We start from the raw sequence: 50,101 nt of genomic DNA on the forward strand, positions 1-50,101 counted from the left end.
CGGGGGGGCGGGCGCGCGCCCCCCGGCCCCCCGCGGGGGCCCGGGGGCGCGCCCGCCCCCCCCCCCCCCCACCCCGGGGGGGGGCGCGCCGGCCGGGCCCCCCCCCCCCCCCGCGGGCCCCCCCCCCCGCCGGCCGGGGGCCGTCCCCCCCGGCCGGACTTCGAGGGATCAGCCCTGCGCGGTGATGCGCGCGAGGCGCTGGGCCTCTTCGCGGGTGGACACGGCGATGGCGTCCTCGTCGGCGAAGAGGAGGCGGTTGTTCTCGACGATCTGCTTGCCGTTGACGAACGACGCCGTCACCGGGGCGGCCGCACCGAAGACCAGTGCGGTGACCGGGTCGGCGATCGAGGAGTGCAGGAAGGTGCTGAGGTTCCAGAGCACCAGGTCGGCGCACTTGCCGGCCTCCAGCGAGCCGATGTTGTCGGCGCGGCCGAGGACCTGCGCGCCGCCGTACGTACCGAGGCGCAGGGCCTGGCGGGCGTTGAGCGCGGCCTCGCGGTGGACCGGGTTCAGCCGGTTGATGAGCAGCGCGTTGCGCAGCTCGGTGTGCAGCTCACCGGACTCGTTGGAGGCGGTGCCGTCCACGCCGAGGCCGACCGGGACACCGGCGGCCAGCATGTCCGGGACGCGGGCGATGCCGGCGGCCAGACGGGCGTTGGAGGACGGGCAGTGCGCGACACCGGTCTTGGTACGGGCGAACGCTGCGATGTCGGAGTCGTTCATGTGGACGCTGTGCGCCATCCACACGTCCTCGCCGAGCCAGCCGGTCGACTCGAAGTAGTCGGTCGGGCCCATGCCGAAGAGCTCGTGGCAGAACTTCTCCTCCTCGACGGTCTCGCTGCCGTGCGTGTGCATGCGCACACCGAGGCGGCGGGCCAGCTCGGCGCCCTGCTTCAGCAGCTCGGTGGAGACCGAGAAGGGGGAGCAGGGGGCGACGGCGACCTGGGTCATCGCGTCGAAGGAGGCGTCGTGGTACTTCTTCACCGTCGCCTCGGTGTCGGCGAGCGCACCCTCGAGGGTCTCGACGGCGTGGTCCGGCGGCAGACCGCCGTCCTTCTCGCTGCGGTCCATCGAGCCGCGGGCGAGGGTGAAGCGGACGCCCATCTCGGAGGCGGCGCGGATGATCGAACCGGAGAGGTCGCCGGCACCCTTGGGGTACACGTAGTGGTGGTCCATCGCGGTGGTGACACCACCGCGGGCCATCGCGGCGAGGGAGCCCTGGGCGGCCGTGTAGGCCATCTGCTCGTCGATGCGCGCCCACGTCGGGTACAGCGCGACGAGCCAGTTGAAGAGGTTGTGGTCGGTGGCCAGGCCACGCGTGATCCACTGGTAGAAGTGGTGGTGCGTGTTGACCAGACCGGGAGTCACGAGGTGCCCGGTGCCGTCGATGCGGCGGACGACGTTGTCGAGGTTCTCGGGGGCTTTGCCCGCGCCGATGGACTCGATCTTGTTGCCGGCGATGACGATGTGACCCGAGGCGTACTCGGTGTCGTTCGCATCGACGGTTGCGATCGCGCAGTTCTCGATGACGATGCGCTCTACTGCGCCGTCCTGGGCTGCCGATGCTGCCATGGGACTTCCTCGTGCTTTCAGTGGCGGTGCGGGCACGGCAAAACCCAGGGGATTTGAGTGCCGGAGCCGGGGGCCTGACAGCTGACAGTACTGTCGCCCCGTGGGTTGCGTCCGGGTGCCGATTCAGGAAGTGGGGGGCGTGTCGCGCGGTCCCGGGGCCACTGCGGGGCCCCGGGACGCGCGTGCCGCGCTCAGAGGTTGGTCATGTCCACGGGGATGCGGGCGTCAACGCCGTCCCGCAGGACCGTGGCCTCGATCAGACCGTACGGACGGTCCGCGGCGAAGTAGACCTCGTTGTCGTTCTTGAGGCCGAAGGGCTCCAGGTCGACGAGGAAGTGGTGCTTGTTCGGGAGCGAGAAGCGGACCTCGTCGATCTCCGAACGGTGGTTGATGATGCGCGAACCCATCTGGTACAGGGTCTGCTGCAGCGAGAGGGAGTAGGTCTCGGCGAAGGCCTGAAGCATGTGCTTCTTGGTCTCGGCGTAGGACTTCTCCCAGTTGGGCATCCGCTGCTCGTCGTCGGTCCAGTTGAAGCGCCAGCGACCCGACACCTGGGTGGCCAGGATGCGGTCGTACGCCTCCTGCAGGGTCGTGTACTTGTCCTTCACGTAACCCCAGAACTCGGAGTTCGTGGAGTTCATGACGATCAGGTCCTTGAGGCCGGAGATGACCTCCCAGTTCCGGCCGTCGTACGTGATCTGGGTGACGCGGGTCTCCATGCCCTTGCGGACGAAGGAGTGGTTGACCTCGTCGGAGCCGATGAACTTGGAGTTGGCGTCCGAGGTGGCGATCCGGTCCCAGGCGTACTCCTCGATCCGGATGCGCGCACGCTGGATCGGCTCCTGGCTGTTCACGAACCAGCGCGCCAGGTGGATGCCGAACTGCTCGGCGGACTCGATGCCGTACTCCTTGGCGAACGCGTACACCGTGTTCTTGGTGGTGTCCGTCGGCAGGACGTTGGCGTTCGAGCCGGAGTAGTGGACGTCGTCCATGTCGCCGGAGAGGGCGACCGAGACGTTCAGGTCCTTGATGTGGTGCGTGTCGCCGTCCCGCGTGATCTTGACGACGCGGTTCTCTGCTTTGCCGTACTGGTTCTGGCCCAGAATCGTGGCCATGCTAGCTCCCTCGGTAAACGGAGTAGCCGAACGGGTTGAGCAGCAGCGGTACGTGGTAATGCTCGCCCGGGTTCACCGCGAAGGTGATGGTGACCTCGGGGAAGAACGCACCGCTGTCCCTTACGCGGGGGGCGTCCTGCTGCGCCTCGGCTTGCTTCTTGGAGAAGTACGTCTCGGTCTCGAAGTCGAGACGTACGTGGGTGGTGCCCTCCGGCAGCGCCGGCAGGTCCTTGCATCGCCCGTCCGCATCGGTGGCGGAGCCGCCCAGGGCCGCCCACTCGCCGTCCAGACCCGTGCGGGCCGACAGGGAGATGGCGACGCCCTCGGCGGGGCGTCCGATGCTGGTGTCCAGGATGTGCGTGGACACCGACGCGGTGGTCGCGGTGCTCATGCTCACGCTCCTTCTTCTACGAGTTCCACGAGGCGGGTCAGACGGATCCGGTTGATCTTCACCAGTTCGCCGCGGGCGATCTCCCGCTCCTGCTCCGGCGAATTGTCGATCCGGACCTTGACCGCGTCCCGCATGAACTCACCGGTCGCACCGGTGGCGCAGATGAGGAAGACGTGGCCGAACTTCTCCTGGTACGCCAGGTTCAGTTCGAGGAGCTCGTTCTTGAGCTCCTCCGAGGCGCCGGCCATGCCGCGCTGCTCGCGGGCGGAGGTCGGGTCTCCCGGCTTCGGCCGGCCGATCGGCGCGTGGCCTGCCATCGCCTCGGCCAGGTCCTCGGCGGTGAGCTCCGCCATGGCGGACTCGTTGGCCGAAAACAGGGCTTCGGCGTCGGCGAAGGGACGCTGCGCGAGCAGCTTGCTCCCCCATGCCGAACTGGCGCACACCTCGTGCAGCTCGGCCGTGGCCGCACTGTCGTCCAAGGCGTTGAACCGGGTGAGACCCGGGGTCGGACTCGAAGTCACGGTAGGCCTCCGTGGCCTGTTGTTGCTTGACGGGCTGCGCATAGCTAACGCCCTCGACAACACGGCGTCAACACTTTGTTGAAACTTCCCGTACACAAAAGCCGCCGCCCGGATGAATCCGGGGCGGCGGCTCGTCACCATCAGTCAGGTCGATTTCACGCTTGGTTGCCTTTGTTGGCGTTTTCCCTGTTCAGGTAGTTGTAGACCGTGAAACGGCTAACGCCCAGGGCACCCGCGACCGTCTCCACACCGTGCCGCACGGAGAAGGCGCCCCGCGCCTCGAGTATCCGTACGACGTCCTGCTTGGACTTCCGGTCGAGCTGTGACAACGGTACGCCGTGCCGGCGCTCCAGCGCCGCGAGGATGTGGTCCAGCGAATCGGACAGCTGGGGCAGGCGTACGGCCAGCAGGTCCTGGCCCTCCCAGCTGAGCACGACGTCGTCGGGCTGCGCCAGGGACGGATCCATCAGCTCGCCGCCCATCGCGTCGACCAGCGGCTTGACCGCGGTGACGAACGGGTGGTCGCGGGGCTCGGTCATGGGGTGTCCTCCCCGATCACGTTGACCTGGAGCGAGACGCGCGTGGCGCCGGACTCCAGCGAGTCGCGCAGCAGCGCGGCCACCGCGGTCAGCACCGTCTCGGCGTCACCCTCGGCGGTATTGCCGAACGGGCCCACGTCGACCGCGTCCAGCTGGGCCTTCTGGATGACCTCGCGAGCGGCCACGGCATGGGCAGGGGCCTCTTCGAGATCGAAGGGCTCGGTCGTGAACTCCACTCTCAATCGCACGCTGGTCAAGCTACCCGGATGAGAAGCGGCGGCGCGAACGCGCCTCCGTGAGGGGCGGTGGCCGGGCGACGGGTGGGCGCAATTTTTCGGGAGTCCGGGCTTGACATCCACGCGGAAGCCCATGCAGTCTTCCATCAAGCAGAAACTAACTTCCGCAATACGGAAGGAGCGCACACCCCTCATGGGATACACGGACCAGCGCTTCGATGTGAACCTTTCGATCCTCTTCACGGAACTCCCGCTCCTGGAGCGTCCCGCGGCAGCCGCCGCGGCGGGCTTCACCGCGGTCGAGCTGTGGTGGCCCTGGATCGAGACCCCCACCCCCGCTCAGGAGGAGCTCGACGCCCTCAAGAAGGCTCTTGAGGACGCCGGCACCCAGCTGGTGGGCCTGAACTTCTACGCCGGACAGCTCCCGGGCCCGGACCGCGGCGCGGTCTCGGTACCCGGCGAGGAGTCGGACCGCTTCAACGCCAACATCAACGTGGCCGCGGACTTCGCCGCCTCGGTGGGCTGCAAGGCGCTGAACGCCCTCTACGGCAACCGCGTCGAGGGTGTGGACCCGGCCGTCCAGGACGAGCTCGCCCTGGAGAACCTGGTCACGGCGGCCCGGGCCGCCGACCGCGTCGGCGCGATCCTGCTGATCGAGACCCTCAACAAGCCCGAGTCGCCGCTCTACCCGCTGGTGAGCGCCCCGGCCGGCATCGAGGTCGTGGACAAGGTGAACGAGGCCACCGGCCTCGGGAACGCCAAGTTCCTGCTCGACCTGTACCACCTGGCGATGAACGATGAGGACCTCTCCGAGGTCATCGAAAAGTACGCCGCCAAGACCGGCCACGTCCAGATCGCGGACAAGCCCGGACGCGGTGCCCCCGGCACCGGCGAGCTGCCCCTCGCGGAGCTGCTCGACCAGCTGAAGAAGGCCGGATACGAGGGCTACGTAGGCCTGGAGTACAAGGCCGCCGACGCCGCCGCCTCCTTCGGGTGGCTGCCGGCCGAGGCCCGCGCCGCCCAGTAGGCGGACAAAGTCCGGGCGATCAGCCAGGCACCTCACGAACTTTTCGTACAAAGCATTAAGAGAAGGACCCTCATCATGAGCACGCTCCCCAACATCGCCTGGATCGGCCTCGGCATCATGGGCTCCCCCATGGCCGAGAACCTCCTGAAGGCCGGCTACTCGGTCACCGGCTTCACGCTGGAGCAGGACAAGCTGGACCGCCTGGCCGCCGCGGGCGGCAGCGCCGCCGGCTCGATCGCCGAGGCCGTCAAGGACGCCGACGTCATCATCACGATGGTGCCCGCCTCCCCGCAGGTCGAGGCCATCTCCTACGGTGAGAACGGCATCCTGGAGAACGCGAAGTCCGGCGCGCTGATCATCGACATGTCGTCGATCACCCCGCAGACCTCGATCGACCTCGCCAAGAACGCCGCCGAGAAGGGCATCCGCGTCATCGACGCCCCGGTGTCCGGCGGCGAGGCCGGCGCCATCGAGGCCGTCCTGTCGATCATGGTGGGTGGCGAGAAGGCCGACTTCGACGCGGCCCTGCCGATCCTCGAGGCCCTCGGCAAGACCATCGTGCTCTGCGGTCCGCACGGCTCCGGCCAGACGGTGAAGGCCGCCAACCAGCTCATCGTCGCCGTCAACATCCAGGCGTGCGCCGAGGCCGTGGTCTTCCTGGAGAAGTCCGGCGTGGACCTGAACGCCGCCCTGGACGTCCTCAACGGCGGTCTGGCCGGCTCCACGGTCCTGACCCGCAAGAAGGACAACTTCCTGAACCGCGACTTCAAGCCCGGCTTCCGGATCGACCTGCACCACAAGGACATGGGCATCGTCACCGACGCCGCCCGCAACGTGGGTGCGGCCCTCCCGGTCGGCGCGGTCGTCGCCCAGCTCGTCGCCTCGCTGCGCGCCCAGGGTGACGGCGGCCTGGACCACTCCGCCCTGCTCCGCGCGGTCGAGCGCCTCTCCGGCGCCCAGATCTGAGCGCCTCCCCTCTCGCAGGGGCCCTGAGTTTCCGGATGGTGCCGGTGCTGACACCTGTCCTGTCGCGCCCAAGCGCCGGCACCGTCCGGATCACCTCTCTCCATCTTTGTTCAACAAACTGTTGACGCTGCGTTCGGCCTGAAATTAGGCTGTTCCGCATGACGGAAGACGCTTTCCGTCAGCAGGTTTCCCGTACGGAAGGTCACCATGTCGAAGCGCACGCTGACGACCGAGTCCGGCGCCCCGGTCGCCGACAACCAGAACTCCGCCACCGCCGGCGTCGGTGGCCCGCTCCTGATCCAGGACCAGCAGCTCCTGGAGAAGCTGGCCCGCTTCAACCGGGAGCGCATCCCGGAGCGCGTGGTGCACGCCCGCGGTTCCGCCGCGTACGGCTACTTCGAGGTGACCGACGACGTCACCGCCTACACCAGCGCCGCGTTCCTGAACACGGTCGGCAAGAAGACCGAGACCTTCCTGCGCTTCTCCACCGTCGCCGACTCGCTGGGCGGCGCGGACGCGGTCCGCGACCCGCGCGGCTTCGCGCTGAAGTTCTACACCGAAGAGGGCAACTACGACCTCGTCGGCAACAACACCCCGGTGTTCTTCATCAAGGACCCGATCAAGTTCCCCGACTTCATCCACTCCCAGAAGCGCGACCCCTTCACGGGCAAGCAGGAGCCGGACAACGTCTGGGACTTCTGGGCGCACGCCCCCGAGGCGACGCACCAGATCACCTGGCTCATGGGTGACCGCGGCATACCGGCCTCGTACCGTCACATGAACGGCTACGGCTCGCACACCTACCAGTGGACGAACGCGCAGGGCGAGGCCTTCTTCGTCAAGTACCACTTCAAGACGAACCAGGGCATCCGCTGCCTGTCGGGCGAGCAGGCCGCCGAGCTCGTCGGCAAGGACGCCAACTCGCACCAGACCGACCTGCTCCAGGCGATCGAGCGCGGTGTGAACCCGAGCTGGACCCTCTACGTCCAGATCATGCCGGCCGCCGAGGCCGCGGACTACCGCTTCAACCCGTTCGACCTCACCAAGGTGTGGCCGCACAGCGACTACCCGCTGCAGCGCGTGGGCCGCCTGGTCCTCGACCGGAACCCCGACAACGTCTTCGCCGAGGTCGAGCAGTCCGCCTTCTCCCCGAACAACTTCGTCCCGGGCATCACCGCCTCCCCGGACAAGATGCTCCAGGGCCGCCTCTTCGCCTACGCCGACGCCCAGCGCTACCGCCTCGGTGTGAACCACACCCTGCTGCCGGTCAACGCCCCGAAGGCGACCACGGCCGACAACTACGGCCGCGACGGCGTCATGGCGCTGCGCAACGGCTCGCGCCACGACAAGAACTACGAGCCCAACTCGTACCAGGGCCCGGCCGAGACCGGTCTGGCGCTCGGCGCCCCGAAGGCCGTCTCCGGCTACACGGGCACCCACGAGGCCCCGGCCCACACCAAGGACGACGACTTCTTCCAGGCCGGTGAGCTCTACCGCCTGATGTCGGAGGCCGAGAAGCAGCGTCTGGTGGCGAACATCGCCGGCGGCCTGTCTCAGGTCACCCTGGAGGACGTCATCGAGAAGAACCTGGCTCACTTCCACGCCGCCGACGCCGACTACGGCAAGCGCGTCGAGGAGGCCGTCCGCGCCCTGCGCGACGCCTGAGCCTCACAGCTGCACCGGGGACCTGGCGGGAGGTCAGGTCCCGGGTGCCGAGCCCGAACCGCGGACCCGGATGAGGGGTGGTACGCGGTAAGGGCCGGACGAGGGCCGCGACGGGCGTGTGAGCCAGTGCGGTGGTAATGGGTGCCGAGGCCCGTCTCTTGACCTGAGGGAGACGACGCCGAAGCTCTCGTCACCGCCCGTCGCGGTCCCAGCCACTCCTCTCTGTACGGGGGCTACGCACAGAGCCCCCGTACAGAAGTCGCCATACTCCGCCCGGCGGCGCGAACGTCCTGTCGCGCCAGCCTCGCACCGTCGGGCGGTCACACTCAAAGCGCCGAGTCACGGACGGTCCCGTGACTCGGCGCTTTGTCATGCCCGGCGGTCGTCGATCTCCACCGACAGGTGCGGCCAGGCCTTCGCGAGAGCGCCCGGATCGACGGGTGCCGGTCCGCCGCACGCCGCGCGTACGGGCCCGGCCGGACTGAAGTGGACCGTCGTACCGGTGGTGCCGTCATCGGCGATCGGTGTCAGGTCGGTGACGGGAACGCCGTGCTCGTAGCACTGGACCCAGGCGCCGCCCGAGCGGCGGTTGGTGTGGACGAGCCGCTCGCTCAGCGCCGCCACGACGGACATGCCGCGCCGCGGGTGGCCGTCGGGAAGGATCTGCGCCCCGGGGTGGTCGAAGAACCGGAGGTCCTTCGTCGCCATGACCGGCTTCTTGACCGGCCGGCCGTGGTCGTCGAGGCGGGTGTCGGTGCCCCGGCCCTCGTCCGCCACGGACACCGATCCGTCGGCGTGGAGCGTGATGGTGCACCGCCCCGCGCCGGTGCACTGCGCCTCGTCGGCCGCGTACGCGAGGACTTCGAGGAGAAGGTGGGGAAGCCCGCCGGGGGCGAGCACGGCCTGCTCGCGGCGGATGGCGGCGAGGTGTCCGGCGTCCACGGAGCGGGTCCAGTCGTGCGTCGTGTTGCGCCAAGGGGCCGTTGGTCTGTCCATCGGAGCAGTATGCCGAGGCGGTGCGTGTGCTCCGTCAGGCGCGGGCTCGGCAGGGCTCGGTGTGGCTCGGCAGGGCTGGCGGGGCTCGGTGTGGGAGGCGGGCCGAGAGGTACTGACCAGCGGCCCGGCACCGGCGTGACACCACGCACGACGGCCCCCGTTCCTCCTCGCGGAGGGACGGGGGCCGTTGCGTACCGCAGCAGTCCGACGGTCAGGCGATCAGAGCGTCGGACGATCCGGTGATCAGACGGACAGCGGGCGGATCGCGGTCGGGGCGTGGCCCGGCTCGGTCGCGAGCTCCTCGAACTCGGTGACGTCGCTCATGTCGACCGTCTTGCTCATCGCGATGTTGGTGACGCGCTCCAGGATGGCCTCGACGACGACCGGGACCTGGAACTCCTGGGCCAGCTTCTTGGCCTCCTCGAAGGCGTCGCCCAGCTTGTCCGGGTCGGTGACGCGGATGGCCTTGACGCCCAGGCCCTCGGCGACCTTGACGTGGTCGACGCCGTAGACGCCCAGCTCGGGGGTGTTGATGTTCTCGAACTCGAGGTTGACCTCGAAGTTGATGCCCAGGCCGCCCTGCGCCTGGCGGATCAGGCCCAGGTAGGCGTTGTTCACGAGGACGTGGACGTAGGGGACCTTGTGCTGGGCGGCGACCGCCAGCTCCTCGATCATGAACTGGAAGTCGTAGTCGCCCGAGAGCGCGACGATCGGGGTCTGCGGGTCCGCGGTGGCGGCACCGATCGCGGCCGGGATGGTCCAGCCGAGCGGGCCGGCCTGGCCGCAGTTGATCCAGTGGCGCGGGCGGTAGACGTGCAGGAACTGCGCGGCCGCGATCTGGGAGAGGCCGATGGTGGTGACGTAGCGGGTCTCCGGGCCGAAGGCCTTGTTCATCTCCTCGTAGACGCGCTGCGGCTTCAGGGGGATGTTGTCGAAGTGCGTACGGCGCTGCAGGGTGGCCTTGCGCTCCTGGGCGGAGGCGGCCCAGGCGGAGAAGTCCGGCAGCTTGCCCTCGGCCTTGAGCTCCTTGGCCACCTCGATGAAGAGCTCCAGCGCGGCCTTGGCGTCCGAGGCGATGCCGAAGTCCGGGGCGAAGATCTTGCCGAGCTGGGTGGGCTCGATGTCGACGTGGACGAACTTGCGGCCCTTGGTGTAGGCGTCCAGGTTGTAACCGGTGTGACGGTTGGCCCAGCGGTTGCCGATGCCGAAGACGAAGTCCGACTCCAGGAAGGTCGCGTTGCCGTAGCGGTGCGCGGTCTGGACGCCGACCATGCCGGCGGCCAGCTCGTGGTCGTCCGGGATGGTGCCCCAGCCCATGAGGGTGGAGATGACCGGGACGCCGGTCAGCTCGGCGAACTCGACCAGCAGGTCGGTGGCGTCGGCGTTGATGATGCCGCCGCCGGCGACGATCAGCGGGCGCTCGGACTCCAGCAGGAACTGCAGGGCCTTGACGGCCTGGGCGCGGGAGGCCTGCGGCTTGTAGACCGGCAGGGGCTGGTAGGTCTCCGGGTCGAACTCGATCTCGGTCAGCTGGACGTCGATCGGGAGGTCGATCAGGACCGGGCCCGGACGGCCGGAGCGCATCAGGTGGAAGGCCTGCTGGAAGACGCCGGGGACCTGCGCGGCCTCCAGGACGGTGGTCGCGGCCTTGGTGACCGGCTTGGCGATCGAGGCGATGTCGACGGCCTGGAAGTCCTCCTTGTGGAGCTTCGAGACCGGAGCCTGACCGGTGATGCACAGGATCGGGATCGAGTCCGCGATGGCCGAGTACAGACCCGTGATCATGTCGGTGCCGGCCGGACCCGAGGTGCCGATGCAGACGCCGATGTTGCCCGCCTTGGCACGGGTGTACCCCTCGGCCATGTGCGAGGCGCCCTCGACGTGGCGGGCCAGCGTGTGGCTGATGCCGCCCACGTTCTTGAGCTCGCGGTAGAACGGGTTGATCGCAGCACCGGGGACGCCGAACGCTTGTTCGACACCCTCGAGCTTGAGGATCTCCACTGCAGCGGCGGCGGCTGTCATACGAGGCATCGAGTTCTCCTGCGGGTCAGGCGGTCAGGCGGGTCAGGCGGCCAGGCTGCTTCCGGATTCCGGGGCGTTTCCGTAATGCGGAAGTTTTGTTCTGCTATACGGAACAAGCTAAGCGGCGAGTCCCGACACGTCAAGGAGCTTCAGGACCCCGGAACACACCAAAAGCCGCGTCTCGCGCAAACGACTTGTACGAACGACCGGGACGCGGCGGAATATCAGCGGAAAATCGAGGGCGCGCTCGCCCCGTCGGTGGCCGGTGGTGGAGCATGGGTCCACGCACAGCGACGGAGGGGCGCACTCATGGCGGAAGCGGTACCGGTGCGCTGCCCGGCGTGCCTGCGGGAGAACGACTACGCCGCCCCGGTCTTCCCGTGCGCGTGCGGGACCCCGGTCACCCCGCCGCTGGACCTGGCGGCGGCGCCCCTGCCGCTGACGCACCGGACCTGGTCCGACACGTGGGTGGCGGTGCGCTGCGCGGCCTGCGGGCGGGTGGACGAGTGGCCGCATCCGGAGCTGGGCTGCACCTCGTGCGGCACGGTGGCGCGGATTCCGGTGCGTCCGGTACATCCGGTGGAGCCCGAGTCCGAGCAGGCGCCGGGCGGCGGCGTACGGGACGGGCTGCGTCCGCGTCCGGAGGTACGGGGAGATGCGCAGGGAGACGTACGGGGAGACGTACGGGGGCAGGGGCGGGCCGCGGGGCCGGCATCACCCGAGGAACCCGGCGGCTCCGCTCCCGGGCGGCCCGCGGCGGCCCCCGGACCGCGGCCCGCGTTCCGCCCGGTGACCATCCGTACCGCCCGGGACGCGGTGGCCACGGCCGCGCTGTACCTGCGGTGGCTCGGCTTCCAGGACGTCCGCCGGCCCGACGGGCCGCCCATCCCCTCGGCCGCCGTGGACCTGCGGGCCCCAGGGCTGGTGGCCCAGGTGGACCCGACCACCGCGCCGGCCGGGCTGCGGGCCGTGGAGTGCGTCTGGCTGAACGGGCTGACGGCCTCCGCGACCAGCGTCTACTTCTCGCTGGCCGGGTACACGCAGGACGCCCGCTCCCGAGCGGACGACCTCGGGATACCGCTGTTCGTCATGGACCTCACGGGCATGCCGCAGCCGGTCAACGACGCGGCGGACGCCCTGGTGGACGCGGGGGCGTAAGCGGTGTCCTTGTGGGTCGCTCCGGCCCGGGGCGACCGGTTCGAGCGGCCCGCGGGGCAGGACGTAGGCTCGGAGCACATGGCGGAACACGTATCCGTATCTGTGCCGAGGAGAGCCCGATGAGCCTGTACGACATCCCGCTGACCACCCTGTCCGACGAGCCCACCAGCCTGGCGGCCCACAAGGGCAAGGCGATCCTGCTGGTGAACACCGCTTCGCAGTGCGGTCTCACCCCGCAGTACTCGGGACTGGCCCGGCTGCAGTTCGCGTACGAGGAGAAGGGCTTCACCGTCATCGGTGTGCCCTGCAACCAGTTCGGCGGCCAGGAGCCCGGCACCGCGGACGACATCGCGACCTTCTGCGCGGCCGGCTTCGGCGTGACCTTCCCGATGCTGGAGAAGACCGACGTCAACGGCGAGAACCGGCACCCGCTCTACACGGAGCTGGTGAAGACCGCGTACGCCGACGGCGAGGCGGCCGAGGACATCCAGTGGAACTTCGAGAAGTTCCTGATCTCCCCCGCCGGCGAGGTCGTGGCGCGCTTCCGGCCGAGCGTGGAGCCCGAGGCCCCCGAGGTCATCGCGGCGATCGAGGCGCAGCTGCCGGCGTAGCGGACCGTACGGGGGCGGGGGGGGGGGGGGGGGGGGGGCGGGCCGCCCCCGCCCGCCCCCCCCCCCCCCCCCGGCGCTATCCGCCCTCCGTACGAGCCGCTCAGCCGAGCTCGGCCTCGTCGTACTCCGCCCCCGAGCCGGCCGCGGTGAGCTCCCGCAGCTCCACCCGGCGGATCTTGCCCGACACGGTCTTCGGCAGCTCCGCGAACTCGATGCGGCGGATCCGCTTGTACGGGGACAGCACCGCGCGGGAGTGCGCGAACAGGGCCCGGGCGGTCTCCGGCCCGGGCTCCCAGCCGGCGGCGAGCGCGATGTACGCCTTCGGCACGGCCAGCCGCAGCGGATCGGGGGCGGGCACCACGGCGGCCTCGGCGACGGCCTCGTGTTCCAGCAGGGCGCTCTCCAGCTCGAACGGGCTGATCTTGTAGTCGGAGGCCTTGAAGACGTCGTCCGAGCGGCCGACGTAGGTGAGGTACCCGGCGTCGTCGCGCGAGGCGATGTCGCCGGTGCGGTAGAGCCCGTCCGCCATGGCCTCGGCCGTGCGCTCCGGATCGTCCCGGTAGCCGGTCATCACCCCGGCGGGGCGGGTGTGCAGGTCCACGCAGAGCTCGCCCTCGTCGGGGGACTCCTTGCCGGTGACGGGGTCGAGCAGCACGATCTCGTACCCGGGCGCGGGACGCCCCATCGAGCCGGGCTTGACCGAGGCGCCGGGGAAGTTGCCGACCTGGAGGGTGGTCTCGGTCTGGCCGAACCCGTCGCGGATGGTGATCCCCCAGGCCTCGCGGACCTTCTCGATGACCTCGGGGTTGAGCGGCTCGCCCGCGGCGACGGCCTCGCGCGGAGGGGTGCGGAGCTTGGTGAGGTCGGACTGGATCAGCATCCGCCACACGGTGGGCGGGGCGCAGAAGGTCGTCACGCCGTGCCGGTCCATCTCCGCCATCAGGCGCTCGGCGTCGAAGCGCGTGTAGTTGTGGACGAAGACGGTGGCGCCGGCGTTCCACGGGGCGAAGAGGTTGGACCAGGCGTGCTTGGCCCAGCCGGGCGAGGCGATGTTGAGGTGCACGTCGCCAGGGCGCAGCCCGAGCCAGTACATGGTGGAGAGGTGCCCGATGGGGTACGAGGCGTGCGTGTGCTCGACGAGCTTGGGTCGGGCGGTGGTGCCGGAGGTGAAGTACAGCATCAGCGGGTCGGTGGCCAGGGTCTCGCCGTCCGGGCTGAAGGGGCCGTCGGCCGCGTACATGTCCTCCAGCCGCCGCCAGCCGGTGGGCACCTCCGCTCCGGCGGCGATGCGGGTGTAGGTGCCCGGGACCCCGTCGAACTTGCCGGTGTCCTCGGCGCGCACGATGACGTGGCGTACGTTGCCCCGCTCGATGCGGTCGCACAGGTCCGCCGTGCCGAGGAGGGGGGTGGCGGGGATGACGACGGCGCGCAGCTTCATCGCGCCGAGCACGACCTCCCACAGCTCCCGCTGGTTGCCGAGCATGACCAGGACCCGGTCGCCGGCCGCGACGCCCTGCTCGCGCAGCCAGTTGGCGGCGGAGTCCGACCGTACGGACAGCTCCCCGAAGGAGACGGAGCGGCTGGTGCCGTCTTCCTCGACGATGCGCAGCGCGTCGTCGGCGTTGCCGGTGGCGATGTGGTCGAACCAGTCCAGGGCCCAGTTGAAGCGCTCGGGGCGTGGCCAGGTGAATCCGGCGTGGGCGGCTTCGTAGTCCCCGCGGCGTTCGAGCAGGAAGTCGCGTGCGGCCAGGAACTCGGCGGTGGCGCCGGTGTTGTGCGTCATGGAAGGCATCGTGCCGTGCCGCCCGTACGCCCCACCAGAGCGGCGTCAGCCGTGGATTGACCCGAAGCGTACGGAGGGACGGCCGCCGGTCGCGGTCGGCCCGCCCGGCTCGCCCATCTCTCCCACCTCGCCCGGCTCGCCCATCTCGGCGATCACGCGCTCCCCTTCGGCGACGATGTGCTCCTTGTCCGCCTTCGAGGCCTTGCCGAAGAGGTCGACGGTGAGCGACGCGCCCTCCCACTGCCACAGCCCGGCGACGAAGCCGTCCACGAGGAGGGTGCGGTGGGCCTGGTTGCCCGTCCAGGTGCGCCCCTTGAGCTCGGGGGCGATCACGCGGGTGCGGTCGGCGTGGGAGAGCAGCAGGTTGTCGAATTCCGGGAGGAAGCGGGGCGGCGCGGGGGTGTCGGCGTCGGGCCGGGGCGCGTCGGGCAGGTCGAACAGCTCGACGCCGTGCTCGTCGCGGAAGACGGCCAGCCGGGGCCGCAGCCGTTCGAAGGCCTCGCGCAGCCGCGTCAGCCCGGCCCAGGTCTGCATGTCCTTGACGGAGGCGGGCCCGAAGGCGCCGAGGTAGCGCAGTACGACCTCGTCGAGGGCGGGCGCCGCCGGCGCTTCGGCCGGCGGGTCTCCGGCGCGCGGGCGTCCGGTCCACTGCTGCAGGGTGGTGAGCCGTACCTGCCCGCTGCGCCCCCATACCCCGCGCGGCGTGACCTGGACGAGCGGCAGCAGGCAGCGTGCGGCGACGGACAGGGACTGCGGATCGGCGTCCGGCCAGTACGCGAGCAGCTCCTCGCGGATCTCGCCCATCGTGCGGGGCTCGGCCTCGACGAAGGCCCGGGCGAGCTCGCCGAGGCGCTCGAGGTCCACCCCGACGAGCCCTTTGCGGAAGACGTTGACCTCCCGGTCGCGGGCGGCCTGGACCAGCGGCCGCAGGGTCAGCGCGTCGTGCGCGGTGTGGGTGTGGATGGTGGAGCGCATGGTGACCATCCGGACCACCTTCCGGGACTCCATCAGCTCCGCGAGCTCGGCGGGCCGGAATCCGGCGAGCCGGGCGTGCAGCTGGAAGTACGGCGGCTTCACGTTCTGCGCCTGGAGTCCGAGCAGGTGCGCGACGGCGTCCTCGGCGCGGAGCGCGGCGCGGCTCAGGAGCAGCTGGCGCGCGAGCGTGGCACGGTTCAGTGAACGGGTGTCGAGTACGGAGCCCATACCGGCAAGCTACCCGCACTTGCGGACGGATGCTGTCCGCAAACGAAAAGGCTCAGAGTGGCCCAGAACGACCAATATCCTTCCGATATCCTTCCTCTCGCCGAAGGAAAGACGCCGACTGGGGAGCTGACCTGCGATGCCGGAGCGCCCGGACCACCGCCACCGCCGCCCCGCACCCTCCGGGAAGCGCACCGGATGGCGCCGCCCCACGCCCCCGCCGGCCGCGCCCCCCGCCTCCCCGCCGGCCGGCCCGGAGCCCGCGGCGGCGCCGGCCACTCCCCCGGACCACCGCAGCGTGATCGACTCCGCCGTCTACCGCGACGGCCGGCGCATCGCCTCCCCCGCGACCCTCGCGGAGACCTTCCGCCGGCTGCGGGACGAGCCCGACGGCATGGCCTGGATCGGCCTGCACCGCCCCACCGAGCCCGAGCTCCACTCGCTGGCCGCCGAGTTCAACCTCCACGAGCTCGCCGTCGAGGACGCCCTCGAGGCCCACCAGCGCCCCAAGCTGGAGCGCTACGGCGACACCCTTTTCGTCGTCCTGCGCGCGGCGCGCTACCTCGACGCCTCGGAGGAGGTCGAGTTCGGCGAGCTGCACGTCTTCGTCGGCCCGGACTTCCTGATCACGGTCCGCCACGGCGCCGCCCCCGACCTCTCCGCGGTCCGCCGCCGCATGGAGGAGACCCCGGAACTCCTCTCCCTCGGCCCCGAGGCCGCCCTGTACGCGATCCTCGACGCGGTGGTCGACGGCTACGCCCCGGTCGTCGCGGGCGTTCAGAACGACATGGACGAGATCGAGACGGAGGTCTTCCGCGGCGACCCGGAGGTCTCCCGCCGCATCTACGAACTCTCCCGCGAGATGGTCGAGTTCCAACGCGCCACCCGCCCCCTGGTCGGCATGCTCCACGCCCTGATGGCGGGCTTCGCGAAGTACGGCACGGACGAGGAACTCCAGCGCTACCTGCGCGACGTGGCCGACCACGTCACCCACACCAGCGAACGCGTGGACGGCTTCCGCCAGGCCCTGACGGAAATCCTGACGGTCAACGCCACCCTGGTCTCCCAACAGCAGAACGCCGAAATGCGAGCCCTGGCCGAAGCCGGCTTCGAACAGAACGAGGAGATCAAGAAGATCTCCAGCTGGGCCGCCATCCTCTTCGCCCCCACCCTGGTCGGCACCATCTACGGCATGAACTTTGAGTACATGCCTGAGTTGGGTTGGAGCTTCGGATACCCCCTTGCGATCTGCCTCATGGGGATGGTTTGCGTCAGTTTGTACGTGATTTTCAAGCGGCGGGACTGGCTCTAAGCCCATCGCATGACACTCAGCCATCCTTCGCACTTCACTTTCGCATCACTCACAGATCGACCCAGAAGCAGCCGCGGGGGCGCTGGGGGGAATAGATGCGGGCGATCTCCTCGCCTAGCCCCAAAGGGGCCCCTGACCTGGGCTTTCGAGGTTCCAAGGACGCTGGGGAGCCTCTGGGGAGAAGCGCAGTCGCTAACCGCTCCTCACGCCTGCGCCATCAAGCCGGCCCGCCGGTCGGTCGACGACTGGCCCGGTCCCGGTCCTGTCGTCGCGGAGGTCGGTCGGTCAGCTCGTCGCCCGTACCGCGTCCCTGATCAGGTCGGCGACCCGTGTGGGCTCGGAGAGGACGACGGCGTGGGAGGCGTCCGGAAGTTCGACGACGACGGCTCCGGCTCGTGCGGCGCCGAAGCGCTGGACCTCGGGGCTGATCGTGCGGTCCGCCCCGGCCACCAGCGCCCAGGACGGTTTCGACCGCCACGCCGCCGCGGACGCGGTCTCGGTGAAGGCGGCCGTGGCGAGCGGGCGTTGGGCCGCTGCCAGGACGCCGGCGACGTCCTCGGGCACGTCCGCCGCGAAGACGGAGGGAAAGGCCGTCTCCTCGATGGTGACCTCGACCCCGGAGTCGCCGTCGAGGAGCGGGTACGTCCACTCCTTCAGGCTGCCCGTCAGCGGGGACTCGGGGAAGCGCCCTTGGAGTTGGCCGAGGCTCTCGCCCTCGTGGGGCACGTAGGCGGCGACGTAGACCAGCGCGACGACGTTCTCCGCGGTGCCGGCCACGGTGATCAGCGCACCGCCGTAGGCGTGGCCGACGAGTACGGCCGGGCCGTCGACCTGGGCCAGGACGGAGGCGAGGTAGGCGGCGTCCGACGTCAGGCCCCGCAGCGGGTTCGACGGAGCGATCACCGGGATACCGCTGCTCCGCAGTTCCGAGATGACGCCTATCCAGCCTGTCGCGTCGGCGAAGGCACCGTGCACGAGGACGACGGTGGGGTTGCTCATGCGAGTTCTCTTCTCGGTGTCGGGCCACGTGTGGGGCGTCGTCACGACGGTCAGGGCGCGGCCCGGAATGCGGCAAGAGGTCCGTGCGACGGTTACTCACGGTAGGGCCGTGCAAGCGGTACCTCTTGTACGTGCGTGCATCCGCGCTGACACGACGGCGCACACGCGTCTCAGCGCCCTCGCTCGTCCTGGGCGCCGGCAGTCGTCGTCGCGAAGGCCGACGTCGCCAGCGCCTGCCATTCGCTGGGGCTCATGCCGTAGGCCCCGCGGAACGTGCGGCTGAAGTGCGAGGGGCTGCTGAAGCCCCAGCGGTGTGCCACCGCGGCCATGGTGATCCTCCGGTTGGAGCGGCCCAGTTCGAGCCGGCAGAACTCGAGCCTGCGCCGCCGCACCCATTGGCTCACCGTGCTGCCGTCGTTCTGGAAGAGCTTCTGCAGGTACCGGACGGAGATGTGGTGGGCGCGTGCGATCGACTCCGGTGAGAGGTCCGGGTCCATCAGATGCTCTTCGATGTAGCCGTGGATACGGGACAGCATCTCGGTGACGGCCCCGGACGCGTCGTCGGCCTCGTCCGTCGTGTCCGCTTCGAGGAGCTCCATGACCAGGACGGAGAGGAGGTGTACGGCCGTCCGGGCACGCCGGTCCCCGATCGTGGACCGTCGGAACTCCGTCTCGGCGGCGAGCGCGGTCAGGAAGTCGGACGCCAGCGCCCCGATCCCCTCCCCGCCGCGTACGGGTACGCCGAGCACCTGGTTCAGTTCCGACTCCGTGACGCCCAGATAGCACCGGGGCACTCGGAAGAAGATCATCTGGCAGTCTTCTCCGAACTGCAGCAGATGCCGTCGGGCGGAGTCGCAGAAGACCAGGTCGTTCGGCTCCAACAAGGACTTGGCGCGCTCGTGGACGACGGTGACGGGCCCACGGACATGGACGCCGAGGTAGACGTGGGTCCGGTCGTTCGTCTCCGGCATCTCGGAGAGCATCTGGACCAGCCACCCCGAGCGGGAGGAGGGCGAGGTCGGATCGGGCGCTTGCCGGGGCACGCGTTGGGGCGCACGTGACATCAGTGTGAGGGTCATGGGGATTCCTAGCCGTAGGTGCGTGCGGGCGGAGGGCGGATTCACGCCCCGTTCGCCGGCTCCTCGGCCAGGAACTTCTCCACCACGGCATTGAAGGCCGGCGGGTTCTCCAGGAAGGGAAAGTGCGAGCTCGCGACGTCGGAGGCGAAGACGTGCAGGCGTGCACCGGGAATCCGCTCGGCGACGAAGCGCTGCGAATCGGGGTGCACATGACTTCCCTCACAGCCGATCACCAGGGTCGGCACATCGATCCGGGGAAGCACGTCGCGCCAGTCCTGCGCGCAGTGGTCGAACAGCAGCGGTACGCCCGCGTAGGCGGGTGCCGACCGGATCTCCTCGCCGACGAAGGCCAGTACCTCGGAGTCGGGCTCGCCGGAGAACATGCCGCGCACGAAGTCGGCGCGGACCGCGTCGCCCTCCGGCCCCGCGAGGGCCGCACCCAGGTACAACAGCCCCGATACATCGAAGATGGCACCGGAGTCCCGCTGTTCCCGCTCGGTCATCCAGGGCACGGCGGCGACCGCCGCGGGCTGGTCGACGGCGACGAAGCGCCGGATCCGTCCGGTCCCGTACTGGTCGATGAAGCTCCACCACACCGAGACGCCCATGGACCAGCCCAGTGCGTCGAAACGGTCGAGACCGAGATGGTCGACGAGTTCGAGCACATCGCGGGAGAGCCGGGCGATCCGGTAGCCGTGACGCGGCTTGCCGGATTTCCCATGGCCGCGAAGGTCGACGGTGACGACGCGACGGCCGGGCGCCAACCCCTCGATCTGGTGGCGGAACATCGCCTGCGTCTGCCCCCAGCCGTGCAGCATCACCAGTGGGACGCCCTCGCCGCCGGTGTCCTGGTACGCGAGCCGCGCGCCGTCCGTCGTGATCAGTTCCTTCATGACCTCTCCCCTGGTCAGAGGCGGTACATCACTCCCGCCCGTCCCGAACATCATCGAATGGGGCCCGCCGCCCGCACCACCGCGAGCTGTAGGAATCGGGCCGTGGATCCTCCTCGCTTTGTCGAAGCGAGTCCGTGGTCAGACGGCCCCGTCGCCGCCCGGGGCGAGGAGTTCCTCGATCCTGAGGCCGAGGTGCAGAGTGAGCCGGTGGGCGCCGTCGTCGAGGTCGAGTCCGGTGATCTCCTGGATCTGGCGCAGGCGGTAGTAGAGCGAGGTGCGGTGGATTCCCAGCGTGTCCGCGGTCCGGGGAATCGATCCCGCGTGTTCGAGGAAGCAGCGCAGGGTGTCCCGCAGGCGGTCGCCGCCATGAGCGCCGCTCAGGGTACGGAGCGGCTTCGGGACCAAAGACGCGTTCAGGGCGTGCTCGGGGAGCTGGAGCAGCACCGCGAGCTCCCCGAGCAGCTCCCAGTCACTGGCGCTGTTCAGGGTGGGCAGTCGGCGTGCCGCGCGTGCCGCCACGAGCGCCTGCTCGTACGACGTCCATGCACCGTCCAGGCTGGGGTGCCGGCCGCCGACGCCGATCACGGGGCCCGCCGACGGGCCCAGGAAGGTGCGGAGTTCGTCCAGGATGCGAGCGGACTGTGCGGTGACCTCGTCCTGGCCGGGTGGGCCATCGCGCAGCTGGAGCAGTATCGCCCGCTCCTTGCCGATCGCGATGAGGCCCGTGGCCGAACGCGTCTGCCGGAACCCCTCCAGCGCCCCCCACAGGGCCGCCTCGGACTGCCGCACGTGCTCCGTCGCGCAGCTCAGCTGGACGACGGTGACCAGGACGTGCTCGGCTGCTCCGAGCAGTCCGAGTTCCTTGCCTCGCCGCCGTGCGGTGGTACGGGCGGCGACGTCGGTGCCGACGAGTTCGAGGACGAGGTCCCGCTCGTCGGCCTTCCGGGTGTCGGTGGCGATGTGCTCTCCGTACATCTGGGCGGCCATGGCGTCCGCGGCCCGGGCGATGGCACGTGTCTCGTGCTCTGCGAGCGTCTTCTCGGGCACGACCACCAGGAGCAGTCCGAAAAGGTGCCCGCGCTCGCGCAGGGGCACGACGTAACGGGGCAGCAGTCCGAGATCGTCACGGCCATCGATGAATCCGGCTCGGGACCACTGGGTCACGCCTTGGGCGAGGACGTAGCGGATGGTCGCGTTGTCGGCGCGGCCCTGCAACAGGGTGCCGATGCGCACCGGGTCCTCGTCGCCGAAGTGGCGGCTCGTGCAGACCATGCGGACCAGCGGGTCGTCGACGGCGACGGACCGGCCGAGCCGCTCCGCGAGCTCGTCGACAAGCGCCTGGAGCTCGGGGCTGCCGGGGCGGGCTCGCTGGAGCCTTGCGGTCATGCGCTGTTCCTCTCTCGACCAACGGCTCCCCGCGGACTTTTCCAGTCCGCGGCTCTTGATCATTCTGAGGAAGCGACGACGTCGGCACATCACACGAATCGTCCATTGCCATGACGCCCACGGGGGATACGAAGCGACTACTCTCCGCTGTCGCGATGCTTCACCAGCCGGGCCAGCTCCACGCGCGAGGTGAGGTCCAGCTTGGTGAAGGCCCGGCGCAGGTGCGAACCCACCGTGTGCGGCGAGAGGGAGAGGTGCTCGGCCACCTGTTGGTTGGTCAGCCCACGGGCCACGAGCCGTACCACCCGTATCTCCGCGGCCGTCAGCTCGGGCCATGCACCGGAGAGTCCGGCCGTCGAGGGCCGGCGGCGGACACCAGCGGCCCGCAGGCGCCGGCGGACGCGTGCGACGTCCCGCTCGGCGCCCGCTCGCGCGTAGAGCGCGAGGGCCGTGTCGAAGTACGGCACCGCTTCGGGCATGCGGGTGGCCGCCAGCTTGCGTCCGGCGTCCTCCAGTGCCGACGCCCGGGCCAACGGCCGAGGGCAGTCCTCGTACAGCCGGACGGCGCGTACGAGAGGGGCGAGGTCGTTGTCGAGGAGCCCCCGGGCGTGCGCGGCGGTGGCGGCGAGGAACGTGAGGTCGGGGTTGAGCACGGCCAGTCGCTCGGCCAGGGCCACTGCCTGCGCGGCCCGTTCGTGCGCGCCGGCACGCAGCGCCAGGCGGACGAGGAACGGGGCGTCGGCAGGGTCGACCAAGCCGGCGTAGGCCGGCCGGTCCGCGGCGGGCGACGTCATCACCTCGTCGAGTTCGGCCATGGCACGGTCGGGCCGGCCTTCGAAGTCGGCCATCAGTGCCAGCATCCAGGAGCCGAAGTACCGGACGACGGGTGCGCCGTCGCTCCGCATGCGCCTCGCCTCCGCCGCGTACGTTCGTGCGGTCTGCTGGTCGTTGGTGTGGAGGGCGACGCGCATCATCACGTACCGGAGCGTGACGTCGGCGAGGTTTCCCGGGCCGAGATCGTCGGTCGTCGCGGACGCGGCCTCGGCGTCGGCCCGGGCGTCCGTCAGCCGTCCGGCCTCCAGAAGGATGCGGGAGCGGGTCATGAGCCACATACGGGTGGCCGCCGTCCGGCCCTGCTCCCTGGTGATCCGGATGCCGTCCTCCGCGGCGGCGAGCGCCTCCGCGGAGCGTCCGGTGGTGTTCGACAGGAGAGCGTGCCACAAGGCCTCCGGAACCCACAGCGAGGTGCTGACGCCCAGGGCGTCGGCCAGCGCGGCGGCCCGCTCGGCCTGCCGGAACGCCTCGGTCAAGTCCATGCGGTGGAAACTCACGGCCGAGCGGACCGTCGTCAACGTGGCCTCGGCGGAGCGGTCCGCCGCTGCCGCTGCGGTCTCCCACGCCTCCGCGGCGACCTGCTCGGCCGCCGAGTGCTCGCCCGACATCGAGAGGCCGACCGCGAGCATGGCGAGCAGTCGCCCCCTCACGTCCACGGGGATCCCGGGCAGTGCCGCCCCGGCGCGGGCCTGCCGGACCGCCTCGGAGAAGTCGAACGGTACGGCGAGGCGTGCCAGGGCAAGGCGTATGCGCGCCTCGTCCTCAGGTCCGAGACCGCCGGTCGCCAGGGCGGAGACACCCAGCTCACGTGCCTGGGCGGCCCGGCCCGTCTGCCAGAGCAGCGGGATCGTCTCGGCGATGACCCGCGGCCGCTCCGGAGCGTCCGCCACCGTGAGTTCCAGAGCCTTGAGGCTGCGTTCCGCGGCGGGTCCGGGAGCGGTGGCCGCGAGTTCCGCCGCGGCGGTGCGCAGCCGGTCGGCCTCCGCCACGTCTCCCGCACCCGCTCTCCCGGCCTCCGCCGCATCTGCCGGTGCTCTCCCGGCCGACGGCCCGGGATGCTCGACAGAGGAGGCCGCGCTCCCCGGCGGCAGCTCGGCGGCTTGACCACGCAGGGCCTGACGCAGGGACAGGGGGAGGCCGGCTTGGACCGCCTCGCGGATCAGGTCGTGGCGGAAGGCGAGGCGATCGCCGCTTTCGGTGAGCAGATCGGCGTCGAGGGATTCCCGTACCGCTGTGATGAGCGCCGCCGGGGACCTGCCGAGCAGTTCGGCCAGCAGCGCGACGGTGACCGGGGCGCCCACGGCGGCCGCCGTCTGCACCAGCTCCCGTGCCTCGTCGGACAGCTGGCCGAGGCGGCGCACGACCGAGGGGAGTTCCCGTGGGGCGGGTGGTCCGGCCGACAGCCTGGCCGTGCCGTTCTCGATCGTCACTGCCTCCCGCAGCGAGCCGAGCAGCTCGACCAGCAGCTGCGGGACTCCTTCGGCGCGGCGGGCGACGCGGAGGACGTCCGGGTCGGGAGCGGCGCCGAGGACGTCCTCGATGATCCGTGTGGTCGCCTGGTCGTCCAGCGCTCCCAGCGCCAGCTCGTGTGCGCCTGCCTGGCGGATCCGGTCCAGGGTCGTGCGCACTCCCGACGGCACGCTGCCGCCGCGCACGGCGACCAGCCACAGGATGGCGTGCGACGAGAGTCCGGCCGCGAGGGTGTTGAAGGTGAGAAGGGTCAGGTCGTCGCACCACTGGAGGTCGTCGAGGACGACGAGCAGGGGGCCGTTTCGAGCCGTCTCCCGCAGGCGGTCCCCCAGTTCCTGGAGCAGCCAGAAGCGCTGGCCGGGCGTCGTGGCGAGGCCCCTGAGACGGACGGCGCCCGACAGCGGTTCCTCGCCGGAGAGCAGACCGTCGAGGAGCGGGCCGAGCGGCACGAACTGTTCGTCGGGGTCCGCCGCTCCCTCGAACACCCTCGTCCCCCGCCGCCTCGCGGCTGCCGCGGCCTCCGCGAGGATCCTGGACCTGCCGATGCCTATGGGGCCCTCGACGCGGATGATCCCGCCTTCGCCCCGGTCGAGCGCGTCGAGCCGCGCCTCGATGAACGCCAGTTCTGCGTCCCTGCCGCGCAGCGGCGTCCGTACGCCCTCGGTTTCCTCGGGCACGGTCCTTGTCGTCACTCGGTTCACGCTCATACGGCGGAACAGTATGAACCATATGAACCACATCGCCGTCGCCCGGCCCAGGGGCCGACTCTCAGTCGAAGCGCAGGTCGGCGAGTTGCCGTTCGAGGATGGTGACGTCGTCCTCGGGCTCTTCACCGACCGGGCGCGCCGCCATGAGCGCGGCGAGCTCGGCTCCCGCCCGGCGGACGCGACCGGGCAGGCCGTCGGTGTACTCGTCTCCCCCCGAGCCCCAGTCCTCGGAGGCCGCGAACACGGCGGTGGGGACGGCGACGGCGCGGAGATGGGCGAAGAGCGGGCGTACGGCGTGCTCAAGGACCAGGGAGTGGCGGGCGGTACCGCCCGTCGCCGCGATCACGACCGGCTTCCCTGAGAGGGCATCCGGATCGATCACGTCGAAGAAGGACTTGAAGAGACCGCTGTAGGAAGCCGCGAACACGGGAGTCACCACGATCAGGCCGTCGGCTGCCGTCGCCGCGTCGATCGCGGCGCTCAGTCGCGGCGGCGGAAAGCCGGTCACGAGGTGGTTGGCGATGTCGCCGGCCAGTTCCCGCAGCTCCACGACCTCGGTCGACGGCGCCTGCCCCCGGGCGGCGAGTTCGTCGCGGGCCGCCTCGGCCAGCCGGTCCGCGAGCAGGCGGGTGGAGGAGGGGGTGCTCAGCCCCGCGGAGACGACGATCAGCTTCATGCGGCGGACACCTCCCGGACGGCTCGAAGGGACGCGTGCGTGGGGGCCTGCGGCACGTCGGCCGGACGTCCCTTCGCGAACTCCCTCCGCAGCACGGGCACGACCTCTTCGCCGAGGGTGTCCAGCTGTTCAAGGACTGTCTTCAGGGGCAGGCCCGCGTGGTCCATCAGGAACAGCTGGCGCTGGTAGTCGCCGACGCTCTCCCGGAACGACAGGGTCCGCTCGATGACCTGCTGGGGAGAGCCCACCGTCAACGGGGTCTGCTCGGTGAAGTCCTCCAGCGACGGGCCGTGGCCGTACACGGGAGCGTTGTCGAAGTAGGGACGGAACTCCCGTACGGCGTCCTGGGAGTTCTTCCGCATGAAGACCTGTCCGCCCAGGCCGACGATGGCGTCCTCCGGCCGGCCGTGGCCGTGGTGCGCGAACCGGCGCCGGTAGAGCTGCACCATGCGCCGGGTATGGTCGGCCGGCCAGAAGATGTTGTTGTGGAAGAAGCCGTCTCCGTAGAAGGCGGCCTGCTCCGCGATCTCGGGGGACCTGATGGAGCCGTGCCAGACGAAGGGCGGGACGCCGTCCAGGGGCCGCGGTGTCGAGGTGAAGGCCTGGAGCGGCGTCCGGAACGTGCCCTCCCAGTCCACGACGTCCTCGCGCCACAGCCGGCGCAGCAGCGCGTAGTTCTCCTTGGCGAGGTTGATGCCCTGGCGGATGTCCTGGCCGAACCACGGGTAGACCGGACCGGTGTTGCCGCGCCCCAGCATGAGGTCGACCCGGCCGTCGGCCAGGTGTTGGAGCATCGCGTAGTCCTCGGCGATCTTCACCGGGTCGTTCGTGGTGATCAGCGTCGTGGACGTGGACAGGATGAGCTTCTCGGTGCGGGCGGCGATGTAGCCGAGCATGGTGGTCGGCGACGACGGTACGAACGGCGGGTTGTGGTGCTCGCCGGTCGCGAAGACGTCCAGGCCGACCTCCTCGGCCTTGAGCGCGATGGCCACCATCGCCTTGATGCGCTCGCGTTCGGTCGGAGTGCGACCGTTGGTGGGGTCGGGGGTCACGTCCCCGACGGTGAAGATGCCGAACTGCATGGGGTGTCTGCTCTCCTGAGCTCGTCCGGTTCCCGCGCCGGGGAACCGGGGGCCGGGGTGACGCCGGGGGCTCCGGCGTCACCCGGCGGGTGGGCGGTGCGGCGTCACTTCGCCAGGAAGGCGAGGAGGGCGGTGTTGACCTCCTCGGCGTGGGTCCACAGCAGACCGTGCGGGGCGCCCTCGATCTCGACGTAGTCGGCCGACGGGAGCGCCTTGTGGAACGGGCGCGCCGTGCCCTCGGCCGGCAGGATGCGGTCGGCGGTGCCGTGCAGGATCAGGGCCGGCACGTCGACGGTCGGTATGTCGGCGCGGAAGTCGGTGTACCAGGTCGCCGGCGCGGCGGACGCGGCGAAGGAGCCGCCGCGGGCCGCGGTGTTCCAGCTGTTGCGAACGGCCTCCTCGCTGATGCGGGTGCCCAGGTTCTCGTCGAGGTTGTAGAAGTCGTTGAAGAAGGCCGTGTAGTAGGCGTAGCGGTCGGCCTTGACGGCGGCGACGACGCCGTCGAAGAACTCCTTCGGGGCGACGCCGTCCGGGTTGTCGTCGCTCTTCAGCAGGCAGGGCTCGAGCGAGGCCAGGAAGGCGACCTTGGCGACACGGCCGGAGCCGTACGTGGACACGTAGCGGGCGACCTCGCCGGTGCCCATGGAGAAACCGACCAGGACGGCGTCCTTCAGGTCGAGGGTCTCCATCACGGTGTTCAGGTCGGCCGCGAAGGTGTCGTAGTCGTAGCCGGTGGTCGGCTGCGAGGACCGCCCGAAACCGCGGCGGTCGTACGTGATCACGCGGTAGCCGGCGTCGAGCAGCGCGGCGCCCTGGCGTTCCCAGGAGTGGCCGTCGAGAGGGAAGCCGTGGATGAGGACGACGGGCTGCCCGCCACCCTGGTCCTCGAAGTACAGCTCTATGGGGTTGGTGTTCTCCTGGCCCACGGTGATGTACGGCATGGGGATGCTTCCTCGATTCAGGTCGGCTGGTCCGCGCGTCGAAGCGGCGCGGCATGCCCGTCACGCTAGGACCGGTCCCGCACCTCCTGTTGCCGTACCGCGCACCACACCTTGCACGGGGGCGCAGAGGTCACTCAGCCGCCGGTGGCTGTTCCGGCGTCGCCCTCCGCAAGCGCGATCCGGGCCAGGTGGACCCGCGAGCGCACCGAGAGCTTGCGGAAGATCGACGCCAGATGGGTGTTGACCGTGTGCGGGGAGACGACGAGGGCCTCCGCGGCCGACCGGTTGGTGTGACCCGCGGCGATCAGCCGGGCCACCTTGCGTTCCGAGGCCGTGAGCGCGTCCCAGCCCTGGGCGGGGCGCGGCCGCAGGCCTCCGGTGCGCCGGCCGGAGCGGCTGGTGGCCCGTTCCAGATCGGCCCGGACCCGGTCGGCCTCGACATCGGCTCCCGCCTGGGCGTAGATGTCGTGGGCCCTGGTCAGGGCGGGTGTCGCGGCGGGGTCGCCTGCTGTGAGGAGCGCGCGTCCGAGGTCGGCGGATGCGGCGGCGAGGGGCAGCGGCCGGGGGCCGGTGAGGAGGATGCGCACCGACCGCTCCAAGAGTTCGTGGTCGGCGTTCACCAGGGCGGACGCGTGGGCGGCCACCCCCTGGGCGGTCGGCACGCCGGGGTTGCGGGTGGCGTGTTCGACAGCCTGGGCCGCGAGGTCCTCGGCCAGGTTCCGGTCCCCGCCGCGCAGGGCGATCCGCACGGCCTGGACGACATGGGGGCGCAGGAGCCGCCATCGGAGGAAGGGGTGGTCACGCTGCACGGATCGGACCAGTTCGGCCGCTGCCGCGTGGTCGCCGTCGGCGTCGGCGACGACGGCCTCGAAGTACTGGTGCGTGGCGTGGTTGCCCGTGTTCGGCCGATCGGCCACGGTCGCCCGCACGACGTCCAGGTGTTCCCGCGCGGCTTCGCGGTCGCCGCGCAGCATCGCGAGGAAGCCGCGGTTGACGCGGATGTTGACCAGGTTGCCGGGCAGGTGGAGGTCCGCTTCGAGCCGCTCGGCGGTGACGAGGTCGGCGTCCGCGTCGTCGAGCCGGCCGAGCCCCATGTTCAGGGTTCCCTGGGCCCAGATCAGCATGGCGGGGCGCAGGGGAGCGCCGCCCGCCGTCCGGAGCAGTCGCCGTACGGTGTCGAAGTCGTCCATGTGGATCCGGGCGACGGCCTCCTCGGGCAGGAAGGCCGTGTCGAACACGCTCAGCGCCGTGTGGTGTTCGACGGCGGCGGCGCAGTCGCCCGCGTTGAGGGCGATCTCGCCGAGGCCCCACAGCGCGAGGACACGGGCCTCCCGGTCACCGGACCGCTCCGCCTCGGCGAGCGCCCGTTCGCCGGTCTCGCGAGCGGCCCCGAGGTCGCGCCCGCGGGACCGGGCGAGGGCCTGCCGGGCGATGAGTCGGGCGCGGATCGTCGGGTCGGTGACGGCTGCCAGTGCGGCCGTCGAGCGGCGGGTCAGCTCGTGGACGTCGTCGAGGTGCCACAGCGTGTCGCCGAGTACGGACTGCAGACGGGCGAAGACGTCAAGGGGCGGCTGCCGGGCGAGCAGCGTGTCGCCGGTATCCCGTGCCTGGGTGTACCGGCCCGCGCGGGTCAGCGCGACGATGGCCCGTTCTCCCACGTCGAACACCATGGGCGCATGGGGCGGTACGAGTTCCAGGGCGCGTACGGCCAGGTCGGCGGCGAGGTCGGGCATCACGGCGATCACGTCCGTGGCGGCCGTGCCGAGCAGCCCGATCGCCTCTTGGTCGCCTGGTTCGGCGCTCTTCAGCAGATGCGGGACCGCGTCGGTGGAGCTCCGGCCCGCCGCGACGAGCCGGCTCGCGGCCTCCCGGTGCAGCGCCCGGCGTACGGAGGGGGCGAGATCGGCGTACACCGCCTGGCGGAGCAGGTCGTGGCGGAACCGGAGGCGCTCGCCGTCGTCGTGGAGGAGGGCGGCGGCGATCGCCTCGTCCACTTCGGCGCTGAGTCCGGAGGCGGGCCGACCGCACAGGGCGGCGGCGTCCGCGAGCGAGAACGCGCGGCCGAGGACCGAGCCGATCCGCAGGAAGTGGAGGGTGTCCGGCCGGAGGTCGGCCAGCCGGTCGCGTACACCGAGGACCAGCCGCTCCGGAGGCTCCGACGCGTCCGCGCCCGACGCCGCGATGCCCGTGAGCATCTCGGCCGCGAGGAAGGGGTTGCCTCCCGCCCCGTCGAGGAGTTCCGCGACCTCCGTCGGCACGTCCCCCCCGAGGACGTCCCGTCCCAGCTCGGCCAGGGCCGTGTCGGACAGCGGCCGGAGGGGGAGGGTCGTCGTCCGCGGCCCCTGCCCGTACAGTTCCGGGTCGTTCCTGCCCGTGAGCAGCCAGAGGACCGGGCAGCTGAGCAGCCGTGTCGGCATGACACTCAGGGCGAACCGGCTCAGCGGGTCGGCCCATTGGACGTCGTCGACCGCGATCAGTACGGGCGTGCCCGCCGAGCGTTCCTCGATCAGCTGGGCCAGTCGTTCGACGAGCCAGACGCGCTGGTCGTGATGGCCCGCGAGGTCTGCGAAGTCCGTGCTGGACAGCAGCGGCGGGTCACCGTGCAGGAGGCCGGAGGCCAGTGAGGCGAGCGGTGCCAGCTCGTGCAGTTCCTCGGCGCGTCCATGGCTGATGACGAACCCGTGAGCCCGCGCGATCGAGACGGTCTCCTGCAGCAGTACGGTCTTCCCGATCCCGGGCTCGCCCAGGAGCAGCGCGATCGCTCCTCCCTCGCCGTCGCGCACCGCCTCGACCAGGGCGCGCAGCCGCTCCAGCTCGGCTTCACGGCCCCGCAGCCCGGGCCGGCTCAGCCCCGCGCTCCCGGGCACCGCCATGCCTTCTCCCTCGGGCCGCTCGGGGCTCATCCCTTGACCGATCCGGCGAGCAGTCCCCGCGCGAAGTGCCGCCGGAGGGAGAAGAAGACGAGCAGCGGGACGAACGCCGCCACGAAGGCTCCTGCGGTGAGCCGCTGCCACTCGTTGCCGTACGTCCCGGCCAGGCTCGCCAGTCTGACCGTCATCGGCGCGGTCTCGGCCGTTCCGCCCAGCAGGGTCAGTGCCACGAGGAGGTCGTTCCACACCCAGATGAACTGGATGATGGCGAAGGAGACCAGGGCCGGGCGGGCCAGGGGCAGCACGATCCGGAGCAGCAGCGTCCCGTGTGACGCGCCATCGACGCGGGCGGCCTCGATCAGGTCCCGGGGCAGCCCTGCCAGGAAGTTGTGCAGGAGGAACACCGCGAACGGCAGCGCGAAGACCGTGTGGGCGAACCAGACCTGGCCGAAACGCGCGGGACCGGTGAGGTTCCACGCGGGCAGGAACAGCCAGCCCTGGGAGAACAGCTTCAGGAGGGGGACGAGCGCCATCTGGAGCGGCACGACCTGGAGCGCGAAGATGCCGACGACGAGCGCGTCCCGCCCCCTGAAGTCGATCCACGCCAGGGCGTACGCCGCGAAGAAGGCCAGCACGAGCGGGAACAGCACCGAGGGAAGGGTGATGACGACGGAGTTGACGAAGTACTCCGCGAGCCGCCCCGACCCGTTCCCGCCCCCGGACAGCACCTCGCCGTAGTTGTCGAGCGTGAGATGCGGCGTACCGAACACGGTCCACCAGCCCGTCGTCTTGATCTCCTCCTCGGGACGGAACGAGGAGAGCAGCAGACCGAGGGTCGGTGTCGTCCAGAGGACCGCGATCACCACGGCGATCGACGTGAAGGCGCGGGAGGCCAGACGCTCCCGGACGCCGTTCACGCCGTCCTCCGCTGTGCCCGGACCTGGTGGGCGACGAAGGGGGTGACGAGGACGAAGAGGAGCACGGCGAGCGCCGCACCGCGGCCCGTCTCGCCGTAGCGGAAGGTCTGGTCGTACATCTCGTGGGCGATGACGCCCGTGTCGAACTGTCCGCCGGTCATGGTCCTGACGATGTCGAAGGCCTTGAAGGTGCCGATCGTCTGGGCGAGGACCACGACGAGCAGCGTGGGCCTGATCGACGGCATGGTGATCCGCCAGAAGATCTGCCGGGGGGACGCGCCGTCGAGTCGGGCCGCCTCGGTCAGCTCTCCGGGAACGGCCCTGATCGCGGCGGCCAGCAGGACGGCTGCGAAGCCCGCCTGTGTCCACACCATCACCACGATGAGGAACAGGACGTTCCAGGGAGAGTGCACGAGCCATTGCCTCGGTTCGCCGCCGAACGCGACGACGAGCTGGTTCAGCAGCCCGATCTGCCCGGCCTCCGGGGGACGGTAGGCGTAGACGAACTTCCAGACGACACCCGCGCCGACGAAGGAGATCGCCATCGGCATCAGGACGAGGGACAGCGCGAACGCTTTGAACCGCGACCGTACGACGGCCGCCGCGTAGAGCAGACCGACCGAGGCTGCCAGCAACGGCACGAGCACCACCCACGCCAGGGTGTTGCGCAGCGCCACCATCGCCCGGGGGTCGGTGACCATCCACACGTAGTTGTCGAAGCCGGCCCACGCGTCTCCCCCGCTGTCGGTGAACGACAGGACCAGGGTGCGCAGACCGGGCAGGAGAAGACCGACCGTGAGTAGCAGCAGCGCGGGGGCCAGCAGGAGAAGGGCCGCGGCCCTTCTTCGAAACGGCCCCCGGTGCAGCGCCAGCAGGATCAGGGAGACCACCGCCGCGAAGGCGGCGACGCCCTGGAGCAGGTACAGCAGCTTGGGCTGCTGGGCGACGGCGTCGAACGACATCAGTGGCTCGGCCAGGACCGTTCGATGGAGTCGGCGACCTGCCGGGTGCTCGCGCCGCCGATCCAGTCGACGGCTCCCTTCCAGAACGTCCCGGCGCCGACCGACGCGGGCATCAGGTCCGAACCGTCGAACCTGAACTGTGTCCCGGGGTCCTGGAGCAGCTGGATCGAGAGCCTGTCGACCGGGGTGGCGGCGTTCGCCGGATCCACGCCCTTGTTCGCCGAGACGAACGGGCCCTTCTTCATACGCGCGTTCGCGAAGTCCGCGGAGGCCAGATACTCCTGGAACGCCCGCACTTCGGGACGGTCGGCGAACGCCGCGGTGAACACCCCACCGCCCAGTACGGGGCGGTCGGCCGGGTCTGCCCCCGGCAGGAGGAAGGCGTAGACGTCCTTGTCCGGTCCGATCTCGGTTCCCTTCGGCCACATGTCGGCATAGAACGAGGCCTGGCGGTGCATCGCACAGTCGCCGGAGAGAACCGGTGTGCCGGCCTCCTGGAAGGAGATCGACGCCATCGAACGGGCCGGACCGAAACCGCCGTTGGCGTACCGGTCGTTCTTGAGGATGGACCCCACGGTGTCCATGGCCATGATCACCCGCGGATCGTTGAACGGGATCTTGTGGGTGACCCACTGGTCGTAGACGTCCGTGCCCTGCTGACGCAGCAGGACGTCCTCGATCCAGTCCGTGACGGGCCAGCCGGTCGCCTCGGCGGACTCGATGCCCGCGCACCACGGCTTGACGCCCGACGCCGCGGCCTTCTCCGTCACGGCCATCAGCTCGGACCACGTACGGGGAACGCTCAGTCCCCTGTCGCGGAAGAACTTCGGCGAGTACCAGACGAACGACTTCACGTTCGCGACCAGCGGCGTGCCGTAGAGGGTGCCGTTCACGGTCGCGTAGCTGTTCCAGTCAGCCGACCAGCCCTGCTTCGCGAGGGCCACGACCCCGGCGCTCGCGGGCTTGAGCTTCCCCGCCCGCGCAAAGCGTTCCAGGAGCCCGGGCTGAGGGAAGAACGCCACGTCCGGCACACTCCCGCCGTCGACCCGGAGCTGGATCTGGGCCTCGAACTCCCCGTCCCCCTCGTACTGGACGTCGATTCCCGTGCAGTCCGCGAAGTCCGCCCAGGTCTCTTCGAACAGGTCGGCCTCCCGGTCCCGGTTCTCCGCGTAGACGGTGACCTTGGTGCCGGGGTGCTTGCCGTACCTGGCGTACGGCCCACAGTCCACGGAGGTGTGCGACCGCGAGCCACCGTCCTGCGGAACACCACAGGCAGCGGCAAGGGCAGCGAGGGGGATGACGGCGAGCGCGAGCCTCGCGCCGAACCTCATGGGCGCATCTTCTCCGATCACCCGCCGAAGGGGTCCTCGGGGGCGATCAGAAGCTACCAGCGCTCGAACATTATCGACTAATCGTTCGATCCTGAACGATCGGGTCAGTGGGCGGTGGACCGGGCCGCGTCCTGGATCAGCTCCGCCACGGCCTTGGGCTGGGCAAGCATGACCAGATGGGAGGAGTCGACCTCGACGGTGGTCATGCCGGCGCGCTCGTACCCGTAGCGCTCCACATCGGGGTTGATCGTGCGGTCGGAGGAGGCGACCAGACCCCACGAGGGCTTGGTCTTCCACGCCGCGACAGGCGCCGCCTCCGAGAAGGCCCGTGCGGCCAGGGGGCGCTGGGAGACGGCGAGCACCGCGGCGAGGCCGGGGTCGACGTCCGCCGCGAAGAGGGCGGGGAACCTCTCGATCTCCACCGAGACGTCGGTGCCGGTCTCGGTGGAGCCGGCCACCGGGAACGGGGTGTAGACGAGCGCGTCGGCGAGACCGGAGTCGGGGAAGCGGCCCTGCAGCTCGCCCAGGCTCTCGCCCTCCTCCAGCGCGTATCCCGCGAGGTACACCAGTGCGCGGACGTTGTCCTCCGTGCCGGCGAGGGTGATGACGGCACCGCCGTAGGAGTGCCCGACCAGGATCACGGGGCCTTCGACGGCGCGGATCACCGAGGCGATGTACGCGGCGTCGTCGACGAGGCTGCGGTTGGGCACCGCCGGGGCCACCACTTCCATGCCGGCAGCGGTCAGCTCGGGGATGACGCGGGCGAAGCTGGAGGCGTCGGCGAAGGCGCCGTGGACCAGGACGACGGTGGGGCGGGCGTGTCGGGGCATGGGGGAACTCCTCGGTGCTGGAAGGGGGATGGGGCAGGGGATGCGGGAGACGGGAGGCGGATGTGTGGTGTTCGTGTGGTGCTTCACAGGCCGAAGCGGGCGCGCCTCGCCTCGGGCACCAGGTCGGTGTACTCGGGGTGCTTGCCGATCCAGCCCCGGATGAAGGGGCAGTACGGCAGGACGCGCAGCCCTCGGGCCCGGGCGTCGTCGAGGACCCCGCGGGCGAGGAGCCCGCCCAGGCCCCGGCCGGCGGACCGGCTGTCGATCTCGGTGTGGATGAAGGCGATCTCGCCCTCCGAGAGGTGGTACTCGGCGAAGCCGGCGGTCTCGGCGCCGGCGTCGCCGGCGAGGATCTCATACCGGGACTTCTCGGGCCGGTCCGTCACCTGCGGTTCCATGGGTGCTCCTGTGCGGTCGTCGTGTGACGGGGTGGGTGGGTGCGGTCAGAGCGTGCGGCGTACGCCCGCCTGGCGTTCCAGGTTGCGGAGTTGGACGGACAGGTCGCCTTCCACGGCGAGGTGGGCGGGGCCGCTGCGGCCGATGGGCAGGACCTGCTCGCTGCGCATGTCCTCGAGCATCAGGGCGAACGCCGTGTACATCGCGACGAGCGCCACCACGAGGCCGAGCGCGCCGGACGTGCGCGTCAGCCATTCGGCGCCGGTGATGCCCGCGAGGCCGGTGGCCGCCCAGCGGGGCAGGGAGACCGCGAGGACGAGCCACAGCGCGCGCTTGGGCCGGGTCACGGCGGTCATCAGGGCCCCGAAGCAGAGGAGCGCCAGGTTGAACACGCCGAGGACCTGAAGGCCGTCGGCCGCGCCGCTGAGCATGATGAGCGAGTAGGGCAGCCAGCTGCCGGCGAACACCGCCATCAGCGTCGCCGCGATCACGTCACGGGCTCCGAAGGCCAGGAAGCTCACCAGGAGTTGCAGGGCGAAGGCCGGCAGTACGGTGAAGGCGACGGCGCTGCGGGCCGTCTGGTCGAAGATCCCGAGCTGCAGGCAGCCCGTCATCACGGAGGCGATGGCTATCGTGAAGAAGCCGAGCGGCATGGGTGAGGCGATGGGGCGCAGGTTGATCCGTGTCATCGACCGGAGGTCCGGCTCGAAACGGCGTCCCGGGGGAACGTCCGGCAGGGTTGGCGGCGTGTCGCCGCCGTCGGCGGCGGGGGAGGCTGCGGACATCGGGTGGATCTCTCTTTCAGTGATCGAAGCAGGGATCGACGAAGGACGGCGTCGTGTCGGGAACGGAGCCGCGTGCGACGCGCCAGCGGCGGTGCTGCTCGGACTCGGCGACGGCCTCGGCCACGGCCGATGCCTGGCGGGCACCGCTCTGGTACCCGCCGAAGTGGGCCACCGGGCTCCACTCGGGGGCCACCGGCGGGATGGCCTCGTCGAGCCCCTCGTACTCGGCGGTCGCGTAGACGATCCGGCCGCCGACGACAGTGAGGACGGACTCGATGTCGGGAATGACGTCCTCGGGCACGGTGAGGAAGTCGTCGGAGAGGATCGCGAGGTCGCCGTAAGTCCCCTCTCGCAGAGTCCCCTTGACGTCCTGCTCGCCGGTGAGCTGCGCTCCGCCCCGGGTGTAGAGGCCGAGGGCGGTCTCCCGGTCGATCAGGTTCCCGGCCGGGTAAAGGGCCGTGCCGCCGACGGTGCGCCCGGTGACCAGCCAGTGGAGGGCGACCCACGGGTTGTACGAGGAGACGCGGGTGGCATCGGTTCCTGCGGCGACGGTCAGGCCTCGGTCGAGCATGGCCCGGACCGGCGGGGTGTGGGCGGCGGCCCCGGCGCCGTAGCGGTCGAGGAACGCGGCGCCCTGGAAGGACATCCGGTTCTGGACCGAGACGGCGCCGCCGAGGGCGGCGATCCGGTCGAGGCTGTCGGCCGAGACCGTCTCCGCGTGGTCGAAGAGCCAGCGGTTGCCGCCGGGGAAGAGTCCTTCGGCCGCGAGCTTCTCGAAGACGGCCAGGTCGCGGCGGATCGTCTCGTCGTAGGTCGCGTGGAGCCTAAAGCCCCAGCCGTTCTCAAGGAGAAGCCGGACGGCGCTCTCGAATTCGGTCTCGTAGCCGGCGGCGAGTTCGGGCCGGGGCTCGGAGAAGTTCTCGAAGTCGGCGGCGGCCCAGGTCAGGTTCTCTCCCGCGCCGTTGAGCCGGAGCCACTCGTCCCCGTCCCCGGGCTTGACCATCTCGGTCCAGCGCTTCAGGTCGGCGAGCTCCTGCCCGGCCGTCTGCGGGAAGAGGTGGTAGGCGATCCGGAGGGTCAGCTCCCCCGACCTGGCGAGGTCGGCGACCGTGGCGTAGTTGTCGGGGAAGTTCTGGAACCCGCCGGCGGCGTCGACCGCGGACGTCAGTCCGAAGCGGTTCAGCTCGCGCAGGAAGTGGCGCGTCGACGTCCGCTTGTCGGCCTCGTCGAGGGCCGGCGCATTGGCCAGGGTCGAGTACAGGATGAGGGCGCTCGGCGCCGCGAGGAGCACGCCATTGGGTTCGCCGTCCCGGCCGCGGACGATCTGCCCGCCGCGGGGATCCGGGGTGTCGCGGGTGAATCCGGCTGCCTGCACCGCGGCCCGGTTCATCAGCGCCGACTGGTACAGGTGCAGGACGAAGACCGGAGTGTCGGGGGCGGCGGCGTTCAGCTCCGCGACGGTCGGCATCCTGCGCTCGGCGAACTGCTCGGCGGTCCAGCCGCCCACCACCCGGATCCACTGCCCCTTCGGGGTGCGGCCGGCCTGCTCGCGCAGCATCGCGAGGGCGTGTCGGAGGCTTCGTACGCCGTCCCAGCGCAGCTCCAGGACGTAGTTCAGGCCGCCCCGGATGACATGCAGGTGCGAGTCGTTGAGGCCGGGGATCACCCGGCGGCCGAGGGCGTCGACGACCTTCGTTCCCGGCCCGACGAGGTGGGCGAGGTCGTGGTCGTCGCCGAGGGCCGCGACCCGGCCGCCGCGGAGGGCGACGGCACGGGCCTCGGGGCGGTCGGGGTCACCGGTGAAGACCTTGGCGTTGCGGACGAGGAGGTCGGCGTGCTCGTGTTCCCGACGCGGGGCGGGGACGAGGCCCGCCACCGGCATGCTCGTCGACGGCCCGGTCATGCGAGGGCCTTGCGCAGGGTGTCGGTGGCGAGACCGATGGCGAGTTCCGCGGCCTGCGTCTCGCGCAGTGCGTTCAGCATCACGAAGTCGTGGATGACGCCCTGGACGCGCAGGGCGGTGACGGGGACGCCGGCGGCGCGGAGCTTCGCCGCGTACGCCTCGCCCTCGTCGCGCAGGACGTCGGCCTCGGCGGTGATGACCAGGGCCGGCGGCAGGCCGCTGAGCTGCTCGGTGGAGGCGCGCAGCGGGGAGGCGGTGATCTGGGCCCGCTCGGCCTCGGCGGTCGTGTACTGGTCCCAGAACCACTTCATGGCGTCGCGGCGCAGGAAGTAGCCCTCGCCGAACTGGTGGTACGAGCCGGTGTCGAAGCTCGCGTCCGTGACCGGGTAGAAGAGGACCTGCTGGACGAGCGTGACGTCGCCGCGCTGCTTGGCCATGAGGGTGAGGGCGGCGCTCATGTTGCCGCCGACCGAGTCGCCCGCGACGGCGATCCGCGTGCCGTCGAGGTCCTTGTGGTGTCCCTCGCGGGCGACCCACTGGGCGACGCTGTAGTTCTGCTCGATCGCGACGGGGTAGCGCGCCTCGGGCGAGAGGTCGTACTCGGGGAACACCACGGCCGCCCGGGCGCCGACGGCGAGTTCGCGGACGAGCCGGTCGTGGGTGTGGGCGTTGCCGAAGACCCAGCCCGCGCCGTGGATGTAGAGGATGACGGGAAGCGGGCCGGTTGCGCCGCGGGGGCGGACGATCCGGGCGCGGACGTCGCCGGTCGGGCCGCCGTGGACGGTGATCCACTCCTCGTCGACCTCGGGCAGGGGGACGCCCTCACCGCTCTGGACACCGTCCACGGCCTTACGGCCCTCGGCGACGGGGATCTGGTAGAGGTACGGCGGCTGGGCGGTGGCGTCGGCGAAGGCCTGGGCGGCGGGTTCGAGGATCGGACGGTCCTTCATGTGGGGTTCTCCTTCTGGGGATGTACGAGAGGGCGCAGGTCGGGGGCTCAGCGGGTCGCCCGCACGGCGTCGAGGATCACGTCGGTGACCACGGCCGGGCGGGAGACGGCCACGGCGTGCGACGCGTCCACTTCGGTGATGTGCGAGCCGGCGCGCCGGGCCATCCACCGTTCGGCGGCCGGCGGGATGTTCTTGTCGGCGGTGGCGATCAGCGCCCAGGACGGGATCGTCTTCCAGGCCGCTTCCCCGGCCTTCTCCTCCAGCGCGGCGGTGGCGACCGGGCGCTGGGTCGCGGCCATGACGGCCGCGTCGGCGATGGGGACGTCGGCGGCGAACTGCCGGTGGAACTTGGCCCGTTCGATGACGAGTTCGGTGCCGGTGCCACCGCCGGGCAGCGGGTACGACCGCGGGTTCACGGTGTCGCCGAGGGTGGAGCCGGGGAACTTGGCGGCGAGCTCGGCCGCGCTCTCGCCCTTGTCCGGGGTGAACGCGGCGATGTAGACGAGGGCCTTCACACGGCTGTCGCCCAGCGCGGCGCCACTGATGACGGCGCCGCCGTAGGAGTGGCCGACCAGGACGACGGGGCCCTCGACGGCGGCCAGCACGCTGCGCAGGTAGGCGGTGTCCGCGGCGAGACCGCGCAGCGGGTTGGCGGGGGCCAGGACGGGGTAGCCGGCGCGCTGAAGCCGCCTGATCGTGCCGCTCCAGCTGGAGGCGTCGGCGAACGCCCCGTGGACCAGGACGATCGTGGGCTTGGGACCGTGCCGGTCGGCGCCGGCGGCGGCCGGGACGCTCGCGGGTGCGGCGGGTGCGGCGCCCATCAGGGCGGCCAGTGTGGCCGGCAGGGCGAGGGCGAGGGTGCGCCTCTTGGGATGCATGGGGTTTCCTTGTCGGGTGGTGAGGCATTCGGGTGCGCTCGGGCGGGCGGGGGTGTGCCGGTCGGGCGGGAGGGCGCGCCGATTGGGCCGAGCGGGTGCGGCGGTCGGGCGGGGCCTCGCCTCAGAGGCCGTACGCCTCCAGGAGCCGCAGCCAGATCTCGCTGACCGTCGGGAAGGCGGGGACGGCGTGCCACAGGCGTTCGAGCGGGACTTCTCCCACGATGGCGACCGTTGCCGTGTGGATGAGTTCGGTCGCCATCGGGCCGGTGAGCGTGCAGCCGACGACGACTCCCCGGGTCTCGTCGACGACGAGCTTGGCGAGGCCGCGGTAGTCGTCCGCGTGGAGCGCGGCGCCGGCGACGTCGTCGATGCGGTACTCCACCGTGCGCACCGCGAGACCCGCTTCGCGTGCCGCGCGTTCCGTGAGGCCGACGCTCGCGACCTCCGGACGGGTGAAGACGGCCTGCGGGACGGCGACGTGGTCGGCTTCCGCGCTCCACGGCTGCCGGCCTCCGGTGACGGCCGGGCGCCCCGCGGATCGCTCGGCGATCGCCGCCGCGCAGGCTCGGGCCTGGTACTTGGCCATATGGGTCAGCGGCGCACGGTGGTTCACGTCGCCGACGGCATAGAGCCAGTCGCCCTCGACTGCCGTGACGCGGCAGGCGTCGTCGACCGGGAGCCAGTCGCGTGCCGCCAGTCCGACGGAGTCCAGGCCGAGGTCCGCGGTCCGCGGGCGCCTGCCGACCGCGGCCAGGACCTCGTCGCAGACGAGGGCGGTGCCGTCGTCGGTGTCCACGGTCACCGCGCGGGTGTCCTCGTCACGGGCGACCCGGACGGCCGACACCCCGAAGCGGATCGTGACGCCCAGATCGCTCAGACCCCGGGCGACCTCTTCGCCGGCGCACGGCTCCCAGCCGGTCAGCAGGGCCTGGTCGCGAACCAGCAGGGTGACGGAGGAGCCGAGCGAGCGCCACGCGGTGGCCATCTCGCAGGCCACCACTCCCCCGCCGATGACGACGAGCCGCTCGGGCACCGCGTCGGCCGTGGTGGCCTGCCGGCTGGTCCACACACCGATCCGGTCGAGCCCCTCCACTGGCGGAAGGGCGGGCTCCGTGCCGGTGCAGACCACGACCGCGCGCCGGGCCCGCAGGGTACGGACCGTGCCGTCGGCCCCGGTCACCTCCACCCGGCGCTCACCGGCGAGCCGTCCGTGCCCCCGTACGAGCGCGATGCCCGCACCGTCGAGCCAGTGGGCCTGGCCGGTGTCGTCGCCCCGCCCGGTGAAACGGTCACGGCGGGCCAGGACGCGCGCCGGGTCGAGTGCCGCCGTGACCGCCTGCCGGGCCCCGTCGACCGAGCGGGCCTCCGCCCGGGCGGCGCCGGGTCGCAGCAGGGCCTTGCTCGGGACGCAGGCACGGTAGGAGCACTCGCCGCCGACGGCGTCGGCCTCGACGACGACGGCGGTCAGCCCCGACCGGACGACCCGGTCTGCGGCGACCTCGCCGCCCGGCCCGCCGCCGACCACGACGACGTCGTACGTGTCCTCCATCAGCCGTGCACCAGTGGGGTGTCCACCAGGTGTTCGGCCAGGAACCACACCTGCGCCTCGCCGGTGCGGATGACATCGGAGACGAGCAGGTCGGCGCTGCCCTCGTCGCCCTCCCCGGAGAGCCGGGCGGCGGCGTCCCGGGCGTCGATCAGGATCCGCTCGTGCGCGTCGAGGAGCCGCGACAGCATGACGGGCACCGGCTCGACGCCGTCCGGCGGCCGGGGGATCGACGTCAGCTCCGCGACGTGACGCGGGTCTCCGGCGGCGACGCCGCCGAGGCTCTGGACCCGCTCGGCCAGCGCGTCCACGATGGCCAGTTGGGCCTCCGCGTGCTTGTCCAGCATCAGGTGGAGCGAGTAGAAGGTCGCCCCGCGCATGAGCCAGTGGTGCTTCTTGTAGAGGGAGTAGAGGATCTGCGTGTCGGCGAGGACGCGGTTCAGCCGCTGGCAGGCGTACATGCGGGTGTCGTGGCCGAGGCCGATCGGCAACTGCTTGAGCGTGCCGAACGCCTGGGTCTCGGCGCCCTTCTGGTGCAGCAGCGGCTGGCCGCCGCCGTGCGGGGTCGTGAGGGTGTCCATCGCGTGCTCCTGTTCGGGAGAGAAGGTGGGAAGGGCCCGGCCGCCCGGTCGGGGGGTACGCGGGCGGCCGGACCCGGTCTGTGCGGCTCGCGCTCAGCGCTCGGCGATCGCCGGGGCGGCGGTCCGGTGCAGGACGAGCCGGGTGAGGAGTCCGCTGCCGAGACCGGCCACGAGCGCGAGGGCCGCCCACCACAGCGGGTACGGCGTGAGGCCGAGGGCCGCGTCGAGGGACCAGTCACCGGGTCCGGTGGCGGCGAGGGCGGCGGCGGTGCCGATGAGGACGAGCGGGTACTCGTACCCGTCGTTCTGCACCCAGAGGCCGTTGCGCCACTTCACGGTGAGGGCGACCGTCATGACCCCGATGACCCCGGTCGCGGCGAGCGGGGTCAGGAGGCCGGCCGCGAGCAGCAGACCCGACCCGATCTGGCCGCCGCCCGCCGCCAGGGCGGTGAGGGCACCGCCGCGGAAGCCGTCGGCGCGGAACTCCTCGGTACCGCCCTCAAGTCCCTTGCCGCCCAGGTGCGAGCTGATCTTCTGCACACCGTGGCCGGCGACGAGCAGTCCCACCAGCAGACGCAGGATCAGAATGCCGGTGTCCACAGGGGTCAGCCGGCCGCGTGCGCGCCGATGACGCTCTGCGCGTACACGACGCCCAGGCCGTACGCACCCGCGTGGGCCTTGACGATCTCCATGACCGCGCCGTACGACTCCTGGCGCGCCCAGTCGCGCTGGAGTTCCAGGAGCACCTGTACCCAGGTCACCGGCACCGCTCCGGCGGCGATCATCCGCTGGAGCGCGTGCTCGTGGGCGGCCGGGCTGACGCCGCCGGAGGCGTCGGAGACCACGTACACCTCGTATCCCTGCTCAAGCGCGGACAGCGCGGGCAGCACCAGGCAGACCTCGGTCCACAGCCCGGACAGGATGATCTTCTTGCGCCCGGTCGCCTTGACCGCCGCCACGAGCGCCTCGTCCTCCCAGGCGTTCATCGTCGTACGGTCGATGACCTCGTGCTTGGGGAACACCTCCGCGAGCTGCGGCAGCAGGGGCCCGGAGAACGACTCGGCGGCCACCGTGGTCAGGACGGCCGGCACATCGAACGCCTGAGCCGCCTTGGCCAGACCCACGGTGCTGTTGATGATCGCGGCGCGATCGCCGCTCCCGGTGCCGAAGAACATCTGCGGCTGGTGGTCCACGAAGAGCATGACCGAGTTGTCGGGCGTGAGCAGATCCTTGCTCGGGGCGGCCTGCACCTTGTTGATGTCGAACACGAGGAGTCCTCTCGAAGCAATCGGTAACGTGCCCGCCGCGTCCGCGGCTCGGCACTTCTGCAAGCTACGAGCGACCCGACCGACCGGGTTGACCTCCTGCGCCCAGGGGTTGGCACGACAGCGCACAACCGGTCAAGGACCAGAGCCGCGCAGTGTCGCGGGCGCGAACGCGCGAGGCTGTGACGCCAGCACACTCGCCCCGAGACTCCTGAGAACGGTAACCACACCCCAACCCAACGAAGGGCCGCCTCACCAGCGGAAACACCGCCAGGAACGGGCTGTGGCTGGGGAGAATCCGGGGAGAATAAAGGTCCGGTGGGGAGCGGCTGGGGAGAATCGACCGCGCAAAACGGCATCACGCTGAAAGCCCCGGAAACGAGCGAATTCGCAGGTCAGCCCGCTCGTACAGCAATCCGCGCAGGTCAGCGGCGTGAGGGTGACGTCTTCAAGAAGATCTCCTCGTGGGCCGCCATCCTCTTCGCCCCCACCCTGGTCGGCACCATCTACGGCATGAACTTCGAGACCATGCCCGAACTCCACTGGGCGGCGGGCTACCCCTTCGCGATCCTGCTGATGGCCGTCGTCTGCACGAGCCTCTACGTCATCTTCAAGAAGCGCGACTGGCTGTAGCCGGCACCTCAACACCGTTGATCAACTCAGACCATGTCCCATGTGGCCGTTCGGATGAGGCGTTCGTACCAGCAGAGGGCGGCTGCGAGGCCGAGGAAAGCCGGGTGGTTGCGGGGGTGGCGTTCGTAGCGGTGGTTGGGTCGGCGATAGCCGCTCAGCCAGGACATCGTGCGCTCGATCACCCACCGCCGACCCCCTGATCGCTCGCTCGAGTCGATGCCCTTGCCGGCGATGCGGACGCCGATGCGCCTTGTCCGCGTGGAGCCGTCGGAGTTTGCCGACAACGAGGGCAGTCCCGCCTCGTCCGACAGGACGTGCGTCTTGGAACCCTGCTTGCCCCGGTCCACGGGGGTCGGGCCTGTGAGTTCGCCCGAACCGGCGATGCGCGGTGGACTTCGATGTCCCGAAGCACGGCAGCAGCGCCTGCCAGGCACAGCCTTTGACCAGCACGTAGGTGACCGCCGCGAACAGCGTCTCATCAGGCGTGTCCGGTGTTCCGCCGCTCTGCGGTCGCACCCTCGACGGACGATCAACGACTCCGCGTTCCCTCACAACCCGTCAGGAACAATCCAGCTCCACATACCCCGCCCCGGGGACGTGTCGGGAGCGCGTCGGCGGCACCGGGGGGAGGCGCCGTAACGGACATCGTGCGTCAGCCAGAGCGCTGACCGGGCCCTCTGCGCCCCGGGATCACGGCGGTGGCCGGTTCCCTGTCACTGTACCGGCAATGAAGATCAATAAGCGCGGCAGCAGCACTAGCCTGTTCCGGAACCACTGGGGGTGGACACGTGAGCGGTACCGGCGACAAAGACCTGGAGATGAGTCCGGTCGCGGTCAGGAACCTCACCGACGGGCTCCGCGCAGCCGTCGGGGAGTTAAGGGAGTTCGGGGCGGCAGGCCCTGCCTCTCTGGGCGCCGGCTTCGGCAAGCTGGCGCTGACCGGGATGGAGGCGGGACACGGAAGCGTCGCGACCGTCTTCGCGGATCTCTGCACGCGCTGGGAATGGGGCGTAAGGGGCCTGGTCATGGACGCCAGCAAGCTGGCCGGTGACCTGAACATCGCGGCAGGGCTGGTCTGGGAGGAGGACCAGTACCGCGGAGGCACGTTCAAGATCGCGGCCAATGCCTTGGTGGGCAACCCGCACAAGGACGAGGACACGGTCGAGCAGCAGTCCTGGAACTCCCTCGCACAGAACCCGCTTCGGCAGGAGACCCCTGAGCAGGCCCGCCAGGCACGCGAGGAGTTCGACGCCGCCTGGGCCGATGCCAAGCACAAGGTACTCAACGAGGGCGTGGGCGGCCGCGTGGTCGAGCAGGGCGCCGAGTTCGCGGGGATGGGTCCCGAGCAACTCGAAAGGGTCCGGAACCCGTCCGAGGGTGAGCGCTGATGGCAGACAAGGGCTGGCTGGCACGCGGCGCCGACCTCGTGGGAGACGGCGTCGAATTCGCCGGCGACATCGTGGCGGACGGCCTGGAGGGGGTGGGCTGGCAGGGCGGCGCGAATGCGGTCCGAGAAGGAACGAACTCGGCCGCGAACATGATCAGCGGTGACGCCGACGAACTGCAGCTGGGGCAGACGGACGACCACCGCCGGCTCATCCACGGCAGCGTTTCGACGCTCCGCACCACGGTCACCCATCTGCGCGACTTCCAGAATGCCTTCGACCAGACCGGGCTGGGGCTCAAGGGCCTCGACGAGGACGGAATCACAGGTGCCTCGGCGGCCGCCTTCCGCGCCGCGGCGCAGAGGCAGCCCCCACGCTGGTTCACGGCGGCGGATGCCTGCGAGACGGCCGCCGACGCGCTGGAGCGGTACGCGGACACGGTGGCATGGGCCCAGGAGCAGGCCCGCGAGGCCCTTGAGGCGTACAGGACGGCGGTGAAGACCTCCGAAGCCGCGCATGCGGCGTACGCGAAGTGGTGCGCCACCTACGAGGCTGCGGTCCGCGACCGGCAGAACCCGCTGCCGGCCCGTCCCATGGGCTTCACCGACCCGGGCGCGGACGGCATCAAGGCGGCCCGCGAAAAGCTCACCGAGGCCCGCCGCCAGCGCGACGAGGCAGCCAGGATTGCGGTCGGATCCCTGGAGAAGGCACGGGACGCGGCTCCGCCAATGCCCTCGCTGTTCCAGCAGATCCAGTCCGACGCGTATGTAGAAGGCATCAACAAGACCCATCTCCTCGGAGGCGTCGTCAAGGGCGCGGCCGGCATGGTTTCCTTCGCACGCTCCCTCAACCCGGACGATCCGTACAACCGCGCGCACCCGGAGGAGTACGCCGCGCAGCTCAAGCTCACCGGCCTCGGCCTGATGACGGCGGCGAACGATCCGGTGGCCGCGGGCTCGGCCATGCTCGACCAGGCCATGAAGGATCCTCATGAGTTCGGCGGCAAGCTCTTGCCCGAGGCGCTGGGGTCGAAGGGTGCGGGCGCGGCCAAGACCGCGCTGCGGTTCGGCAAGCTGGCGGACGATCTGCCCGGCGGGCCCCACAAGCCGACCCCGGGCGAGGAGCTGCGCGGGGCCCCGCACGACAAATCCCGCGAAGCCGACTGCAGGTCCTGCCGGGACGACCCCGTCGACATCGCGACCGGCCGGATGATCCTCCCGCAGACGGACCTCGTGCTGCCGGGCTCACTACCGCTGATATTCAGCCGAACTTTCGAGTCCTCGTACCGCCAAGGCCGCTGGTTCGGCCCTACCTGGGCCTCTACGGTCGATCAGCGCCTGGAGTTCGACGCCGAGGGTGTGGTCCTGGTCCGCGAGGACGGCAGCCTGCTCGGCTATCCGCACCCCGCCGCACCCGGCACGCCGGTGCTCCCCGACCTCGGGCAGCGCTGGCCCCTCACCCACGACCCGGACGGCGGCTACACGGTCACCGACCCGGAGTCCGGCCGCGTCCGCCACTTCTCCGAGGACGGCCGCCTGACCCAGCTCGACGACCGCAACGGTGCGTGGCTCGCCTTCACCTACGACGAGGCCTCCGGCGCCCCGATCATCCTCTCCCACAGTGGCGGCTACGAGGTCCGCCTGACCTCTTCGGACGGGCGCATCACCGGCCTCGCCCTGGCCGACGGCACCGAGATCCTGCGCTACGGCTACACGGACGGCCACCTCACGGAGGTCACCAACTCCTCGGGCCTCCCGCTGCGCTTCGCCTACGACGAGCTGGGCCGGATCACCTCGTGGACGGACACCAACGACCGCCACTTCGACTACGTCTACGACGAGCGGCACCGATGCGTCGCCCAGTCCGGCACCAACGGCCACCTGAACGTCCGGTTCGCCTACGAGGACGGCCTCACCACCCACACCGACTCCTTGGGCAACCGCACCCTGTACGTGCTCAACGACCGCGCACAGGTCGTCGCCGAGACGGATCCGGCCGGGGCGACCACCCGCTTCGAGTACGACCGTTACAACCGCCTCCTGTCCCGCACGGACGCGTTGGGCCGCACGGTCCGCCTCACATACGACGAGGACGGCCGCCTGACCTCGGTGACCCGCCCGGGCGACCGGGTCTCACGCGCCGAGTACAGCGAGCTGGGTCTGCCGACACTCGTCGTCCACCCCGACGGCACGACCGTCCGCCAGATGTACGACGCCCAGGGCAACAGAACCTCGCAGACAGACCCGACCGGAGCCACGACCCGCTTCGGCTACGACACTCGCGGCCATCTGGCCGCGGTGACGAACGCCCTCGGCCACACGACCAGGGTCCGCTGCCATCCGGCGGGCCTCATCATGTCGGTCACCGACCCCCTGGGTGGGACGACGACCTACACCCGCGACGCCTTCGGTCGTCCCACCGCGATCACCGACCCCTCGGGCCGTACGACCCACCTGACCTGGAGCGTCGAGGGACGCCTCCTGCGTCGGGTCAGCGCCGACGGGAGCTCCGAATCGTGGACGTACGACGGCGAGGGCAATCGCCTGACCCATACGGATGCGGCGGGCGGGGTGACAGCCTTCGAATACGGCGACTTCGACCTCCTCACCGCCCGCGCCGACCCGGACGGGGCCCGGTACTCGTTCACTTACGACACCGAACTCCGCCTGACCGCCGTCACCAACCCCCAGGGCTTGCACTGGAGCTACACCTACGACGCGACGGGCCGGCTAGCCGTGGAGACGGACTTCGACGCGCGCACGCTCACGTACGGCTACGACGCTGCGGGCTCGCTCATCTCCCGCACCAACGCTCTGGGCGACACGGTCACCTACGCACACAACGCACTCGGGCAGGTCATCGGCAAAACGACGTCGGCCGGCACGACCGCCTACACGTACGACTCCTGCGACCGCCCGTCGTCCATGTCCTCTCCCGGTTCCAGCATCACCTGGCAGCGCGACGAGGCGGGCACGGTCCTCTCGGAGACGGTCGACGGCCGCACCCTCACCTTCACGTACGACGCCCTCGGCCACCGCACCGCCCGTACCACCCCGACCGGCGCCGACTCACACTGGACGTACGACGCGGCCGGCCACCGCACCTCGTTGACCACCGCGGGCCGCACTCTCACTTTCGAACGCGACGCGGCGGGCCGGGAACTGACCCGCACCGTGGGGGCGGACCTCTCTCTCACCCACGAGTACGACCTCGCCGGCCGCCTCACTGCGCAGACGGTCATCGGTCAGGACGGACGCACCCTCCATCGCCGTGGCTACAGCTACCGAGCCGACGGCTGCCTCACCGACATCGACGACTCCCGGACAGGCGCCCGTACCTTCTCCCTCGACGCGGCGGCCCGCGTCACGGCCGTCGAAGCCGCTCGCTGGTCGGAGCGCTACGCCTACGACGAGGCGGGCAACCAGACCCACGCCACGTGGCCGGAGCGCCACCCGGGTGCGGAGGCCCAGGGCGGACGCACCTACACGGGCACCCGCATCACTCGCGCGGGCGCCGTCCGCTACGAGCACGACGCCCTGGGCCGGGTCACCCTGCGGCAGAAGACCCGCCTGTCCCGCAAACCGGAGACCTGGCGCTACGAGTGGAACGCCGAAGACCAGCTGGCGGCCGTCATCACCCCGGCTGGCACATGTTGGCGCTATACGTACGACCCTCTGGGCCGCCGCACGGCCAAGCAGCGCCTCTCGGCCGAGGGCGCAGTGGTCGAGGAAACGGTGTTTACCTGGGACGGCACCACCCTCTGCGAACAGACCAGCGGTCCGGTCACCCTCACCTGGACGCACAAGGGCCTCCACCCCCTCACCCAGACCGAGCACGTCGACGACGAGACGGTCGACGACCGCTTCTTCGCGATCGTCACGGACCTGATCGGCACGCCGACCCAGCTCCTGACCGAGGACGGCACCTCGGCCTGGCGAACCCGCAACACCCTGTGGGGCACCACCACCTGGAACCGCGACTCGGCGGCCTACACCCCACTCCGCTTCCCGGGCCAGTACTACGACCCCGAGTCGGGGCTCCACCACAACCTCTTCCGCACCTACGACCCCGAAACGGCCCGCTACCTCAGCCCGGACCCCCTGGGGCTGTCCGCGGCCCCCAATCCGGCGACGTATGTCCACAACCCCCACATCTCGTCCGACCACATGGGCCTGTCCCCGGACGATTGCCCGGAGCGCGGCCCGTTCGATTTTCGGGAGCCGCACCCGGACCACCCACCGAAGCAGAGCCTTGTCGACGCGATGCGGGCAGCGCCCAGGGGTGAAGATATCGACTGCACCGAAATATCGAGCTTCATCATGAGGCAGGCAGACGGGGAAGGAAAGATCGTCCACTACATCACCCCGTCAGGGAACATCAAGACCCCTGAGGCCAGTCCCGATGGAATCAAAAATGCAGACTGGGATTTCCATCAGGTGTACACCGACGGTCGGTACATTTATGACCCAACCCTGAGCACGAACCCGATTCCGCGAGGAGACTACGAAAGGGCCCTACGATCCCAGAATGACGAGCGGGTCATACGATTGAATGGCGAGGCCGACCTCAACGAGTTGCGAAGACTACGCAGGGAGACGAAATGGCGATGAAAGACGAGGAGGTACAACTGTCACGCTTCCAGCGGGCCCGGAGCGCCCTCGGACGGTTCGCTCCGGTGGTTTGGATGAAGTCCGTGAGTGAAACAGACGAGATCACCGGGCTCGTCCGACTCCCTACGATCGGCTGGCGTTTCAGCGAACCACACCCCGAACTGCAGGAGATGTTCCATTCCGTTACACGGGAGGCACCACGGAACATTGACTGGTCCTTCACGGAAAAGAGAAACTCCCTGATCGTGCCGTCGCGACTGATCACCGAAGGCGGACTTGATGGACAATGGAATGACCTCAGAAGCGACATCGAGCAGAACGACCAGGAATTTTGCATTGCCTCCTCGGAAGACATCGAGCTGATCATTGACGCAATTGCGGCCCAACCCGCACTGCCGACTGCCACACGGATCTCCGTGCACCAGATCGCGAAGAGTTCCGCGGACGAGCTGGTGTGCGTCGCGGAGAGCTTCACCGGCGAGCTGCAGCTGGGGATGGTGTTCCAAGCCGTCGGCGTGCCCGGTGTAGAGGTGCGGCTGACCGCGCTGCGCTGGTATCCGCAGCGGCCGGAGACCAAACGCCTCGGCCCTCTCGCCAAGGTCACCCTCGTGGGCAAGGGAGCCGGACTGCTCGGCCGCAAGGAGCTACTGGTCAGTCTGCCCGGCAGCAGCTGACGGCGGAGCCTGGGCAGAGGGCGCTCCCCGGGCGACGCGAACACTCGACCAACCCGCGGGCTGCCGCCGCGCGATGGCATCCGCCAGCCGGTCCGCGAGCCGGGCCGCGGGCGCTCAGAGTCTGGCATGGTCTGGGCCATCGCGGTTGAGGAGTTCGGCAGCCAGCAGGCCGGGCAGACAAAACTCGAGATTGCCCGATCCGGCGTGGGTGTCGTCGGCCGCCAGCCGGACAAGCGTCGCGGAGCACGACGTCGAGCAGATCGCGACTCTGCCGCGAACCTCGGTGATCGGCAACAGCCCACTGCCCTTAGACGTCGTTTCTTATGGCGTGATCGTTCGTTGAGCCGTGCATGACGGGTCTCGTTGAGCGGCTGGTGCCGGACGAGTTGTGGATGCTGTTCCGG

General features: G+C 70.5%; 42 protein-coding genes and 2 pseudogenes. 10 read left to right on the forward strand and 34 right to left on the reverse strand.

Features of this window, described 5'->3' with window-relative positions; genetic code table 11:
• Window positions 1-168: 168 nt before the first annotated feature.
• From ACFYZS_RS39350 to ACFYZS_RS39375, 6 genes are all read right to left on the reverse strand, one after another.
• The gene (locus ACFYZS_RS39350; RefSeq protein ID WP_389024074.1) at window positions 169-1,572 is read right to left on the reverse strand and encodes an 8-oxoguanine deaminase; all 1,404 of its coding nucleotides are present in this window, start codon (window positions 1,570-1,572) and stop codon (window positions 169-171) included.
• A 191-nt stretch (window positions 1,573-1,763) separates the two neighbouring features.
• Window positions 1,764-2,687 (reverse strand): factor-independent urate hydroxylase, encoded by a 924-nt coding sequence (pucL, locus tag ACFYZS_RS39355; protein ID WP_389024077.1) that lies wholly within the window; start codon window positions 2,685-2,687, stop codon window positions 1,764-1,766.
• Window position 2,688: 1 nt separating this feature from the next.
• Window positions 2,689-3,078, reverse strand: coding sequence for a hydroxyisourate hydrolase (gene uraH, locus ACFYZS_RS39360; RefSeq protein ID WP_048478356.1), 390 nt, complete (start codon window positions 3,076-3,078; stop codon window positions 2,689-2,691).
• A gap of 2 nt (window positions 3,079-3,080) precedes the next feature.
• The gene (gene uraD / locus ACFYZS_RS39365; protein WP_389024080.1) at window positions 3,081-3,599 is read right to left on the reverse strand and encodes a 2-oxo-4-hydroxy-4-carboxy-5-ureidoimidazoline decarboxylase; all 519 of its coding nucleotides are present in this window, start codon (window positions 3,597-3,599) and stop codon (window positions 3,081-3,083) included.
• Window positions 3,600-3,754: 155 nt separating this feature from the next.
• Window positions 3,755-4,138 carry a helix-turn-helix domain-containing protein gene (locus ACFYZS_RS39370; RefSeq protein ID WP_389024082.1) on the reverse strand — a complete coding sequence of 128 codons (384 nt, stop codon included), beginning with the start codon at window positions 4,136-4,138 and terminating at the stop codon, window positions 3,755-3,757.
• Window positions 4,135-4,386: a hypothetical protein gene (locus ACFYZS_RS39375; protein WP_389024085.1), complete on the reverse strand. Its 252-nt coding sequence runs from the start codon at window positions 4,384-4,386 to the stop codon at window positions 4,135-4,137. The genes ACFYZS_RS39370 and ACFYZS_RS39375 overlap by 4 nt, the downstream gene beginning before the upstream one ends.
• Before the next feature lie 181 nt (window positions 4,387-4,567).
• Here ACFYZS_RS39375 and ACFYZS_RS39380 point away from each other — a divergent pair, with 181 nt between their 5' ends.
• The 3 genes from ACFYZS_RS39380 to ACFYZS_RS39390 all read left to right on the forward strand — a co-directional run bounded on the left by ACFYZS_RS39380 (window position 4,568) and on the right by ACFYZS_RS39390 (window position 8,032).
• Window positions 4,568-5,401 (forward strand): TIM barrel protein, encoded by an 834-nt coding sequence (locus ACFYZS_RS39380; protein ID WP_389024088.1) that lies wholly within the window; start codon window positions 4,568-4,570, stop codon window positions 5,399-5,401.
• Between the two features lie 75 nt (window positions 5,402-5,476).
• Complete coding sequence (locus tag ACFYZS_RS39385; RefSeq protein ID WP_048478351.1) at window positions 5,477-6,367, forward strand: 2-hydroxy-3-oxopropionate reductase; 891 nt, start codon at window positions 5,477-5,479, stop codon at window positions 6,365-6,367.
• 207 nt (window positions 6,368-6,574) lie between these two features.
• Window positions 6,575-8,032, forward strand: coding sequence for a catalase (locus ACFYZS_RS39390; protein WP_389024091.1), 1,458 nt, complete (start codon window positions 6,575-6,577; stop codon window positions 8,030-8,032).
• Window positions 8,033-8,401: 369 nt separating this feature from the next.
• Here ACFYZS_RS39390 and ACFYZS_RS39395 read toward each other — a convergent pair whose 3' ends face one another.
• Complete coding sequence (locus ACFYZS_RS39395; RefSeq protein WP_389024093.1) at window positions 8,402-9,028, reverse strand: ATP-binding protein; 627 nt, start codon at window positions 9,026-9,028, stop codon at window positions 8,402-8,404.
• Window positions 9,029-9,271: 243 nt separating this feature from the next.
• Window positions 9,272-11,059, reverse strand: coding sequence for a glyoxylate carboligase (gene gcl, locus ACFYZS_RS39400; protein WP_389024096.1), 1,788 nt, complete (start codon window positions 11,057-11,059; stop codon window positions 9,272-9,274).
• Window positions 11,060-11,359: 300 nt separating this feature from the next.
• Between gcl and ACFYZS_RS39405 the strand changes: the two genes are divergently transcribed.
• Both ACFYZS_RS39405 and ACFYZS_RS39410 read left to right on the forward strand, forming a co-directional pair.
• Complete coding sequence (locus ACFYZS_RS39405) at window positions 11,360-12,208, forward strand: hypothetical protein (RefSeq protein ID WP_389024099.1); 849 nt, start codon at window positions 11,360-11,362, stop codon at window positions 12,206-12,208.
• A gap of 119 nt (window positions 12,209-12,327) precedes the next feature.
• Entirely contained in the window at window positions 12,328-12,819 is a 492-nt protein-coding gene (locus ACFYZS_RS39410; RefSeq protein ID WP_389024101.1) for a glutathione peroxidase, read from the forward strand.
• A gap of 100 nt (window positions 12,820-12,919) precedes the next feature.
• Here ACFYZS_RS39410 and ACFYZS_RS39415 read toward each other — a convergent pair whose 3' ends face one another.
• Together ACFYZS_RS39415 and ACFYZS_RS39420 are read right to left on the reverse strand one after the other, a co-directional pair.
• A complete protein-coding gene (locus tag ACFYZS_RS39415) occupies window positions 12,920-14,602 on the reverse strand; it encodes an AMP-binding protein (protein WP_389024104.1) in 1,683 nt (560 codons plus the stop codon).
• 45 nt (window positions 14,603-14,647) lie between these two features.
• A complete protein-coding gene (locus tag ACFYZS_RS39420) occupies window positions 14,648-15,805 on the reverse strand; it encodes a winged helix DNA-binding domain-containing protein (protein ID WP_389024106.1) in 1,158 nt (385 codons plus the stop codon).
• 136 nt (window positions 15,806-15,941) lie between these two features.
• Between ACFYZS_RS39420 and ACFYZS_RS39425 the strand changes: the two genes are divergently transcribed.
• Window positions 15,942-17,114 carry a magnesium and cobalt transport protein CorA gene (locus tag ACFYZS_RS39425; protein ID WP_389024109.1) on the forward strand — a complete coding sequence of 391 codons (1,173 nt, stop codon included), beginning with the start codon at window positions 15,942-15,944 and terminating at the stop codon, window positions 17,112-17,114.
• A 285-nt stretch (window positions 17,115-17,399) separates the two neighbouring features.
• Here ACFYZS_RS39425 and ACFYZS_RS39430 read toward each other — a convergent pair whose 3' ends face one another.
• The 22 genes from ACFYZS_RS39430 to ACFYZS_RS39535 all read right to left on the reverse strand — a co-directional run bounded on the left by ACFYZS_RS39430 (window position 17,400) and on the right by ACFYZS_RS39535 (window position 42,398).
• Window positions 17,400-18,113: an alpha/beta fold hydrolase gene (locus tag ACFYZS_RS39430; RefSeq protein WP_389024112.1), complete on the reverse strand. Its 714-nt coding sequence runs from the start codon at window positions 18,111-18,113 to the stop codon at window positions 17,400-17,402.
• A 170-nt stretch (window positions 18,114-18,283) separates the two neighbouring features.
• Window positions 18,284-19,192, reverse strand: a complete 909-nt coding sequence (locus tag ACFYZS_RS39435) for a helix-turn-helix domain-containing protein (protein WP_389024115.1) — start codon at window positions 19,190-19,192, stop codon at window positions 18,284-18,286.
• 41 nt (window positions 19,193-19,233) lie between these two features.
• Window positions 19,234-20,085, reverse strand: a complete 852-nt coding sequence (locus ACFYZS_RS39440) for an alpha/beta fold hydrolase (RefSeq protein WP_389024118.1) — start codon at window positions 20,083-20,085, stop codon at window positions 19,234-19,236.
• A gap of 138 nt (window positions 20,086-20,223) precedes the next feature.
• On the reverse strand, window positions 20,224-21,471 hold the full coding sequence (locus ACFYZS_RS39445; protein WP_389024120.1) for a PucR family transcriptional regulator: 1,248 nt from the start codon (window positions 21,469-21,471) through the stop codon (window positions 20,224-20,226).
• Between the two features lie 137 nt (window positions 21,472-21,608).
• Entirely contained in the window at window positions 21,609-24,482 is a 2,874-nt protein-coding gene (locus ACFYZS_RS39450) for an AAA family ATPase (RefSeq protein ID WP_389024123.1), read from the reverse strand.
• A gap of 61 nt (window positions 24,483-24,543) precedes the next feature.
• Window positions 24,544-25,158, reverse strand: a complete 615-nt coding sequence (locus ACFYZS_RS39455) for an FMN reductase (RefSeq protein WP_389024126.1) — start codon at window positions 25,156-25,158, stop codon at window positions 24,544-24,546.
• Entirely contained in the window at window positions 25,155-26,240 is a 1,086-nt protein-coding gene (locus ACFYZS_RS39460) for an LLM class flavin-dependent oxidoreductase (RefSeq protein WP_389024128.1), read from the reverse strand. Before ACFYZS_RS39460 ends, ACFYZS_RS39455 begins: the two co-directional genes overlap by 4 nt.
• Before the next feature lie 104 nt (window positions 26,241-26,344).
• Window positions 26,345-27,181, reverse strand: a complete 837-nt coding sequence (locus ACFYZS_RS39465; protein WP_381343540.1) for an alpha/beta fold hydrolase — start codon at window positions 27,179-27,181, stop codon at window positions 26,345-26,347.
• Between the two features lie 134 nt (window positions 27,182-27,315).
• The gene (locus ACFYZS_RS39470) at window positions 27,316-30,084 is read right to left on the reverse strand and encodes an ATP-binding protein (protein ID WP_389024132.1); all 2,769 of its coding nucleotides are present in this window, start codon (window positions 30,082-30,084) and stop codon (window positions 27,316-27,318) included.
• Window positions 30,081-30,968: a carbohydrate ABC transporter permease gene (locus ACFYZS_RS39475; protein ID WP_345195806.1), complete on the reverse strand. Its 888-nt coding sequence runs from the start codon at window positions 30,966-30,968 to the stop codon at window positions 30,081-30,083. The genes ACFYZS_RS39470 and ACFYZS_RS39475 overlap by 4 nt, the downstream gene beginning before the upstream one ends.
• Complete coding sequence (locus ACFYZS_RS39480) at window positions 30,965-31,930, reverse strand: carbohydrate ABC transporter permease (RefSeq protein ID WP_389024136.1); 966 nt, start codon at window positions 31,928-31,930, stop codon at window positions 30,965-30,967. Before ACFYZS_RS39480 ends, ACFYZS_RS39475 begins: the two co-directional genes overlap by 4 nt.
• Window positions 31,930-33,261, reverse strand: a complete 1,332-nt coding sequence (locus ACFYZS_RS39485) for an ABC transporter substrate-binding protein (protein WP_389024139.1) — start codon at window positions 33,259-33,261, stop codon at window positions 31,930-31,932. The genes ACFYZS_RS39480 and ACFYZS_RS39485 overlap by 1 nt, the downstream gene beginning before the upstream one ends.
• A 104-nt stretch (window positions 33,262-33,365) precedes the next feature.
• Window positions 33,366-34,091 carry an alpha/beta fold hydrolase gene (locus tag ACFYZS_RS39490; RefSeq protein ID WP_369777546.1) on the reverse strand — a complete coding sequence of 242 codons (726 nt, stop codon included), beginning with the start codon at window positions 34,089-34,091 and terminating at the stop codon, window positions 33,366-33,368.
• Between the two features lie 83 nt (window positions 34,092-34,174).
• Window positions 34,175-34,489 carry a GNAT family N-acetyltransferase gene (locus ACFYZS_RS39495; protein WP_389024142.1) on the reverse strand — a complete coding sequence of 105 codons (315 nt, stop codon included), beginning with the start codon at window positions 34,487-34,489 and terminating at the stop codon, window positions 34,175-34,177.
• A gap of 45 nt (window positions 34,490-34,534) precedes the next feature.
• Window positions 34,535-35,272: a GPR1/FUN34/YaaH family transporter gene (locus ACFYZS_RS39500; RefSeq protein WP_389024145.1), complete on the reverse strand. Its 738-nt coding sequence runs from the start codon at window positions 35,270-35,272 to the stop codon at window positions 34,535-34,537.
• Between the two features lie 16 nt (window positions 35,273-35,288).
• Window positions 35,289-37,175, reverse strand: a complete 1,887-nt coding sequence (locus tag ACFYZS_RS39505) for an amidohydrolase (protein ID WP_389024148.1) — start codon at window positions 37,173-37,175, stop codon at window positions 35,289-35,291.
• The gene (locus ACFYZS_RS39510; RefSeq protein WP_345195771.1) at window positions 37,172-38,125 is read right to left on the reverse strand and encodes an alpha/beta hydrolase; all 954 of its coding nucleotides are present in this window, start codon (window positions 38,123-38,125) and stop codon (window positions 37,172-37,174) included. Before ACFYZS_RS39510 ends, ACFYZS_RS39505 begins: the two co-directional genes overlap by 4 nt.
• A gap of 47 nt (window positions 38,126-38,172) precedes the next feature.
• Window positions 38,173-39,003 carry an alpha/beta fold hydrolase gene (locus tag ACFYZS_RS39515; RefSeq protein WP_389024151.1) on the reverse strand — a complete coding sequence of 277 codons (831 nt, stop codon included), beginning with the start codon at window positions 39,001-39,003 and terminating at the stop codon, window positions 38,173-38,175.
• A 121-nt stretch (window positions 39,004-39,124) separates the two neighbouring features.
• Window positions 39,125-40,552, reverse strand: coding sequence for a dihydrolipoyl dehydrogenase family protein (locus ACFYZS_RS39520; protein ID WP_389024154.1), 1,428 nt, complete (start codon window positions 40,550-40,552; stop codon window positions 39,125-39,127).
• Window positions 40,552-41,130 (reverse strand): Dps family protein, encoded by a 579-nt coding sequence (locus ACFYZS_RS39525; protein WP_369777554.1) that lies wholly within the window; start codon window positions 41,128-41,130, stop codon window positions 40,552-40,554. Before ACFYZS_RS39525 ends, ACFYZS_RS39520 begins: the two co-directional genes overlap by 1 nt.
• 93 nt (window positions 41,131-41,223) lie before the next feature.
• Window positions 41,224-41,730 carry a DoxX family protein gene (locus ACFYZS_RS39530; RefSeq protein ID WP_389024158.1) on the reverse strand — a complete coding sequence of 169 codons (507 nt, stop codon included), beginning with the start codon at window positions 41,728-41,730 and terminating at the stop codon, window positions 41,224-41,226.
• 5 nt (window positions 41,731-41,735) lie between these two features.
• Window positions 41,736-42,398: a hydrolase gene (locus ACFYZS_RS39535; RefSeq protein ID WP_389024161.1), complete on the reverse strand. Its 663-nt coding sequence runs from the start codon at window positions 42,396-42,398 to the stop codon at window positions 41,736-41,738.
• 438 nt (window positions 42,399-42,836) lie between these two features.
• On the opposite strand from ACFYZS_RS39535, the pseudogene ACFYZS_RS39540 reads away from it, so the two are divergent.
• Window positions 42,837-43,028: pseudogene (locus tag ACFYZS_RS39540) on the forward strand (CorA family divalent cation transporter); the annotation flags it as partial.
• A gap of 26 nt (window positions 43,029-43,054) precedes the next feature.
• Here the strand turns inward: ACFYZS_RS39540 and ACFYZS_RS39545 are convergent.
• Window positions 43,055-43,609: pseudogene (locus ACFYZS_RS39545) on the reverse strand (transposase).
• 207 nt (window positions 43,610-43,816) lie between these two features.
• On the opposite strand from ACFYZS_RS39545, the gene ACFYZS_RS39550 reads away from it, so the two are divergent.
• From ACFYZS_RS39550 to ACFYZS_RS39560, 3 genes are read left to right on the forward strand one after another with little or no spacing between them, the layout of a single operon-like run.
• Complete coding sequence (locus ACFYZS_RS39550; RefSeq protein WP_389024164.1) at window positions 43,817-44,416, forward strand: hypothetical protein; 600 nt, start codon at window positions 43,817-43,819, stop codon at window positions 44,414-44,416.
• A complete protein-coding gene (locus tag ACFYZS_RS39555; protein WP_389024167.1) occupies window positions 44,416-49,023 on the forward strand; it encodes a putative T7SS-secreted protein in 4,608 nt (1,535 codons plus the stop codon). Before ACFYZS_RS39550 ends, ACFYZS_RS39555 begins: the two co-directional genes overlap by 1 nt.
• On the forward strand, window positions 49,014-49,697 hold the full coding sequence (locus ACFYZS_RS39560) for a hypothetical protein (RefSeq protein WP_389024169.1): 684 nt from the start codon (window positions 49,014-49,016) through the stop codon (window positions 49,695-49,697). The genes ACFYZS_RS39555 and ACFYZS_RS39560 overlap by 10 nt, the downstream gene beginning before the upstream one ends.
• A 114-nt stretch (window positions 49,698-49,811) precedes the next feature.
• On the opposite strand, the gene ACFYZS_RS39565 is transcribed toward ACFYZS_RS39560, so the two are convergent.
• Window positions 49,812-49,991 (reverse strand): hypothetical protein, encoded by a 180-nt coding sequence (locus ACFYZS_RS39565; RefSeq protein WP_389024171.1) that lies wholly within the window; start codon window positions 49,989-49,991, stop codon window positions 49,812-49,814.
• Window positions 49,992-50,101: the final 110 nt, after the last annotated feature.

Source organism: Streptomyces sp. NPDC001903 (assembly GCF_042891345.1).
Lineage (GTDB): Bacteria > Actinomycetota > Actinomycetes > Streptomycetales > Streptomycetaceae > Streptomyces.

Coding starts and splice junctions, on each gene's coding strand:
- ACFYZS_RS39555 (WP_389024167.1), top strand. CDS start 44,416: ATGGCAGACAAGGGCTGGCTGGCACGCGGCGCCGACCTCGTGGGAGAC.
- ACFYZS_RS39450 (WP_389024123.1), bottom strand. CDS start 24,482: ATGAGCGTGAACCGAGTGACGACAAGGACCGTGCCCGAGGAAACCGAG.
- ACFYZS_RS39455 (WP_389024126.1), bottom strand. CDS start 25,158: ATGAAGCTGATCGTCGTCTCCGCGGGGCTGAGCACCCCCTCCTCCACC.
- ACFYZS_RS39470 (WP_389024132.1), bottom strand. CDS start 30,084: ATGAGCCCCGAGCGGCCCGAGGGAGAAGGCATGGCGGTGCCCGGGAGC.
- ACFYZS_RS39420 (WP_389024106.1), bottom strand. CDS start 15,805: ATGGGCTCCGTACTCGACACCCGTTCACTGAACCGTGCCACGCTCGCG.
- ACFYZS_RS39385 (WP_048478351.1), top strand. CDS start 5,477: ATGAGCACGCTCCCCAACATCGCCTGGATCGGCCTCGGCATCATGGGC.
- ACFYZS_RS39380 (WP_389024088.1), top strand. CDS start 4,568: ATGGGATACACGGACCAGCGCTTCGATGTGAACCTTTCGATCCTCTTC.
- ACFYZS_RS39425 (WP_389024109.1), top strand. CDS start 15,942: ATGCCGGAGCGCCCGGACCACCGCCACCGCCGCCCCGCACCCTCCGGG.
- ACFYZS_RS39430 (WP_389024112.1), bottom strand. CDS start 18,113: ATGAGCAACCCCACCGTCGTCCTCGTGCACGGTGCCTTCGCCGACGCG.
- ACFYZS_RS39515 (WP_389024151.1), bottom strand. CDS start 39,003: ATGCATCCCAAGAGGCGCACCCTCGCCCTCGCCCTGCCGGCCACACTG.
- ACFYZS_RS39520 (WP_389024154.1), bottom strand. CDS start 40,552: ATGGAGGACACGTACGACGTCGTCGTGGTCGGCGGCGGGCCGGGCGGC.
- ACFYZS_RS39415 (WP_389024104.1), bottom strand. CDS start 14,602: ATGACGCACAACACCGGCGCCACCGCCGAGTTCCTGGCCGCACGCGAC.
- ACFYZS_RS39445 (WP_389024120.1), bottom strand. CDS start 21,471: ATGACCGCAAGGCTCCAGCGAGCCCGCCCCGGCAGCCCCGAGCTCCAG.
- ACFYZS_RS39465 (WP_381343540.1), bottom strand. CDS start 27,181: ATGCCGTACATCACCGTGGGCCAGGAGAACACCAACCCCATAGAGCTG.
- ACFYZS_RS39525 (WP_369777554.1), bottom strand. CDS start 41,130: ATGGACACCCTCACGACCCCGCACGGCGGCGGCCAGCCGCTGCTGCAC.
- ACFYZS_RS39490 (WP_369777546.1), bottom strand. CDS start 34,091: ATGCCCCGACACGCCCGCCCCACCGTCGTCCTGGTCCACGGCGCCTTC.
- ACFYZS_RS39460 (WP_389024128.1), bottom strand. CDS start 26,240: ATGCAGTTCGGCATCTTCACCGTCGGGGACGTGACCCCCGACCCCACC.
- ACFYZS_RS39510 (WP_345195771.1), bottom strand. CDS start 38,125: ATGAAGGACCGTCCGATCCTCGAACCCGCCGCCCAGGCCTTCGCCGAC.
- pucL (WP_389024077.1), bottom strand. CDS start 2,687: ATGGCCACGATTCTGGGCCAGAACCAGTACGGCAAAGCAGAGAACCGC.
- ACFYZS_RS39350 (WP_389024074.1), bottom strand. CDS start 1,572: ATGGCAGCATCGGCAGCCCAGGACGGCGCAGTAGAGCGCATCGTCATC.
- ACFYZS_RS39485 (WP_389024139.1), bottom strand. CDS start 33,261: ATGAGGTTCGGCGCGAGGCTCGCGCTCGCCGTCATCCCCCTCGCTGCC.
- ACFYZS_RS39395 (WP_389024093.1), bottom strand. CDS start 9,028: ATGGACAGACCAACGGCCCCTTGGCGCAACACGACGCACGACTGGACC.
- ACFYZS_RS39390 (WP_389024091.1), top strand. CDS start 6,575: ATGTCGAAGCGCACGCTGACGACCGAGTCCGGCGCCCCGGTCGCCGAC.
- ACFYZS_RS39370 (WP_389024082.1), bottom strand. CDS start 4,138: ATGACCGAGCCCCGCGACCACCCGTTCGTCACCGCGGTCAAGCCGCTG.
- ACFYZS_RS39495 (WP_389024142.1), bottom strand. CDS start 34,489: ATGGAACCGCAGGTGACGGACCGGCCCGAGAAGTCCCGGTATGAGATC.
- ACFYZS_RS39435 (WP_389024115.1), bottom strand. CDS start 19,192: ATGACCCTCACACTGATGTCACGTGCGCCCCAACGCGTGCCCCGGCAA.
- ACFYZS_RS39480 (WP_389024136.1), bottom strand. CDS start 31,930: ATGTCGTTCGACGCCGTCGCCCAGCAGCCCAAGCTGCTGTACCTGCTC.
- ACFYZS_RS39405 (WP_389024099.1), top strand. CDS start 11,360: ATGGCGGAAGCGGTACCGGTGCGCTGCCCGGCGTGCCTGCGGGAGAAC.
- ACFYZS_RS39500 (WP_389024145.1), bottom strand. CDS start 35,272: ATGTCCGCAGCCTCCCCCGCCGCCGACGGCGGCGACACGCCGCCAACC.
- ACFYZS_RS39440 (WP_389024118.1), bottom strand. CDS start 20,085: ATGAAGGAACTGATCACGACGGACGGCGCGCGGCTCGCGTACCAGGAC.
- ACFYZS_RS39560 (WP_389024169.1), top strand. CDS start 49,014: ATGGCGATGAAAGACGAGGAGGTACAACTGTCACGCTTCCAGCGGGCC.
- uraH (WP_048478356.1), bottom strand. CDS start 3,078: ATGAGCACCGCGACCACCGCGTCGGTGTCCACGCACATCCTGGACACC.
- ACFYZS_RS39410 (WP_389024101.1), top strand. CDS start 12,328: ATGAGCCTGTACGACATCCCGCTGACCACCCTGTCCGACGAGCCCACC.
- gcl (WP_389024096.1), bottom strand. CDS start 11,059: ATGCCTCGTATGACAGCCGCCGCCGCTGCAGTGGAGATCCTCAAGCTC.
- ACFYZS_RS39505 (WP_389024148.1), bottom strand. CDS start 37,175: ATGACCGGGCCGTCGACGAGCATGCCGGTGGCGGGCCTCGTCCCCGCC.